At 72.6% G+C, this 54,399-nt stretch carries 50 protein-coding genes and 1 tRNA gene; 15 read left to right on the forward strand and 36 right to left on the reverse strand.

The window, feature by feature from the left end; translation table 11 throughout:
* Positions 1 to 119: 119 nt before the first annotated feature.
* Entirely contained in the window at positions 120 to 389 is a 270-nt protein-coding gene (locus AC069X_RS18565) for a type II toxin-antitoxin system PemK/MazF family toxin (RefSeq protein ID WP_478729655.1), read from the forward strand.
* Entirely contained in the window at positions 386 to 736 is a 351-nt protein-coding gene (locus tag AC069X_RS18570; RefSeq protein ID WP_478729656.1) for a DUF488 domain-containing protein, read from the forward strand. The genes AC069X_RS18565 and AC069X_RS18570 overlap by 4 nt, the downstream gene beginning before the upstream one ends.
* A 62-nt stretch (positions 737 to 798) precedes the next feature.
* Here AC069X_RS18570 and AC069X_RS18575 read toward each other — a convergent pair whose 3' ends face one another.
* From AC069X_RS18575 to clpS, 8 genes are all read right to left on the reverse strand, one after another.
* Complete coding sequence (locus AC069X_RS18575; RefSeq protein WP_478729657.1) at positions 799 to 1,227, reverse strand: DUF7144 family membrane protein; 429 nt, start codon at positions 1,225 to 1,227, stop codon at positions 799 to 801.
* A 195-nt stretch (positions 1,228 to 1,422) separates the two neighbouring features.
* Positions 1,423 to 2,373 carry a PLP-dependent cysteine synthase family protein gene (locus AC069X_RS18580; protein ID WP_478729658.1) on the reverse strand — a complete coding sequence of 317 codons (951 nt, stop codon included), beginning with the start codon at positions 2,371 to 2,373 and terminating at the stop codon, positions 1,423 to 1,425.
* Positions 2,373 to 2,651 (reverse strand): MoaD/ThiS family protein, encoded by a 279-nt coding sequence (locus tag AC069X_RS18585; protein WP_007264347.1) that lies wholly within the window; start codon positions 2,649 to 2,651, stop codon positions 2,373 to 2,375. Before AC069X_RS18585 ends, AC069X_RS18580 begins: the two co-directional genes overlap by 1 nt.
* A gap of 81 nt (positions 2,652 to 2,732) precedes the next feature.
* Entirely contained in the window at positions 2,733 to 2,840 is a 108-nt protein-coding gene (locus AC069X_RS18590; RefSeq protein ID WP_478729659.1) for a putative leader peptide, read from the reverse strand.
* A gap of 77 nt (positions 2,841 to 2,917) precedes the next feature.
* Positions 2,918 to 3,340: a M67 family metallopeptidase gene (locus tag AC069X_RS18595; RefSeq protein WP_478729660.1), complete on the reverse strand. Its 423-nt coding sequence runs from the start codon at positions 3,338 to 3,340 to the stop codon at positions 2,918 to 2,920.
* A 163-nt stretch (positions 3,341 to 3,503) separates the two neighbouring features.
* On the reverse strand, positions 3,504 to 4,949 hold the full coding sequence (locus AC069X_RS18600; RefSeq protein ID WP_478729661.1) for an amino acid permease: 1,446 nt from the start codon (positions 4,947 to 4,949) through the stop codon (positions 3,504 to 3,506).
* Positions 4,950 to 5,287: 338 nt separating this feature from the next.
* Positions 5,288 to 5,890 carry a DUF2017 domain-containing protein gene (locus tag AC069X_RS18605; RefSeq protein WP_478729662.1) on the reverse strand — a complete coding sequence of 201 codons (603 nt, stop codon included), beginning with the start codon at positions 5,888 to 5,890 and terminating at the stop codon, positions 5,288 to 5,290.
* Positions 5,890 to 6,204 (reverse strand): ATP-dependent Clp protease adapter ClpS, encoded by a 315-nt coding sequence (clpS, locus tag AC069X_RS18610; RefSeq protein WP_478729663.1) that lies wholly within the window; start codon positions 6,202 to 6,204, stop codon positions 5,890 to 5,892. Before clpS ends, AC069X_RS18605 begins: the two co-directional genes overlap by 1 nt.
* Before the next feature lie 81 nt (positions 6,205 to 6,285).
* Here clpS and AC069X_RS18615 point away from each other — a divergent pair, with 81 nt between their 5' ends.
* The 3 genes from AC069X_RS18615 to AC069X_RS18625 all read left to right on the forward strand — a co-directional run bounded on the left by AC069X_RS18615 (position 6,286) and on the right by AC069X_RS18625 (position 8,852).
* The gene (locus tag AC069X_RS18615; protein WP_478729664.1) at positions 6,286 to 7,617 is read left to right on the forward strand and encodes a nicotinate phosphoribosyltransferase; all 1,332 of its coding nucleotides are present in this window, start codon (positions 6,286 to 6,288) and stop codon (positions 7,615 to 7,617) included.
* 154 nt (positions 7,618 to 7,771) lie between these two features.
* On the forward strand, positions 7,772 to 8,377 hold the full coding sequence (locus AC069X_RS18620) for a nicotinamidase (RefSeq protein ID WP_478729665.1): 606 nt from the start codon (positions 7,772 to 7,774) through the stop codon (positions 8,375 to 8,377).
* Positions 8,378 to 8,438: 61 nt separating this feature from the next.
* Positions 8,439 to 8,852, forward strand: a complete 414-nt coding sequence (locus tag AC069X_RS18625) for a hypothetical protein (protein WP_478729666.1) — start codon at positions 8,439 to 8,441, stop codon at positions 8,850 to 8,852.
* On the opposite strand, the gene AC069X_RS18630 is transcribed toward AC069X_RS18625, so the two are convergent.
* The gene (locus tag AC069X_RS18630; RefSeq protein WP_478729667.1) at positions 8,849 to 9,157 is read right to left on the reverse strand and encodes a hypothetical protein; all 309 of its coding nucleotides are present in this window, start codon (positions 9,155 to 9,157) and stop codon (positions 8,849 to 8,851) included. The two genes, AC069X_RS18625 and AC069X_RS18630, sit on opposite strands and share 4 nt — an antisense overlap.
* 112 nt (positions 9,158 to 9,269) lie before the next feature.
* Positions 9,270 to 11,624: an immune inhibitor A domain-containing protein gene (locus AC069X_RS18635; protein WP_478729707.1), complete on the reverse strand. Its 2,355-nt coding sequence runs from the start codon at positions 11,622 to 11,624 to the stop codon at positions 9,270 to 9,272.
* Between the two features lie 465 nt (positions 11,625 to 12,089).
* Here AC069X_RS18635 and AC069X_RS18640 point away from each other — a divergent pair, with 465 nt between their 5' ends.
* Positions 12,090 to 12,419 carry a hypothetical protein gene (locus AC069X_RS18640; protein ID WP_478729668.1) on the forward strand — a complete coding sequence of 110 codons (330 nt, stop codon included), beginning with the start codon at positions 12,090 to 12,092 and terminating at the stop codon, positions 12,417 to 12,419.
* A gap of 69 nt (positions 12,420 to 12,488) precedes the next feature.
* Here the strand turns inward: AC069X_RS18640 and AC069X_RS18645 are convergent, their stop codons facing one another.
* Together AC069X_RS18645 and AC069X_RS18650 are read right to left on the reverse strand one after the other, a co-directional pair.
* Complete coding sequence (locus AC069X_RS18645; RefSeq protein ID WP_478729669.1) at positions 12,489 to 13,223, reverse strand: RDD family protein; 735 nt, start codon at positions 13,221 to 13,223, stop codon at positions 12,489 to 12,491.
* Between the two features lie 155 nt (positions 13,224 to 13,378).
* Complete coding sequence (locus AC069X_RS18650) at positions 13,379 to 14,992, reverse strand: RDD family protein (RefSeq protein ID WP_478729670.1); 1,614 nt, start codon at positions 14,990 to 14,992, stop codon at positions 13,379 to 13,381.
* Positions 14,993 to 15,306: 314 nt separating this feature from the next.
* Between AC069X_RS18650 and AC069X_RS18655 the strand changes: the two genes are divergently transcribed.
* Positions 15,307 to 15,789 (forward strand): SsgA family sporulation/cell division regulator, encoded by a 483-nt coding sequence (locus tag AC069X_RS18655; RefSeq protein WP_478729671.1) that lies wholly within the window; start codon positions 15,307 to 15,309, stop codon positions 15,787 to 15,789.
* A gap of 131 nt (positions 15,790 to 15,920) precedes the next feature.
* Here AC069X_RS18655 and AC069X_RS18660 read toward each other — a convergent pair whose 3' ends face one another.
* On the reverse strand, positions 15,921 to 17,291 hold the full coding sequence (locus tag AC069X_RS18660; RefSeq protein ID WP_478729672.1) for an FAD-binding oxidoreductase: 1,371 nt from the start codon (positions 17,289 to 17,291) through the stop codon (positions 15,921 to 15,923).
* Between the two features lie 96 nt (positions 17,292 to 17,387).
* Here AC069X_RS18660 and AC069X_RS18665 point away from each other — a divergent pair, with 96 nt between their 5' ends.
* Positions 17,388 to 18,923 (forward strand): tetratricopeptide repeat protein, encoded by a 1,536-nt coding sequence (locus tag AC069X_RS18665; protein ID WP_478729673.1) that lies wholly within the window; start codon positions 17,388 to 17,390, stop codon positions 18,921 to 18,923.
* A 289-nt stretch (positions 18,924 to 19,212) separates the two neighbouring features.
* On the opposite strand, the gene hppD is transcribed toward AC069X_RS18665, so the two are convergent.
* On the reverse strand, positions 19,213 to 20,358 hold the full coding sequence (gene hppD / locus AC069X_RS18670; RefSeq protein ID WP_478729674.1) for a 4-hydroxyphenylpyruvate dioxygenase: 1,146 nt from the start codon (positions 20,356 to 20,358) through the stop codon (positions 19,213 to 19,215).
* Positions 20,359 to 20,487: 129 nt separating this feature from the next.
* Here hppD and AC069X_RS18675 point away from each other — a divergent pair, with 129 nt between their 5' ends.
* From AC069X_RS18675 to AC069X_RS18690, 4 genes are all read left to right on the forward strand, one after another.
* Positions 20,488 to 20,958, forward strand: coding sequence for an Lrp/AsnC family transcriptional regulator (locus AC069X_RS18675; protein WP_478729675.1), 471 nt, complete (start codon positions 20,488 to 20,490; stop codon positions 20,956 to 20,958).
* 78 nt (positions 20,959 to 21,036) lie between these two features.
* Positions 21,037 to 21,642, forward strand: a complete 606-nt coding sequence (locus tag AC069X_RS18680; RefSeq protein ID WP_478729676.1) for an ArsR/SmtB family transcription factor — start codon at positions 21,037 to 21,039, stop codon at positions 21,640 to 21,642.
* Between the two features lie 37 nt (positions 21,643 to 21,679).
* Positions 21,680 to 21,895, forward strand: a complete 216-nt coding sequence (locus AC069X_RS18685) for a hypothetical protein (protein WP_478729677.1) — start codon at positions 21,680 to 21,682, stop codon at positions 21,893 to 21,895.
* Positions 21,892 to 23,190: an MFS transporter gene (locus AC069X_RS18690; protein ID WP_478729678.1), complete on the forward strand. Its 1,299-nt coding sequence runs from the start codon at positions 21,892 to 21,894 to the stop codon at positions 23,188 to 23,190. Before AC069X_RS18685 ends, AC069X_RS18690 begins: the two co-directional genes overlap by 4 nt.
* On the opposite strand, the gene AC069X_RS18695 is transcribed toward AC069X_RS18690, so the two are convergent.
* Both AC069X_RS18695 and AC069X_RS18700 read right to left on the reverse strand, forming a co-directional pair.
* Entirely contained in the window at positions 23,117 to 23,917 is an 801-nt protein-coding gene (locus tag AC069X_RS18695; protein WP_478729679.1) for a S16 family serine protease, read from the reverse strand. The two genes, AC069X_RS18690 and AC069X_RS18695, sit on opposite strands and share 74 nt — an antisense overlap.
* Before the next feature lie 130 nt (positions 23,918 to 24,047).
* Positions 24,048 to 24,689, reverse strand: a complete 642-nt coding sequence (locus AC069X_RS18700; RefSeq protein WP_007264382.1) for an IclR family transcriptional regulator — start codon at positions 24,687 to 24,689, stop codon at positions 24,048 to 24,050.
* Between the two features lie 371 nt (positions 24,690 to 25,060).
* Between AC069X_RS18700 and AC069X_RS18705 the strand changes: the two genes are divergently transcribed.
* The gene (locus tag AC069X_RS18705) at positions 25,061 to 26,062 is read left to right on the forward strand and encodes a hypothetical protein (RefSeq protein WP_478729680.1); all 1,002 of its coding nucleotides are present in this window, start codon (positions 25,061 to 25,063) and stop codon (positions 26,060 to 26,062) included.
* 91 nt (positions 26,063 to 26,153) lie between these two features.
* Here AC069X_RS18705 and AC069X_RS18710 read toward each other — a convergent pair whose 3' ends face one another.
* The 4 genes from AC069X_RS18710 to AC069X_RS18725 all read right to left on the reverse strand — a co-directional run bounded on the left by AC069X_RS18710 (position 26,154) and on the right by AC069X_RS18725 (position 30,288).
* Complete coding sequence (locus AC069X_RS18710; RefSeq protein WP_478729681.1) at positions 26,154 to 27,941, reverse strand: DEAD/DEAH box helicase; 1,788 nt, start codon at positions 27,939 to 27,941, stop codon at positions 26,154 to 26,156.
* Positions 27,942 to 28,123: 182 nt separating this feature from the next.
* Positions 28,124 to 28,507 carry a type II toxin-antitoxin system death-on-curing family toxin gene (locus AC069X_RS18715; RefSeq protein ID WP_478729682.1) on the reverse strand — a complete coding sequence of 128 codons (384 nt, stop codon included), beginning with the start codon at positions 28,505 to 28,507 and terminating at the stop codon, positions 28,124 to 28,126.
* Between the two features lie 8 nt (positions 28,508 to 28,515).
* Positions 28,516 to 28,728 carry a hypothetical protein gene (locus AC069X_RS18720; protein ID WP_478729683.1) on the reverse strand — a complete coding sequence of 71 codons (213 nt, stop codon included), beginning with the start codon at positions 28,726 to 28,728 and terminating at the stop codon, positions 28,516 to 28,518.
* Positions 28,729 to 28,797: 69 nt separating this feature from the next.
* On the reverse strand, positions 28,798 to 30,288 hold the full coding sequence (locus AC069X_RS18725; protein ID WP_478729684.1) for an MFS transporter: 1,491 nt from the start codon (positions 30,286 to 30,288) through the stop codon (positions 28,798 to 28,800).
* A gap of 182 nt (positions 30,289 to 30,470) precedes the next feature.
* Here AC069X_RS18725 and AC069X_RS18730 point away from each other — a divergent pair.
* Positions 30,471 to 30,545 (forward strand) — tRNA-Cys (locus AC069X_RS18730).
* Positions 30,546 to 30,597: 52 nt separating this feature from the next.
* Here the strand turns inward: AC069X_RS18730 and AC069X_RS18735 are convergent.
* The 12 genes from AC069X_RS18735 to AC069X_RS18790 form a co-directional block, all read right to left on the reverse strand.
* On the reverse strand, positions 30,598 to 31,113 hold the full coding sequence (locus AC069X_RS18735; protein ID WP_478729685.1) for a hypothetical protein: 516 nt from the start codon (positions 31,111 to 31,113) through the stop codon (positions 30,598 to 30,600).
* Positions 31,114 to 31,277: 164 nt separating this feature from the next.
* The gene (locus tag AC069X_RS18740) at positions 31,278 to 33,623 is read right to left on the reverse strand and encodes a hypothetical protein (RefSeq protein WP_478729686.1); all 2,346 of its coding nucleotides are present in this window, start codon (positions 33,621 to 33,623) and stop codon (positions 31,278 to 31,280) included.
* A gap of 19 nt (positions 33,624 to 33,642) precedes the next feature.
* Positions 33,643 to 34,056, reverse strand: a complete 414-nt coding sequence (locus AC069X_RS18745; RefSeq protein WP_478729687.1) for a hypothetical protein — start codon at positions 34,054 to 34,056, stop codon at positions 33,643 to 33,645.
* A 26-nt stretch (positions 34,057 to 34,082) separates the two neighbouring features.
* Positions 34,083 to 35,288, reverse strand: coding sequence for a type VII secretion-associated serine protease mycosin (gene mycP, locus AC069X_RS18750; RefSeq protein ID WP_478729688.1), 1,206 nt, complete (start codon positions 35,286 to 35,288; stop codon positions 34,083 to 34,085).
* A 28-nt stretch (positions 35,289 to 35,316) separates the two neighbouring features.
* The gene (locus AC069X_RS18755) at positions 35,317 to 36,708 is read right to left on the reverse strand and encodes a WXG100 family type VII secretion target (RefSeq protein WP_478729689.1); all 1,392 of its coding nucleotides are present in this window, start codon (positions 36,706 to 36,708) and stop codon (positions 35,317 to 35,319) included.
* Complete coding sequence (locus tag AC069X_RS18760) at positions 36,708 to 37,205, reverse strand: hypothetical protein (protein ID WP_478729690.1); 498 nt, start codon at positions 37,203 to 37,205, stop codon at positions 36,708 to 36,710. Before AC069X_RS18760 ends, AC069X_RS18755 begins: the two co-directional genes overlap by 1 nt.
* 25 nt (positions 37,206 to 37,230) lie before the next feature.
* Positions 37,231 to 39,525 (reverse strand): xanthine dehydrogenase family protein molybdopterin-binding subunit, encoded by a 2,295-nt coding sequence (locus tag AC069X_RS18765; protein ID WP_478729708.1) that lies wholly within the window; start codon positions 39,523 to 39,525, stop codon positions 37,231 to 37,233.
* A gap of 50 nt (positions 39,526 to 39,575) precedes the next feature.
* On the reverse strand, positions 39,576 to 41,945 hold the full coding sequence (locus AC069X_RS18770) for a (2Fe-2S)-binding protein (protein ID WP_478729691.1): 2,370 nt from the start codon (positions 41,943 to 41,945) through the stop codon (positions 39,576 to 39,578).
* Positions 41,942 to 42,922, reverse strand: a complete 981-nt coding sequence (locus AC069X_RS18775) for an FAD binding domain-containing protein (RefSeq protein ID WP_478729709.1) — start codon at positions 42,920 to 42,922, stop codon at positions 41,942 to 41,944. The genes AC069X_RS18770 and AC069X_RS18775 overlap by 4 nt, the downstream gene beginning before the upstream one ends.
* A gap of 314 nt (positions 42,923 to 43,236) precedes the next feature.
* A complete protein-coding gene (locus AC069X_RS18780) occupies positions 43,237 to 44,877 on the reverse strand; it encodes a beta-N-acetylhexosaminidase (protein WP_478729692.1) in 1,641 nt (546 codons plus the stop codon).
* 211 nt (positions 44,878 to 45,088) lie between these two features.
* Complete coding sequence (locus tag AC069X_RS18785) at positions 45,089 to 45,373, reverse strand: DUF3039 domain-containing protein (RefSeq protein ID WP_007264396.1); 285 nt, start codon at positions 45,371 to 45,373, stop codon at positions 45,089 to 45,091.
* A 29-nt stretch (positions 45,374 to 45,402) separates the two neighbouring features.
* Positions 45,403 to 45,963, reverse strand: a complete 561-nt coding sequence (locus tag AC069X_RS18790; RefSeq protein WP_478729693.1) for a YqgE/AlgH family protein — start codon at positions 45,961 to 45,963, stop codon at positions 45,403 to 45,405.
* Positions 45,964 to 46,225: 262 nt separating this feature from the next.
* Between AC069X_RS18790 and murA the strand changes: the two genes are divergently transcribed.
* Positions 46,226 to 47,563, forward strand: a complete 1,338-nt coding sequence (gene murA / locus AC069X_RS18795) for a UDP-N-acetylglucosamine 1-carboxyvinyltransferase (protein ID WP_007264398.1) — start codon at positions 46,226 to 46,228, stop codon at positions 47,561 to 47,563.
* A 148-nt stretch (positions 47,564 to 47,711) separates the two neighbouring features.
* On the opposite strand, the gene AC069X_RS18800 is transcribed toward murA, so the two are convergent.
* The 4 genes from AC069X_RS18800 to AC069X_RS18815 all read right to left on the reverse strand — a co-directional run bounded on the left by AC069X_RS18800 (position 47,712) and on the right by AC069X_RS18815 (position 53,919).
* A complete protein-coding gene (locus AC069X_RS18800; protein ID WP_007264399.1) occupies positions 47,712 to 47,993 on the reverse strand; it encodes an HU family DNA-binding protein in 282 nt (93 codons plus the stop codon).
* A gap of 307 nt (positions 47,994 to 48,300) precedes the next feature.
* On the reverse strand, positions 48,301 to 49,734 hold the full coding sequence (locus AC069X_RS18805) for an NAD-dependent malic enzyme (protein WP_478729694.1): 1,434 nt from the start codon (positions 49,732 to 49,734) through the stop codon (positions 48,301 to 48,303).
* A 628-nt stretch (positions 49,735 to 50,362) separates the two neighbouring features.
* On the reverse strand, positions 50,363 to 52,669 hold the full coding sequence (locus tag AC069X_RS18810; RefSeq protein ID WP_478729695.1) for a HelD family protein: 2,307 nt from the start codon (positions 52,667 to 52,669) through the stop codon (positions 50,363 to 50,365).
* A 719-nt stretch (positions 52,670 to 53,388) separates the two neighbouring features.
* On the reverse strand, positions 53,389 to 53,919 hold the full coding sequence (locus tag AC069X_RS18815) for an N-acetyltransferase family protein (RefSeq protein ID WP_478729696.1): 531 nt from the start codon (positions 53,917 to 53,919) through the stop codon (positions 53,389 to 53,391).
* Positions 53,920 to 54,399: the final 480 nt, after the last annotated feature.

Consider the following 54,399-nt stretch of genomic DNA (forward strand, 5'->3'; position numbering starts at 1 on the left):
TGGATGGAGGGGAGGGGTTGTTGCCCCCCCCCCCCCCCCCCCCCCCCACCCCCCCCCCCCCCCCCCCCCCCCTCCCCCCCCCCCCCCCGCGGCTGCGGCCGGGTGAGCTGTGGTGTCTGGTGGACGGCCGGACCTGCCTGGTGCTGGCGGTGCGGCCGCACCGGGGGCGGGTGCGGGTGGCGTGGATCGTCTGGAAGTACGACGACCGGCGGGCCGGGGTGATCCCGCTGCCGCCGGGGACGGCCGGGGCGGCGGCGCACGGGCGGGGCGGCTTCCTGGAGGCGGACCGGCCGGAGGAGGTGTCGGTGTGGGAGTTCCGCACGCAGGTGGGGACGCTGGACCCGGTGCTGTGGGACGAGGCCAAAGGGCTGGGAGGCGGTGCGGAGTGATCCGGCTGCGGCGCGTCTACGATCCCCCCGAGCCGGGGGCGGACGGGGTGCGGGTGCTCGTGGACCGGCTGTGGCCGCGCGGGCTGTCGAAGGAGGCGGCCGCGGTGGACGAGTGGCCGCGGGCGGTGACTCCGTCGGCGGAGCTGCGGAAGTGGTTCCACGCGGGCGGCTCCGCCGCGGAGTTCCGCCGGCGGTACGAGGCGGAGCTGGCGGACCCGCGGGCGCGGGCCGAGCTGGCCCGGCTGGGGGAGCTGGCGGCGGCGGGGCCGCTGACCCTGCTGACGGCGGTCAAGGACCCGGACCACAGCCATGCCTCGGTGATCGCGGAGCTGCTGGGGGGCTCGTGAGCGCGTGCCGCCCCGCCGCGGGTGCGGCGGGGCGGCACGGACGGCGCGGGGCGGGGTGGGGGTCAGATGTGGGCGATGGGCTGCCGGTCGGTGCACAGGGCCCAGATGACGAACACTCCGATGGCGATCGCGATGAGCGCCCACAGGGGCTGGTAGGGCAGCCACAGGAAGTGGAAGAGGACGTAGACGGAGGCCACGACGACACCGCCGGCCCGGCCCCACTCGGCGCCCTTGAGGATGCCCACGCCGACGGCGAAGACGATGACGCCGAGGATCAGGTGGATCCATCCCCACGCCGTGAGGTCGAACTTGAAGGTGTAGTCGCCGACGGGCAGGTAGACGTCGTCCTTGGCGATGGCCGCGATGCCCTCGAAGACGCTGAACACGCCGCCGACGGCCATCAGGACCCCGGCGAACGCCGTGCCTCCGGTGGCCCAGGCACTGGTGGCGGCCGTGCCCTTCGGGGTGGTACTGCCCGGGGTGGTGGTCATGTCGCCACCTTCCTGCTGCGGGGAACCGGTCGGTTCCGAGCGTGCGCGCGCAGGAGGGGGCGGGCGACCCCGAAGGGGCCGAACGGGTGAACCGGGAGCCCGACGACGGACGCCGCCGGACCCGCGGGTCGCGGGCCGGCGGCGTCCGTGGCCGTGCCGTGCCGTGCCGTGCCGTGCCGTGAGGGCGTACGGGCCTCAGGCCCAGAGCTGCCCCTGGAGGACCTCGATGGCCTCTTCGGTCGTCGCCGCCGTGTAGACGCCGGTCGACAGGTACTTCCAGCCTCCGTCGGCGACGACGAAGACGATGTCGGCGGACTCCCCGGCGGCGACCGCCTTGCGGCCGACGCCGATCGCCGCGTGCAGCGCGGCTCCGGTGGAGACGCCCGCGAAGATGCCCTCCTGCTGGAGGAGTTCGCGGGTGCGGGTCACCGCGTCGGCGGAGCCGACCGAGTAGCGGGTGGTGAGCACCGAGGCGTCGTACAGCTCGGGGACGAAGCCCTCGTCGAGGTTGCGCAGGCCGTAGACGAGGTCGTCGTAGCGCGGCTCGGCGGCGACGATCTTCACTCCGGGGACGTTCTCGCGCAGGTAGCGGCCGACGCCCATGAGGGTGCCGGTGGTGCCCAGGCCCGCCACGAAGTGGGTGATCGACGGGAGGTCGGCGAGGATCTCCGGGCCGGTGGTGGCGTAGTGGGCGCCCGCGTTGTCCGGGTTGCCGTACTGGTAGAGCATCACCCAGGAGGGGTTCTGCTCGGCCAGTTCCTTCGCCACCCGCACGGCGGTGTTCGAACCGCCCGCGGCCGGCGACGAGATGATCTCGGCTCCCCACATCGCGAGAAGGTCGCGGCGCTCCTGCGAGGTGTTCTCCGGCATGACGCACACGATCCGGTAGCCCTTGAGCTTCGCGGCCATCGCGAGCGAGATGCCCGTGTTGCCGGAGGTGGGTTCCAGGATGGTGCAGCCGGGGGACAGGCGGCCGTCCTTCTCCGCCTGCTCGACCATGTGGAGCGCCGGGCGGTCCTTGATCGAGCCGGTCGGGTTGCGGTCCTCCAGCTTGGCCCAGATCCGGACGTCCTCGGAGGGGGACAGCCGCGGCAGGCGCACGAGCGGGGTGTTGCCGACCGCCGCGAGCGGGGAGTCGTACCGCATTACTTCGAGCCGCCGGCCACGGCCGGGAGGATGGTGACGCTGTCGCCGTCCTTGAGGGCGGTGGAGATGCCGTCGATGAAGCGGACGTCCTCGTCGTTGAGGTAGACGTTGACGAAGCGGCGCAGCTTGCCGTCCTCGACGATGCGCGCCTCGATGCCCTGGTGGCGGGTGTCCAGGTCCGCGAACAGCTCGGAGAGGGTGGCGCCCTCGCCGTTCACGGCCTTCTCGCCGTCGGTGTAGGTGCGGAGGATGGTCGGGATGCGGACCTCGATGGCCATGGCGGGCTCCAGTGTCGTGAAGGGGCGAAGAGGTGTGCGGGCGCGCGTTGGTGCAGCCCCCGCGCGGAAGGGGCCCGGTGCTCAGGAGGCAGGACAGATGGCGCTGGCGAGGCGGCACAGGTCGACGTGCAGCCGCGCCACGAGCAGCAGCCTGCCGGGCGTCTCGATGCTCACGTCGTGGGAAACCATGCGGTCATGTTAACGATTCCCGGTACCGCGTTTGGAGTGTGATCCCGCATCGTGGACGCCAGTGGCTCACATGGTGGTCAGTAGGCGGCCACGACCTGCACTTCTTCCTCGGTGATCACGCCGTCGCGGATCCGGTAGGAGCGGAACTGGAACTCGCCCAGGCCGTCCTGGTCGGCCGTGGAGACGAGGACGTAGTGGGCGTCCGGCTCGTTCGCGTACGTCACGTCCGTGCGCGAGGGGTAGGCCTCGGTGGCGGTGTGCGAGTGGTAGACGATCACGGGGTCCTCGTCCCGGTCGTCGAGCTCGCGGTAGAGCTTGAGCAGATCCTTCGAGTCGAACTCGTAGAACGTGGGCGAGCGGGCCGCGTTGAGCATCGGGATGAACCGCTCGGGGCGGCCGGTGCCCGCCGGGCCGGCCACGACGCCGCACGCCTCGTCCGGGTGGTCCTTGCGGGCGTGCTCGACGATCTGGTCGTACAGGGCCTGGGTGAGGGTCAGCATGAGCGACAGGATAAGCAGACGGGCCCTCTCGTACCGAGGAGTGGTACGGGAGGGCCCGAATGGTGGACACGTCGGCCTGGGCGCAGGGCCCGGGGGGCGTCCGGGGGGTGTGGTTCCCGGCCGCGGCAGGCGGCCGGGACGCACGGTCAGCGGGTCAGCGGGTTCAGCGGGTGACCTTGTTGAAGGCGGCGCCGCGCGGGTTGCGGGCCTTGAGGACGAGGTACGAGACGCCCAGGACCAGACCCCATAGCGGGGCGCAGTACAGCGAGACGCGGGAGTCCTTGTCGACGCCCATCATCACGATGACCATGCCGATGAACAGCAGGGCGAACCAGCTGGTCCAGGGGGCGCCGGGGGCGCGGAAGGCGGACTGGGGCAGTTCGCCGCGGTCGGCCTTGGCGCGGTAGCGGATCTGGCAGACCAGGATCATGATCCAGGCCCACATGCCGGAGATGGTGGCGAAGGAGACGACGTAGTCGAAGGCCTTGCCCGGGGCGACGTAGTTGATCCAGACGCCCACCAGCATCAGCGCGGCGGAGAAGGTGGTGCCGACCAGCGGGGTGCCGTTCTTCGTGAGCTTGGTGAAGAACTTCGGGCCCTGGCCGTTGAGCGCGAGGTCGCGCAGCATGCGGCCGGTGGAGTACATGCCCGAGTTGCAGGAGGACAGGGCGGCGGTCAGCACGACGAAGTTGACGATCGCGGCGCCGATGCCGAGGCCCATCTTCTCGAAGGCGAGCACGAAGGGGCTCTCGCCCGCCTTGAAGTTGGACCAGGGGATGACCGACATGATCATGATGAGCGCGCCGACGTAGAAGACGGCGATGCGCCACGGCACGGTGTTGATGGCCTTGGGCAGGGTCTTCGCGGGGTCCTTGGACTCGCCGGCGGTGACGCCGACCAGCTCGACCGCGAGGAAGGCGAACATCACGATCTGCAGGGTCATCAGCGTCTCGCCGATGCCGTGGGGGAAGAAGCCGCGGTCGTTCCACAGGTTGGAGACGGAGGCGGTGGCGGCGGCGTCGGAGAAGCCGATGGTGAGGATGCCGGCGCAGATCAGGATCATGCCGACGATGGCGGTGACCTTGACCATGGAGAACCAGAACTCCAGCTCGCCGAAGAGCTTCACGGAGATCAGGTTGGCGCCGTAGAGGATCACGGTGAAGATCAGCGCGTACGCCCACTGCGGGAAGCCGTCGTTCGTCCAGTACGACATGTACTTGGCGGCGGCGGTGACCTCGGTGATGCCGGTGACCACCCAGAACAGCCAGTAGGTCCAGCCGGTGGCGTAGCCCCAGAACGGGCCCAGGAACTCGCGGGCGTAGTCCGAGAACGAGCCGGACACGGGGCGGTACATGAGCAGTTCGCCCAGGGCCCGCATGATGAAGAAGATGACCAGTCCGGCGATGGCGTAGGCCAGGATGAGGCTCGGTCCGGCCTTCGAGATCGCCTTGCCCGCCCCGAGGAACAGGCCGGTGCCGATGGCTCCGCCGATCGCGATCATCTGGATCTGGCGGGCTCCGAGCGCCCGGTGGTAGCCCTCCCCGTCACCCTCGCCCTGACCGCCCTCGCCGGGCGTCCTGTCGTGCTGCTCGACCTGCACTGAGGTCATGTTTTGGTGCGCCTTTCTCCACGCCGACCCGCGCCTCGAAGGCTGCGGATCGGGTCCTCGATCCCCCCGGATACGGATGGAGTTGCACGCCGGCGGTCAGCCGGTTCAAGCAGGCCGGGGGACATGGGTGGCGTCCCGTCGGCGGTCGTGAAGATTTATCACGTGCTTACGGGTGGGAGAAGGCGGGAAAAGTGGCGCAGGGCACGCCAATATCAGGACATTGGGGCTGAAAAGCGTCAGATCATTGCATGGCGGTGATCTGATCGTTATCCGGATTTGAGCGTCCGCTGAGCGAACACACACGTGCCCTTGACGTCCCCGGGGCGGACGGACCTCCGTCAGAGGGTCTCGATGAGCGTCTCCTGGAGGCCGCCCAGCCACAGGTACGCCATCACCATCGGCTTGCGCGGGTCGTCGTCCGGGAGCCGGAACAGCACGGCGCTCTCGTCGTCCTCGGTGATGTCGAGCCGGGCCGCGATGGTCAGCCGCAGGTCGTTGAGCGCGCCGAGCCAGCGCAGCGGCAGCTCCCCGGTCAGCTCCAGCACCGCCGCGCCGTCGCCGGCCGGGGTGAGGGAGTCGAGGCTGCGGACGACGGCCAGCGCGTCCTCCCGCTTGCGGGTGCGCAGGTCGTTCTCGGTGAAGCGCCGGAACTCCGCCGAGCGGGCCCGCAGCTCCTCCGGGTCCTCCCCGCCCTCCGCACCGGCGGGGCCCCCGTACGCGTCCGGGAACAGGCGGGCCAGCGCCGGGTCGGACGGCGGCTCGGTGGGGCCGTCGGAGGCGAACAGCACGGCCAGCGGGTCGGCGTCCGCGTCGGGCTCCGGTGCGCCCGGGCCGATCAGCTCCAGCAGCTGCACGGCCAGGGAACGCAGGATGGAGATCTCGATCTCGTCCAGGGCCACGGCCGCCCCGCCGCCCTTCAGGGGCTCGAACGTGCCGCCCATCAGCCGCGGTCCTGCGACAGCGTCGCCCAGAGCCCGTAGCCGTGCATGGCCTGCACGTCGCGCTCCATCTCCTCGCGGGTGCCGCTGGAGACGACCGCCCTGCCCTTGTTGTGGACGTCGAGCATCAGTCTGGTCGCCTTGTCCTTGGGGTAGCCGAAGTACGCCTGGAACACGTACGTCACGTAGCTCATGAGGTTGACCGGGTCGTTGTGCACCAGGGTCACCCACGGGACGTCGGGTTCGGGGACGGCGAAGGTCTCCTCGGCCGATTCGGTGCGTTCGATCTCAATGGGAGCAACACTCACTTGTCCCATGCTGCCACTGCGGAGGGCCGGTCGCACAAACGGGCTCCCCCATCTCGTCACTTTGACGAAATGTGCGCTAGCATCCGTGACATGAACCCTGCGGACCTGGGCCTGCCGGTGGACGTGCCGTCGACAGCGCTCTTCACGGATCACTACGAGCTCACGATGCTGCAGGCCGCCCTGGCCAACGGCACCGCCGAACGCCGCTCGGTCTTCGAGGTCTTCACCCGGCGGCTGCCCGAGGGACGGCGCTACGGAGTGGTGGCCGGTACCGGACGCGTGCTGGACGCCGTGGAGAACTTCCGCTTCGACAGCGCGGTGCTGGAGTTCCTGCGGGAGCGGGCGGTCGTCGACATGCGGACGCTGGACTGGCTGGCGTCGTACCGCTTCTCGGGTGACATCTGGGGCTACCCCGAGGGCGAGGTCTACTTCCCCGGATCGCCGGTCCTGCGGGTCGAGGGCAGCTTCGCCGAGTGCGTGCTGCTGGAGACCGTGATCCTGTCGATCCTGAACCACGACTCGGCGATCGCGGCGGCGGCCTCCCGGATGGCCTCGGCGGCCGGCGACCGCCCCCTGATCGAGATGGGCGCGCGGCGCACCCACGAGCTGGCCGCCGTGGCCGCCTCGCGGGCCGCGTACGTCGGCGGCTTCACCTCCACCTCCGACCTGGCGGCCGGATTCCGGTACGGGATCCCGACGGTCGGCACCAGCGCGCACGCCTTCACCCTGGTGCACGACAGCGAGCGGGACGCCTTCACCGCGCAGGTGGCCTCGCTGGGCGGCGGGACCACCCTGCTGGTGGACACGTACGACGTCGCCGAGGCCGTGCGGACCGCGGTGGAGGTCGCCGGGACGGACCTCGGCGCGGTCCGGATCGACTCCGGCGACCTGCTGCTGGTCGCGCACCGGGTGCGGCAGCAGCTGGACGAGCTGGGCGCGACGGACACCCGGATCGTGGTCACCTCCGACCTGGACGAGTACGCCATCGCCTCGCTGGCGGCGGCTCCGGTGGACGCGTACGGGGTGGGCACGCAGCTGGTGACCGGCAGCGGGCACCCTACGTGCTCGATGGTCTACAAGCTCGTCGCGCGGGCCGCCTCGGCCGACCCGAAGGCGCCGCTGGTGCCGGTGGCCAAGAAGTCCTCCGGCGGCAAGACGTCCGTCGGCGGGCGCAAGTGGGCGGCGCGGAGGCTGGACGCCGACGGGGTGGCGGAGGCGGAGGTCGTCGGCACCGGGCCGGTGCCGGCCGCGCTGGCCGGCTCGCAGCTGCTGGTACAGCTGGTGAAGGCGGGCGAGGTGGTCGCCCGCGAGCCGCTGGACGCGGCCCGGGACCGCCACCGCGCGGCGCGCGCCGGCCTCCCCCTCTCGGCGACCCAGCTCTCGCGCGGCGAGGCCGTCCTCCCGACGGAGCTCGTCTCCTGACGTGCCGGGCCCGCCTCCGACGCGCCGCCCGCGCCGGAGGCGGGCCGGCCGCCCGGCAGAACCCGGGCCCGGCGGGGCTTGAGGCGCGGGAGGCCGGGGGAAGAGCCCCCGCAGGATTCCGCCGTACACCACCGTCTACCTAAGGACACGCGACATGCACCGCGCACTGATCGTCGTCGACGTACAGAACGACTTCTGCGAGGGCGGCAGCCTCGCGGTCACCGGCGGGGCCGACGTCGCCGCCGCGATCACCGAGCTGATCGGGCAGACCACCCCCGGCTACCGGCACGTCGTCGCCACGCGCGACCACCACGTCGACCCCGGGTCCCACTTCGCCCGGCCCCCGGCCGAGCCCGACTACGAGACCTCCTGGCCGGTGCACTGCGTCGCCGGGACCGAGGGCGTCGGGTTCCACCCGAACTTCGCTCCCGCCGTCGCCTCCGGGGCGGTCGCCGCCGTCTTCGACAAGGGCGCGTACGAGGCCGCGTACAGCGGTTTCGAGGGCGCCGACGAGAACGGCCGGGGCCTCGCCGAGTGGCTGCGCGACCGGCACGTGAGCGAGGTCGACGTGGTCGGCGTCGCCACCGACCACTGCGTCAAGGCCACCGCCCTCGACGCGGCCCGCGCCGGCTTCACCACCCGCGTCCTGCTGGACCTGACGGCCGCCGTGGCCCCCCACACGACCGAGAAGGCCCTGGAGGAGCTCCGTACGGCCGGGGTGACCCTGGTCGGATCCCTCACCGCGGCACCTGGTGAGTAAAATCGAGAACGATTTCTAGAATTCTCTACTCAACGCTCACCGCGTGGGCTACCGTGAGGGTATGCAGACCGCAAAGATCGACGTCGACCCCACGACCCACGACAGGATCGAGCTGCTCGCGCTGGCCTGGGAGGTGTCGCCCGGCGAAGCCGTTCGCCGCCTCCTGGACCGGTTCCAGCAGCAGGGCCCGGGGCCGGAGCAGTCACCTGCCCCCTCCCCGGCCGCACCCCCGCAGGGAGTCGTACCCGTCCACGCCGTCTACGCCGGCGCCCGCGTGAGCGGCTTCTACGACCCGCTCACCGAAAACCTCACCATCGCCACGGGTGCACCCGGCGCCGGCCACTACAAGACCCCAAGCGGGGCGGCCGCAGCCGTCCTGCAAGCCCTCAAACCCCACGTGAAGCCCAACCGCAACGGCTGGGGCTTCTGGATCGTCGACGAGACCGGCGAGCTGCTGCAGAGCATCCGGCGCTAGCCCGCGCCGCCCAGGAGGGCGCGGATCGGGTGCCAGAGTTCCTGTTCGCGGTCCGGGGCGCAGCGCCACAGGAGGCCGTCCGGGTGGTGGAGGACGGCGGTGATCTCGTCCGGGGTGGGGGGCTGCGCGTTGCCCCGCAGGTACACGGCCCGCATTCCGAGGTTCCGCAGCCTGGTCAGGGCGCGGGCCCGGTTCACGGCGTGCACCAGTACGCGTACGTCTCCGCCCTCGCCGGACGGCCTGGGCAGCGTGAGCGCGACCACCACGCTGCCGCCTGGCAATCTGACGAAACCTCCACCGGGCATGATCTTCAGCTCCCCCGTCAATAAGAACAGTCGCCCACGCATCTAAACGCGATCGGCCGCCGCCCGCTAGGGGGCGACGGCCGATCATGTTGTGACCTGCGGCTTTGCCGGATTACTTGACGGAGGGGCCGACCTCGATCGTCATCTGGAGGCCGTCGTAGGTCTCCTTCGCGATCTTGATCTTGGTGTTGGTGTCAGCGACCTTCACCGAGCCGGTCGGGTTCTCGTCGTAGTAGTACTTGCCCTTGTGGTCGTCGAAGGCCAGGTTCGCGGGCTTCGGCTTGACGAAGAGCGACTCGCCGTTCTTGTGCAGGGTGAACGCGTCCGTGGAGTACGCGCTGAACGTGGCGTCGTACGGCTGGATCTTGTTCCGCAGCAGCGTGCCGTCCGACCACTTCATCGGCTTGGCGTTGGCGTCGACCGGCAGGATCAGGCCCTGGCCCGGGTGCTGGCTGGTGTTGTTGTCCTTCTGGGACTTGTCCCACAGCCAGATCAGCAGGCCGTCCTGGTACGGGTAGTGCTCGACCCAGCCCGGCTTGGTGTTGGCCCAGCCGAAGTTGTACGGGCCCACCTTGAGGGTGGAGTCGTACGAGACGTAGCGGCGGTTCTCCACGATGTAGTACTGCGGGTACTCCTTGGTGAAGCCCGCGCCGATCCGCTCGAAGCCCTTGCCGGTCCAGCCGTTGTCGCCGTTCTCGGCGCCGTCGGTGAACAGCGGGGCGCCGTCCGCGGTGAGGGTGACGGCGTCGGCCGTGAAGCCCTTGCCGCCCGCGCCGCCGTCCGTCTGGTAGCGGAAGCGGAGGTCGACCTTCTTGCCCGCGTAGGCGTCCAGCGGGAAGTTCAGGGACTTCCAGGCGCCGGAGACACCGGTCAGCGACGGGCTGCCGGAGGCGTCGGCCGGGATGGCCGCACCGTCGGCGGTGCCGGCCAGCGCGGTCCAGGTGGCGCCGCCGTCCGTGGACACCTCGGTGTAGAGGAAGTCGTAGTCGGCCTCGATGTCCCACCAGCCCTTGAGGGAGAGGGCGGCGGACTTCTTGCCCGTCAGGTCGACCGAGCGGGTCAGGGTGTTCTTGAGGTCGTCACCCATCTGGCTCCACCACTGCGAGGAGCCCTCGGCGGGAGCGACGATGTCGGTCTTGACCTGCTTCTTCGGCAGCTCGACGACCAGCGCCTGCTTGTCCTTGGTGTTGTACTCCGCCACACCCAGCTTGTGGGTGGACTTCGTCGCGGCCTTGGCCGTGTCGTAGTTCAGCCAGCCCAGCTGGAGCTTGTCCCAGGCGGTCATGTCGCCCGGGAGGTCGCCTATGGAGTCCTTGCCCTGGCCGAGCCAGGAGCCCGCGGACATGAGGGACCAGAAGCCGACCGAGTTCTCGCCGCCACCGGAGGTGTCGTAGAGGTCCGGCAGACCGAGGTCGTGGGCGTACTCGTGCGCGAAGACGCCCAGGCCGCCGTTCTCCGGCTGCACCGTGTAGTCGCCGACCCAGATGCCGGTGTCGCCGATCTGGGTGCCGCCGGCCTTGTTGTTCTCCGGGCCGGTCTTGCCGACGTCCGTGCCGTACGCGTACCAGCGGTGCGCCCACAGCGCGGTCTTGCCCTGCGCGCCGCCGCCGGCCGACTCGTCCTCGCCCGCGTGGACGATCTGGAAGTGGTCGATGTAGCCGTCGGGCTCGTTGAAGTTGCCGTCGCCGTCGAAGTCGTTGCGGTCCCACTGGTCGTACTGCGCCAGCTGGGCCTTGATCTGGGCGTCGGTCTTGCCGGCCTTCTTCTGGGCCTCCGTCCACGCGGTGACGCCGTCGCGGACGGTGTCCCACACGTTGGAGCAGTTCGACTGGCCGCAGAAGTTCGAGCCGTAACGGGCCTCGTTGTACGGGACCTTGACCCAGTCGGAGACCTCGCCCTCGACCGAGTAACGGCCCGAGGAGGTCTTCTCCATGTAGGTCTTCAGCGACTCCTTGCCCTGACCCGTACCGAAGTACAGGTCCTGGAAGTACTCGCGGCTGTAGTCCTTGCGCCAGGCCGTGCTGTTGTTGATCGCGCGGTCGGGCTGCGCGATCGTGTTGTGCAGCGGGCCGGGGGTGCCGCCGTACTTCGGCTCGGCCGGCTTCGGGCCCTCCGGGCCGTCCGGGTCGTGCATGGTCGTGTTGTCGACCTGGTCGCCGAACTCGACGAGGATCGTGAAGATCTTGTCGGTCTTCTCGCGGCCCAGCTCGACGTACTTCTTGTCGTCGAGCTTGACGACCTTCGAGGCACCGCGCTGCTCGACGTTCTTCTTGCCCGCCAGCACCTGGTCGAGGGCCGCTTCGCGCGCCTGCGCGTTCTGCTTGCTGAACGGGGTTTCGAGGTTGTGCTGGACCTGCTCCTTCGCGGGGGAGCTCGGGTCCTGCTTGTCGGCGGCGGGAGCGCCGCCCCAACTGGTGTCGGCCTGCGCCGTGGTGAAGAAGGCGCCCGAGGCCGCGGTCGCGGCCATGGTCACGCCGACGGCGGCGGCGCGCAGCGCGCGACGCCTGGTGGAGTTTCCGGTCACTTGATGTCGTTCCCCTCCCGCGGCCGCGACGTAGGTCGGAACGTCTCCTTAGGAGCGGGGGGTTCCGCGCGGCGCGCGTCTCAAGTGACGACATTTGACCGGAGAGTCCAAAGAAAAGACAGACCTTGACTTCTTCCTTACAACTGCACTATGCGGTCAGCGAGTTCCGCTATTCGGACGTTCCGCCGTCATACGGGCCCATCCGGGGCGAAGGGCTCCACTTGTTCTCCACCGCCGGGCGTGTTGCGACCGGCCGTGCGACGCCGTGCGCCCCTCCGTGCCCCGGCACCGTGGGTAAGGTCACGCTTACCTGTTGCTCCGTCCGGGCATGCCCTACGGGAGTCACTTGACGCGTGCGCGAACTGTTGAGGCGACTCCCCCCTCCACGCCTTGAGGACGGAAGAAGCCATGCCGCGTCCGACTGCCGCACAGCTCGCCTACGGCTCCGCCACCGTCGTCGCGTCGACGATCGCCATGCTGCTGCTCTCGCAGACGAGCACCGGGATCGGAGTCGCGGTCATCGCCGCCGCCGCGCTCGCCCTCGGGCTGCTGGTCGCGCTCACCGTGCCGATCCCCCGCCGGCGGGGCCGCCACGCCGCGCGGCGGGCGGCCGGGCAGGGCGGCGCGGGGCGGGCCGCCGGGGACTCCGCCGCGCGGGGCGGGACGGCGGCGGGGACGGGTGCCTCCCGGGCGCCCGAGCCGCGGACGGCCTCCGCGGACCACCCCGTCCACCACTGACCGGACACCGGCGCGGGCGGCCGCCCCCACCGGGGTCGGCCGCCCGCGCGTGCCCTCGTACCACTCGCCTCAGGTCGAGGTGACCACCACCGTCTTGGCGACCTTGTCGTGGAGCGCCTGCCGGTACGGCTTGTCGACGAGCATCGACACGATCAGCGCGAGCGGCCACAGGCAGAAGCAGCACAGCAGCGTCGGCACCCACAGCACGGCGGCGCGGCCGAGCGCGGCGCCCGAAGGGGGCACGCTGCCGTCGTTGAGCATCGCGACGCGCAGGCCGAGGGCCTTCTTCCCCACGGTCTGGCCGTTCTTGCGCGTGAACCACCAGTCGTAGCCGACGTACGCGACGATCGCGATCAGCGTCCACACCAGACCGGTGCCGCCGTACGACCTGGAGATGACCTCGCTGACGTCCTCGCCCCGGTCGGTGTCCACGACGTAGCGGCTGGTGCCGAACGGCAGTTGGATGAGGAAGAGCGGGATCCCGACGATGAGCAGGTCGATCACGCGCGCCCCGAGCCGCTTGCCGAAGTCGGCGAGCGGGGGCATCCCGGCGAGCGGGTCGGGCATGCCGTAGCCGCCGCCCCCGCCGTACGGGTCTCCGGGCCCGCCGCCGCCGTACGGGGGCGGGGGCGGCGGCGGATAACCGCCGGGGGGCGGGGGAGGCGGGGGGTAGCCGCCGCCACCCGGGGGCGGTGGCGGCGAGCCGTACGGCGAACCGCCCGACGGGGGCGGCGGCTCCTGGGGCTTCTTGAGGAACGGATCGTCCTCGGGCCGCTCGCCCGGCGGCGGCTGGTCGGTGCTCATGGCCCGAGTGCAACCCGGGTCCGCCCTCCCCGCAACGCGGCGGCGTCCATCCGGGGCACCGGCCCCGGCGAGGCCGGGCCGGGGCCGGGGCGTGCACGGCGGGGGGCGCGGCGCGGGCCGGGGCCGGGGTCGGGGTCAGCGGGCGGGTCAGCGGGTCAGCGGGTCACGTACGTGCTCGCCGCCAGGTCGTGCCAGGCCCTCCGGCGGGGCCGGTCCACCAGGCACCACAGGCTGCCCGGCAGCCCCAGGAAGGCGTACACGAGCCAGCGGCGCAGGGCCGCGCCGAAGCCGGGCGGGCGGAGGGTGGCGGTGGCCAGGACGCGCACGCCGAGCAGCTTCTTGCCCGGGGTACGGCCCCAGCGGGCGGTGGGGAGCGCCTCGTAGAGGAGGCCGAAGAGCAGCACGGCACCGAGTACGAGGCCCAGCTGCCCGGCGGTGGTGGCGTCGAGCAGCCACACGGTGGTGGTGCGCCCGCTGGCCTGGGCCGCCTCCACCTTGGCCTGTAGATGGGCCGTCATCCGGGGTACGAGGGGCAGCGCGACGGCCGCGGTGACGGCGGCGTACGCGAGGGAGTCCAGCAGCCGGGCGGTCCCCCGCCGCCCCAGCCCGGCGGGCCGCGCGGCCCGCTCCGCCATCCGCTCGAACACGGCCCGGCTGTCCTCCCGGACGGGCCCGGACGCGGCTGCGGCTGCGGCTGCCGCCGCCGACGCCTCCTGGGCGGGGGCGGGGGCGGGCGGCTCCGGCGGGGCGGCCGTACGGGGCCGCGGGCGCGCGGGCGCGGAGGCCTCGGGCGGGGACGCGGGGGCGGAGGCGCGGGGCCGCGGCGCGGGGGGCTCCGGTGCGGGGGGCTCCGGTGCGGGGGCGGCCGGGCGGGGCTGGGGCCGGGCGGGCGGGGGCTCCTCGTACACCGGGTACGCCGGTGCCGCGTCGGCCGGACGCCCCGGGGCGTGACGCGCGGGCTCCGGCCGCGCGGGGGCGGGCTCCGGGCGCCGCGGCGGGGCGTCCGGTACGGCCTCCGGCCAGCTGGAGGTGAGCCCCGAGGTGCCCGCGCCGGGGGCGTCGGGCCAGGCGGGCGGCCGGGCCGAGAGGATGCCGACGCTCTCGGCGGCGGCCTGCGCCGGGAGCCGCCGGGCGGTGGCGGCGGGCGCCGGGGCGGGCCGGGCCAGGGAGATCCCGGCGGGCCGGGCGGGCTCGGACTCCGCCGGGTCGCCCCAGGACACCCGCGCGTCGCGGGGGCCGCCGAAGCCGGCCTGGTGGGCGGGGTCGACCTGCCAGCCGCCCTGCCCCGCCCCGCCTGCGGGCCGGGGCGCGCTCGCGGGGGCGGGGCCGGAGCCCCGGTCCTCCGCCGGGTCGCCCGCCCCTCGTCCGGGCTCCCGGCCCGCCCCGGAGCCCCACTCCCGCGCGGGGGCGTCGCCCGGCCCCGCGGCGGCACCGCCCTCGGCGCTCCAGCCCCCGCCCTGGCCGCCGCCCGCCTGCGGGCCCGAGTCCCACGCGGGGCCGGGAGCCGCGTCGCGGACCCGCGCCGCAGCGGAGCCGACGGAACCGGCGGGGTCCCATCCGGCCGGGGGCCGCGGCGCCGGCCCCGGGTCCGGAGGGGCCTCCGCCATCGAGGTCTCGTCCAGGAAGACCGGCCCCGTCTCCTCCACCCGGACGGCAGCGGGAACGGCGGCGGGACGGCTCGTACCCGGGACCCAGGACGCGCCGTTCCAGTACCGGACGTACCCGGGGATGGACGGGTCGGGGTAGTAACCCTCGCGGGCGGCGTGCACTCCGTCACCAGGGGAGGCCGTCAATGTCCCCAACTCCGATCGTGGCTTGAGGCTTGTGCAGGGGAGGACCCAAGGGGAGGACCATAGCCAAGAACCCCCGCCCGGCAGGTCGGGTAACGGGAGATTCCAAGCGTTCGGGCGAACCTGGCCCCGCCCCCACCCCAGCCGACGCATTCCGGTCAGCCGACAGATTTCGGCCAACCTGACATTCGGTGCGGAAACCCGCGTCATACCCGGGCACGAGGGAGCTCTCTCCCCGTGCGGGGCGAAACGCGTCCCGCGTCCGCAAGCGAACGCACCGAAGTGAGGCCGCCATGCACCACCCCGTCATCGAGCGCGAACTGGAACTGAAGCTGGTCCTGTCCCCCGAGCGCAGCATCCCCGTCCCGGCGAAGCTGCTCTACCTCACCGACGACCCGTACGCCGTCCACGTCACCTTCCACACCGGCTCCAGCACCCCGGTCAACTGGACGTTCGCCCGCGAGCTGCTCGTCGAGGGGGTGTTCCGCCCGTGCGGCCACGGAGACGTCCGGATCTGGCCCACGAAGATCGACAACCGGTCCGTCCTGTGCATGGCACTGAGCTCCCCCGACGGCGACGCCCTCCTGGAGGCCCCGGCCTGCGCGGTGTCGGCCTGGCTGGAGCGCACCCTGCGCGTGGTCCCGCCGGGGACGGAGGCGGAGCTGCTCGGCCTGGACGCCGCCCTGGCCGACCTGCTCACCCCCACCCCCGCCGACGAACTGTGGCTGCGCGACCCGTGGCCGTCGGACGACTCCGCGGACGGCGGCGACCTGTGACGCGCACCCGGCACCGATCGCCCGCGCGGACCGGGGGCACGGAGGAGACCGGGAAGCCCGGGAAGGCCGAGGAGACCGGGAAGCCCGGGAAGGCCACGGAGACCGGGAAGGGCGGCGAAGGGGCGGCCGGGTCAGAAGAGCTTGCCGGGATTCAGCAGCCCGAGCGGGTCGAAGGCCTGCTTCACGGCCCGCTGCATCTCCAGCCCGACCGGCCCGAGTTCCCGGGCCAGCCACTCCTTCTTCAGCACCCCGACGCCGTGCTCCCCGGTGATCGTCCCGCCCAGGGACAGCCCCAGGGCCATGATCGCGTCGAAGGACTCCCGGGCCCGCCGCGTCTCGTTCTCGTCGGCGGGGTCGAAGCAGACCACCGGGTGGGTGTTGCCGTCACCGGCGTGCGCGCAGACGCCGATGAGCAGGTCGTACTCCTTCGCGATGGCGGCCGTCCCCTCCAGCATCCCGGCGAGCCGCGACCTCGGTACGCACACGTCGTCGATCATCGTCGCCGGGCGCAGCGCCTCCAGGGCGGTGAGGGACATCCGGCGGGCCTGGAGCAGCAGTTCCGACTCCGCCTCGTCCTCGGCGGGGACGACGGCGCTCGCCCCGGCGGCGGCGCACAGCCTGCCGACGGCCTCCAGGTCGGCGGGCGCGTCCGGGGTGTCGAAGGCGGCGAGCAGCAGCGCCTCGGTGCTCTCGGGCAGGCCCATCTTCCCGAGGGCGTTGACGGCGCGGACGGTCGTACGGTCCATCAGTTCCAGCAGCGACGGGGTCAGGCCCGCCTCCATGACGGCGCAGACGGCCTCGCAGGCGGCCGCCACCGAGGGGAACTCGGCGGCGAGCGCCAGCTGCCGGGGCGGCGCCGGGCGCAGTGCCAGGACGGCCCCGACGACCACGCCGAGCGTGCCCTCGGAGCCGACGAACAGCCGCGTCAGGTCGTACCCGGCGACGCCCTTGGCGGTACGCCGCCCCGTGCTCAGGAGCCGCCCGTCGGCCAGGACCACGTCGAGGCCGAGAACGTACTCGGCGGTGACCCCGTACTTCACGCAGCACAGCCCGCCGGACGCGGTGCCGATGTTGCCGCCGATGGTGCACTGCTCCCAGCTGGAGGGGTCGGGCGGGTAGTAGAGGCCCCGTTCGGCCACGGCCCGCGAGAGGACGGCGTTGACCACGCCGGGCTCGACGACGGCGATCCGGTCGACGGTGGAGACCTCCAGGATCCGGTCCATCTTGACGAGGGACAGCACGATGCAGCCGTCGGAGGCGTTGGCGGCCCCGGAGAGGCCCGTACGGGCGCCCTGCGGGACCACGGGGACCCGTAGGGCGGTGGCGGTGCGCATGACGTGCCGCACCTGCTCCACCGTCCGTGGCAGGACGACGGCGGCGGGGGTGCCGGCGGCGCAGAAGCCGGCCGTGTCGTGGGCGTAGGAGGCGGCCACCTGAGGGTCGGTCAGCAGCGCCCCGTCCGGGAGGCCTTCGCGGAGTCGCGCGATGAGATCGTCGTCCATGGGGCCACAGTGGCAGCCGGGGCCATCGGTGTGAACACGGCCGCGACCGGCTTCGGACACCTCGGCGGGCTCTTCATATTGACGCACAGTGAGCGCATGCACGGTTTCGACGAGCAATCGCAGCAGCCCGCGCCGCCCGTGACGTTCACCGGCCGCAAGACGGTCGTGGCGGCCGCGGTCGCGGTGGTCCTGATCGCCGGGGCCCTGCTGATCCGCCCGGCCCGTACCGGTGACGACGCCCGCCCACCGGGGCCGAGCGAACGCGCCGCGTCGGCGGTGGGCATGGGCGCCCCGGCGGCGGCGGTGGACCTGACGGCGCTGGTGGCCGACCGGGAGAAATGGGTGGCCGCGCACGCCGACGACGACGCTTCGTGGGCGGTGCTCGGCTCGGCGTACCTGGAGCAGGCGCGGCGGACGGCTGATTCCTCCTGGTACCCGAAGGCGGAGAAGGCGTTGAAGCGCTCGCTGGAGGTCCGCCCCGCCGAGAAGGGCAACTTCGACGCGATGACGGGCATGGGCGCGCTGGCCGGCGCCCGCCGGGACTTCGGGACGGCGAAGAAGTGGGGCGAGCTGGTGCGGGCGCAGGCGCCGCGGCGCTGGACGGCGTACCCGGTGCTGGTGGACGCGTACACGGGCCTCGGCGACTACAAGGCGGCGCAGCGGGCGATGGACCGGCTGATGGAGCTCCGGCCGGGCCTGGCCGCGCACCTGAGGGCCGCCCAGGTGTACCGGGACCGCGGCTGGCGCGAGGACGCGGTGGTGGCGCTGGAGGCGGCGGCCGGGGAGGCGAAGTCCCCGGCGGAGAAGGCGTACGTGCTGTTCCGGCTCGGGGAGCTGGCGTGGGAGCGCGGCGATCCGGCCGAGGCGCTGCGCCAGTACGAGGCCGCGCTGCGCACCGACCCGGCGCAGGGTGACGCGCTGGGCGGGCGGGCCCGGGCGCTGGCCGCGCTGGGGCGGGGCGGGGAGGCCGTACGCGACTACCGGCTGGCGCTGGGGCGCACGCCGGTGCCGCGGCTGGCGCTGGAGCTGGGCGAGCTGCTGGAGTCGCTGGAGCGGCCGGAGGAGGCACGGGCGCAGTTCCGGTCGCTGTCGGTGCTGGCGGCGGCGGGCGGGGCGAACGGGGTCAACGAGGAGGTCGTGCTCGGCCTGTACGAGGCGGACCACGGGGATCCGTCGCAGGCCGTACGCCGCCTGTCGGCGGAGTGGGAGCGGCACAAGAACGTGCAGGTGGCCGACGCGCTGGGGTGGGCCCTGCACAAGGACGGCGACGACGCGCAGGCGCTGGAGTACGCGAAGAAGGCGACGGACCTCGGCATGCGGAACGCCGACTTCTCCTACCATCGGGCGATGATCGAACGGGCCGTGGGCGACGAGGCGGCGGCCCGCCGGAGCCTTCAGACGGCGCTGCGCACGAACCCGGTCTTCTCGCCGGTCCGGGGGCCCCTGGCGAAGGAGGCGCTGGCCTCCATCGGCCAGCCTCCGCCGGGCGGCCCGGAGAACATGCAGCCGCGCACGCCGTGGGTGGCGCCGGAACTCCCGAAGCCGAGGCCTGCGGCGGCGAAGCCGAAGCCGGCGGCGGCGAAGCCGAAGCCCGCCGCGCCGAAGCCGAAGCCGAAGCCGACCGCCCCGTAGCCGCCCGCTGCGCGGGGCCGTCCCCTACCCGCCCTTCCACCGTTCCTCCCCCAGCTACCGCTGGGAGGTACCCCCAGGGCTCCGCCCCCAGGGGGTCCGGGGCGGAGCCCCGGGGAACGGGCGAAGGGCGGGGCGGGGAGCAGCCCGCGCAGCGGCACCCCCGTCGCCGCCGCGCGACCCGGCCCCGCCCCGGGGAACGGCCCCGCCCCGGGGAAACGGCCCCGCGCGAGCGGAACGGCCCCGCCGGAGTCGTCCGGCGGGGCCGTGAGACCCGGAAGACCCGCGCGGCCTACAGGTTGCCGCGCTTCTCCTGCTCCCGCTCGATCGCCTCGAACAGGGCCTTGAAGTTGCCCTTGCCGAAGCCCATCGACCCGTGCCGCTCGATGATCTCGAAGAACACCGTCGGGCGGTCCTGCACCGGCTTGGTGAAGATCTGCAGCAGGTAGCCGTCCTCGTCGCGGTCCGCGAGGATCTTCAGCTCGCGCAGCTCGTCGATCGGCACGCGGGTGTCGCCGACCCACTCGCCGAGGGTGTCGTAGTACGCGTCCGGCACGGACAGGAACTCCACACCCGCGGCCCGCATGGTCCGCACGGTCGCGACGATGTCGTTCGAGGCCAGCGCGATGTGCTGGACACCGGGGCCGTTGTAGAACTCCAGGTACTCGTCGATCTGCGACTTCTTCTTCGCGATCGCCGGCTCGTTGATCGGGAACTTCACCTTCTTGGTGCCGTCCGCGACCACCTTGGACATCAGCGCCGAGTACTCGGTCGCGATGTCGTCGCCCACGAATTCCTTCATGTTCGTGAAGCCCATGACCTTGTTGTAGAACGAGACCCACTCGTTCATGCGGCCCAGCTCGACGTTGCCGACGCAGTGGTCGATCGCCTGGAAGGTCCGCTTGGCCGGCGGGGCCACCATCGGCTCGACGGCCGTGTAGCCGGGCAGGTAGGGGCCGGTGTAGTCGACGCGCTCGACGAGCGTGTGGCGGGTCTGGCCGTAGGTGGCGATCGCGGCGAGCACGACGGTGCCGTTCTCGTCCTTGACCTCGTACGGCTCGTCCAGGCCGCGCGCGCCCTGCTCGACGGCGTACGCGTAGGCCGCGCGGGCGTCGGGGACCTCGATGGCGAGGTCGATGACGCCGTCGCCGTGCTCGGCGACGTGCTCGGCGATGAACCGGCCGTGGTCCGTGGTCGCCTTGATGACCGAGGTCAGGACGAAGCGGGCGGAGCCGTTGGTCAGGACGTAGCTGGCGGTCTCGCGGCTGCCGTTCTCCGGTCCGGAGTAGGCCACGAGCTTCATGCCGAAGGCGGTCGAGTAGTAGTGCGCGGCCTGCTTGGCGTTGCCGACGGCGAAGACGACCGCGTCCATGCCCTTCACCGGGAAGGGGTCTGCCTCACGCGCGGTCTGCGGGGTGGTGTCCAGGGTCTCAGTCATGAGCGCAGATTCCCGCTCTTCCGCAAGCTGCGCAATAGTTTCCCTTTCCGCTGTACAGAATGCCCAGCGAAGCCCCAGCATGGCTGAGAGATCTGTGCAGTATGACCAGCCGATCCGGGGAAGGTTTCCATGGGCATCGACGAACTCGACGGGCGCCTCATCGTCCTGCTGGCGCGCGAGCCGCGCATCGGGGTCCTGGAGGCCTCGCGCCGGCTCGGGGTGGCGCGCGGGACGGTGCAGGCGCGGCTGGACCGGCTCCAGTCGAGCGGGGTCATCCGCGGCTTCGGCCCGCAGGTCGACCCGACGGCACTGGGGTATCCGGTGACGGCGTTCGCCACGCTGGAGATCAAGCAGGGGCAGGGGGCGGACGTACGGGCCCACCTGGCGGGGGTGCCGGAGGTGCTGGAGCTGCACACGACCACCGGGCACGGGGACATGCTGTGCCGGCTGGTGGCGCGGTCGAACGCCGACCTCCAGCGGGTGATCGACCGGGTGGTCGGCTTCGAGGGGATCGTGCGGGCGTCGACGGCGATCGTGATGGAGAACCCGGTCCCGCTGCGGATCATCCCCCTGGTGGAACAGGCGGCCGCGGACAGCTGAGCCCCCTCCCCGGGCATGCAAAGAGAAGGTTGCAAAGAAACCCTTGCAGAGAATCCTTTGCAACCTTACGGTTGAGCCATGCCCGAGAAGAACGCCGGCACCTCCCCGGGGTCGCCGCAGCCCACGGTCCGGACGCTCGACGCCCGCTCCCTGCGCGGCCTCGCCCACCCCCTGCGCATGCGCATGCTCGCCGCCCTGCGCCACGACGGACCCGCCACCGCCTCCCGGCTGGCGGAGCGGCTCGGCGAGTCCAGCGGCTCGACCAGCTACCACCTGCGCCGGCTCGCCGCGCACGGCTTCGTCGAGGACGCGCCCGGGCACGGCAAGGGCCGCGAGCGCTGGTGGAAGGCCGCCCACGACGGCACGGCCTTCGACGAGTCGCTGATGTTCGACGACAGCGACCCGCAGACGCGCGGCGCCGCCGACGCCTTCCTCCACGAGATCGCGACGATCCACACCCAGGAGCTCGGCACCTGGCTCGGTGACTCCCACAACTGGCCCAAGGAATGGCGGGCTTCGTCGGACCTCAGCGACTTCACGCTGCGCCTGACCCCCGCCCAGAGCCACGAGCTGATCCACAGGATGCACGAGCTGGTCAACAGCTACCGGGACCTGCCGCAGGCCGAGGACGCGGAGACGGTCCGCTTCCACACGCACGCCTTCCCGCGCCGCGGCAACGCCTGACCCCCACCCCTCGCGTTCACCCAGAAGGAGTCCTGCCATGCACGCCTTCACGCACGCCTTCCCGCACGCCCTGATACACACCGCCCGCTCGGCCGAACTGACCGCCGAAGCGGCCGCCTGGCGCCTCGCCCGTGAAGCCGCCGCCACCGCCCCCACCCTGCGCAGCCGGCTCGGCGAGGCCCTGGTGGCCGTCGGCACCCGCCTGATCCAGGCTCCCCCCGCGCACGCCCGCATCCGGCACCGCGCCGCATGAGCCGCCGGCCCTTCACGGCGGTCCTGGCCGCCAACACCATCTCCATCGCCGGGAGTTCCCTCACCCTGATCGGCGTCCCGTGGTTCGTGCTCCAGACCACCGGGAGCGCCGGCCGGGCCGGGGTCGTCGCCTTCTGCGCCACCCTCCCGATCGTCGTCGCCGCCCTGGTCGGCGGCCCGGTCATCGACCGGATCGGCCGCCGCCGGGTCTCCGCCGCCTCCGACGTGATCTGCGCCGTGTCGGTCGGCGCGATCCCGCTCCTGCACCACGCGGGGCTCCTCGACTTCTGGATGCTGTGCGCGCTGATGGCCGTCGGCGGCCTCGTGCACACCCCGGGCCTGACCGCCCGCTACGTCCTGCTGCCCAGCCTCGCCGAGCACGCCGGCACCACCGTCGCCCGGGCGGCGAGCCTGTACGACGCGGTCTCGCGCGGGGCCCGGATGATCGGGGCCGCGGTGGCGGGCGTACTGATCACGGCCTTCGGCGCCGAAACGGTCCTCCTCATGGACGCGGCCACCTTCGCCGCGTCCGCCCTCCTGGTCTCCGTCTTCCTGCGCGGCGTCCCGGCCGCCGAGCCCCAGCGCGCCGCGGAGAAGCCCTCGTTCGCCTCGTACCGCAGGGAACTCTCGGAGGGCTGGCGGTTCCTGACCCGCTCCCGGCTCCTCCTCGGCATCACGCTGATGGTGATGATGACCAACGGCCTGGACCAGGGCTGGTCCTCCGTCCTCCTGCCGGTCCACGGCCGCGACAACCTCGGCGGCGCCGCCACCCTCGGCCTGATGGTCTCCCTCTTCGGCGGCTTCGCCCTCCTCGGCGCCCTGCTCTACGGGGCGTGGGGCGAGCGCTTCCCCCGCCGGGCGGTTTTCGCGGGAGCCTTCCTCGTCTCCGGGGCCACCCGCTACGTGGTCGCGGCCTTCACGGACACCCCACTGCCCCTCGCTGTGACCATGGCCCTGTCCGGCCTGGCCGTGGGCGTGCTCAACCCGATCCTGACCACCGTGATCTCGGATCTCGTGCCGGAGGACCTGCGCAGCCGGGTCTCCAGCGTCAGCATGGCGGGCAGCGAGCTCGCCATGCCGATGGGCGGCCTCGCGGCGGGCCTGCTGGTCGACGCCCTCGGCATCACCCCGGCCCTCCTGGCCTTCGCGGCCGTCTACTTCACGGCCACGCTCAGCCCGCTGGTGTTCCCGTCCTGGCGCGGCCTCGACCGGAAGCCCCCGTTCAGCAGGACGGCACCGACTTCTCGTCCCGGTTCAGCGCCCGCAGGGAGTCCACCGCGTCGGTCAGCGAAGTGACGGGGATCAGCCGGAGGCCCTCGGGGAGGTCGGACTTCGCGTCCGAGCACTCCGCCTTCGGCACGAGGAACACGGTCGCCCCGTCGCGGCGTGCGGCCTGCGTCTTCAGGCCCACGCCGCCGACCGCGCCGACCTTGCCGTCGGCGCTGATGGTCCCCGTACCGGCGATGCTGCGGCCGCCGGTGAGTTCGCCGCCGCTGCCGTCGCCGTCGAGCTTGTCGACGATGCCGAGGGTGAAGAGGAGGCCGGCGCTCGGGCCGCCGACGTCGGCGAGGTTCAGGTCGACCTTGACGGCCTGGGGGTCCCTCTTGAGGTAGCCGAGGGCGGCGGCCGCGGCGTCCGACTGCGACCTGGTCATCTCCTCCAGGTTGTGCTTCTCGATCTGCTTGTCGCTGCCGCCCGAGGGATAGACCGACTCCCTGGGCATGACCGCCTCGTCCGTCTTGAACCAGTGGTCGACGAGCTGGTGCAGCCTCACCGTCGAGGAGGGGCCGGTGGCCCGGATGGTGGTCATCCGGAGCTGGCCCTTGGTGTCCCGGACCGGGGCGCCCGTGATGGTGATCACCGGCTTGCCCTGGTCGGAGCCCAGTACGTCGGCCGTCGGCCCGGGGACCGCCACCACGAAGGGCAGCGGCGCGAACGCCGCGACGGCGAACAGCGCGAGGACGGGCGCGGCGCAGACGGCCAGGGCGGCGGGACGCGGCAGACGTGTGAGACGAGAGAGCACCCGGCCAATCTACCGACCCGGGTGCCCCCGGCCCGCCCGCCGGGCCCGGGACGGACCGCTCCGGCCGCCCCGCGACGGCCTGGCGGCCCGGCGCGGGGGGCGGTCGGAAGGGCGGCCGTCCGGCGGCGGCTCAGCGCAGCGCGTCGGCGACCTCGCGGGCCGCGTCGACCACGCGGGGCCCGACCCGCTCCGGCACGGCGTCGGCCAGCATCACGACGCCGACACTGCCCTCCAGTCCGGTGATCCCGACGAGCGGTGCGGCGGCGCCGCTCGCGCCCGCCTCCAGCTCACCGTGGGTCAGGGTGTAGCCGGGCTCGATGAGCGAGCCCTGGCGGGCGGCCAGGATGGCCCGGCCGGCCGCGCCGCGGTCCAGCGGGTGGCGGAAGCCGGCCCGGTAGGCCACGTGGTAGTCCGTCCAGGTGGGCTCCACGACGGCCACGGCGAGCGCCTCGGTCCCGTCGACGAGGGTCAGGTGCGCGGTGGCCCCTATGTCCTCGGCGAGGGAGCGCAGCGCGGGCAGGGCCGCCTCGCGCACGAGCGGGTGGACCTGCCGGCCCAGGCGCAGCACGCCGAGCCCGACGCGGGCCCGGCCGCCGAGGTCGCGGCGGACCAGGGCGTGCTGCTCCAGCGTGGCGAGCAGGCGGTAGACGACGGTGCGGTTGACACCGAGTCGATTGGAGAGCTCGGTGACGGTCAGACCGTGGTCGGTGTCGGCGAGCAGTTTGAGGACTCTGAGCCCTCGGTCGAGAGTCTGGGAGGTTTCCGCGGTCACGACGCCTCTCCCTCTGTATTAGGTGAGCGGCGGTGACTCCCACGCGGTGCAGCGCTGCCGGTCCCTCGGCGACGCACGGAGAGGCCGCCGGTAGCGGCCAAGGCACCGGCTGCGCTCCCGCGGCGGCGCTGCCACGGGGCGTTCGATGCGGGGACAGTAGCGAGCGAGTCCGCTGAGCGAAAGGCCTCGTCCAGAATCCGGTCGCCTACTGCCGGTTTCAGCCCTTTTCTCCATCGGGCTGTATCGATTCGTGATGTCCCTTGGCCGAAAATCGGTTTACGCGCCCATTACTCTGATCGTGTTCAAAAAAGATGTTGGGGGGGGTCGGGGCAACACGTGCCTCGAACGCATACAAGGGGAGACAAGCAACAGTGAAGCTGAAGCGCATGGCCGTCGTGGCCGCCGCCGCTGTGGTCGGTCCGACCGTCCTCATGGCCACCCCGGCCATGGCCGACGAGGCCCAGACCCCGGCCGTCACCACGCCGGACGCCGCTCCGAAGGACGACGCCGCCGCTCCGGCCGCCGAGACCCCGGCGCAGGAGGCCAAGCCCGCCGCCGAGGCCCCGGCTCCGGCCGTCGAGACCCCGGCGAACCCCGCCCCGGCCCCGGCCCCGGCGAAGCCCGCCGCCAAGCCCGCCCCGGCCCCCGCGCCGCAGGACGAGTTCGACGAGGAGGACCTCGTCGCGACCGGCCCGGTCCTCGGCATCAACGGTGTCCCGAGCTCCTTCAAGGCCGGCGGCGACTGGACCAACCTGACCTACACGGTCGACAACTCGAAGGGCAAGGCGCAGGACAGCTACGTGCTCGTCCTGGCCGTCGCCGACGAGGCCGAGAAGCTGGCCGCCAAGGACGTCAAGGTCCAGATCTTCCACCAGGGTGCCTGGCACAACGTGGAGCTCGAAGGCCAGGACGGCGCCGTCATCGCGCTGCTGACCGACGACATCCAGATCCCGGCCGGCAAGCTGAGCCTCCAGCTCCGCGTCAAGTTCGCCGCGGGTGCCCCGGCCGGCAACATCGCCGTCATCGGCGCCGGCGGCAGCAACGTGGACGAGGACGTCTTCTCCGACACGGCCTTCGTCGAGTCGAAGATCGTCAAGAGCTCCACCGGCGGTGGCAACACCGGCGGCAACACCGGTGGCAGCACCGGCGGCAACAACAACACCAAGCCGAACGGCGGCGGCACCACCACGCCGATCGTCGACAACAACACCGGCTCCGGCAACAACGGCGGCAGCACCAACACCGGCGGCGAGCTCGCCGAGACCGGTGCCGACGCCGCCACCAGCTGGGCGCTCGGCGCCGGCGGTGTGGCCCTCGCCATGGGTGCGGCCCTGGTCGCCGGCACCGGCAAGCGCCGCCGCGTCACCGCCTGATCACAGCTCCACGAGAACGGGGCCCGTGCGCACCAGCGCACGGGCCCCGTTCCGCGTCTCGCGTCTCGCGTTCACGACGGCAGGCGGACGATCACCGCATCCGGGTCGCCCACTCCTGCACCTTCTTGATCCGCTCCTTCAGCTGCCCCGCCGTCGCCTCGGCGCTCGGCGGCCCGCCGCACACCCGGCGCAGCTCCGTGTGGATCACGCCGTGCGGCTTCCCGCTCTGGTGGACGTACGCGCCCACCATCGTGTTCAGCGACTTCCGCAGCTCCAGCAGCTCCTTGTGCGAGACCACCGGCCGCCGCTCGGCCGGCAGCTCCAGCAGGTCCGCCGCCGCGTCGGGCTTGCGCCGGCTGTGCGCGATCTGCCGCGACTGCCGCTTCTGCAGGAGCAGCTGCACCTGGTCCGGCTCCAGCAGCCCCGGGATGCCGAGGTAGTCCTGCTCCTCCTCGCTGCCCGGGTGCGCCTGCATGCCGAACTCGGCGCCGTCGTACAGCACCCGGTCGAAGACGGCGTCGGACTCCAGCGCCTCGAAGGACATCTGCTCGTCCTCGCCGGTGTCCTCGTCCTCCTGCCGGTTCGCCTCCTCCATCTCCTTCTCGGACTCGGCGTACGGGTCGTCGTCCTCGCCCGCCTTCTTCGGCCGGTCGAGGACGTGGTCGCGCTCGACCTCCATCTCGTTCGCGAAGCCCAGCAGGTACGGAATGGTCGGCAGGAACACCGACGCCGTCTCGCCGCGCCTGCGCGAGCGCACGAAGCGCCCGACGGCCTGCGCGAAGAACAGCGGGGTCGAGATCGTCGTCGCGTACACGCCCACCGCGAGGCGGGGCACGTCGACGCCCTCGGACACCATGCGGACCGCGACCATCCAGCGGTCGTCGTTCCCGCTGAAGGTGTCGATGTTCTTCGACGCGCCCGCGTCGTCGGAGAGCACCAGGGTCGCCTTGGTCCCCGTGATCTCCCGGATCAGCTTGGCGTACGCGCGCGCCGCGTCCTGATCGGCGGCGATGACGAGGCCGCCCGCGTCCGGGATGCCCTTCCTGACCTCCGTGAGCCGCTGGTCGGCGGCGCGCAGCACGTTCGGCATCCAGTCGCCGCGCGGGTCCAGCGCCGTGCGCCAGGCCTGCGAGATGGCGTCCTTGGTCATCGGCTCGCCGAGGCGGGCCTCGATCTCGTCGCCCGCCTTGGTGCGCCAGCGCATGTTGCCGCTGTAGGACAGGAAGATCACGGGCCGGACGACGCCGTCGCCGAGGGCGTTGCCGTAGCCGTAGGTGTAGTCGGCGGAGGACCGCCGGATGCCGTCGTTGCCCTCCTCGTACGTCACGAACGGGATCGGGTTGGTGTCGGACCGGAAGGGCGTACCGGTCAGGGCGAGCCGCCGGGTCGCCGGGTCGAAGGCCTCCAGGCAGGCCTCGCCCCAGGACTTCGAGTCGCCCGCGTGGTGGATCTCGTCCAGGATCACCAGGGTCTTGCGCTGCTCGCAGCGGTTGCGGTGCAGCATCGGGCGCACGCCGACACCCGCGTAGGTGACGGCGACCCCGTGGTAGTCCTTGCTCAGCGGCCCGGCCGAGTACTCGGGGTCGAGCCGGATGCCTATCCGGGCGGCGGCTTCCGCCCACTGCTTCTTCAGGTGTTCGGTCGGCGCGACCACCGTCACCTGCTGGACCACGTGGTGGTGCAGCAGCCAGGAGGCCAGGGTGAGGGCGAAGGTGGTCTTGCCGGCGCCGGGGGTGGCGACCGCGAGGAAGTCCCGCGGCTGGGTCTGGACGTACTTGTCGAGCGCCCCCTGCTGCCAGGCTCGCAGCTTGCTGGCGGTACCCCAGGGGGCACGGCCGGGGAAGGCGGGTGAGAGGTGGTGGGAGGCGGTAGTAGTCACGGTCTCCGGTTCGTTGCTCTCGGCAGTCGTGGCAGTCGTGGCCGTCCTCGCCGACGTGGTCGTACGTAGGACAACCGGGCCACCTTACCGGCGCGGGCCCGCCCCTCGCGGAGGGACAGGCCCGTGACCTCGGCGGGTGCGGCGAGGGTCACACCGGGCGGACACCCTCCGCCGCGCGGGCGTCACAGCGAGCGCAACCGCCGCGCGATCAAGGCGAGATCGGCCTCGCGGCCGGCCGCGACGTCGACGACCAGGCCGTACGCGGCTTCCTGGTCGGCGTCCGCGAGATCGACGCCGTTCACGGCGAGGAAGGTCGCGGCGGCGAGCCAGGCCGTGCGCTTGTTCCCGTCGACGAGGGGGTGGTTCACGGCGATGCCGTGCAGCAGCGCGGCCGCCTGCTCGTACGGGTCCTCGTACGCCGGTGTCCCGAACATGCGGGCCCGCGGCCGGTGCACGGCCGACTCCAGCAGCCCGGGGGCACGCAGCTCGACGGTCTGGTCCCGGGCCAGGCAGGCGTGCCGGGCGAGATCGAGGACCTCGGCCAGCGTCAGGTGCCGGACGGGCACGCGGGCGCTCACTGCCCGAGCCGCTTCAGCAGCCCGGCATGCCGCCCCGCGAGCCGCGCGGCCTCCACCCCGACCCGCTCGCGCTCCCGCCCCAGGTACGCACGCACGGCTTCCAGCGCGAGCGCCTCGGGGGCGACCCCGGTGGCGTCGGCGAGGTCGGCGAGCTCGGCGTGATCGGCGGCGGGCAGGCGGAGGGTCAGGTCGTACGGGTTCACGGTCACGGCGCGAGCGTAGCCAGGGGGAACGGCACTCTCACCCGGATTTCCCACCCGCCGCCGGCCGGGGTGGCTTCACTCCACCCTCTCCCCCTTCTCCCCCTTCTCCCCCTTCCCCTCCTTCTCCCCCGACCCGTCCAGCCGGGTCGCCACCCACGCCCCCACCAGGGCCACGCAGGCCATCGGCAGGAAGACCACCAGGAACGCTGCCGGGTGCGAGGCCCCCGCGCCCTCCGTCAGGGCGTGCCCGGCCCCCACCGCTCCCCCGCCCAGCGCGGCGAACGCCGCGCCCCCGGCCGCGAGCAGCACGACGTTGGCCAGCGCGTCCGAGATCTGCAGCGCGGCGGAGTTCGCGCCCGCCTCCTCCGGGGCGGACAGCTTCAGCAGCAGCACGCTCGTCGAGCCGATCACCAGCCCCATCCCGAGGGAGCCCACCGCCCAGGCGAGGGCCAGCGACCACACCGGCACCGCCTCGATCAGCACCGCCGGGGCGGCGGCGATGGCCAGGGCCACCATCACCATCCCGGCGACCATCAGCCGCTCCCGGTAGGGCGCCGTCCGCCCCTGGGACTGCACCCAGGAGCCGGCCGCCCACGTCACCCCGCCCAGCGCCAGGGAGAAGCCCGCCAGGGTCGGGCTCAGACCGCGCTGGGTGACCAGCATCAGCGGCACGAAGCTCTCCGCCCCGATGAACGCCCCCGCCGCCAGCCCGCGCAGCAGCACCACCGACGGCAGACCGCGCCGGGCCAGGTACGTGCCGCGCGGCAGCAGCCCCAGCACCGCCGGCACGAGCAGGGCCGCGCCCGCGACCCCGGGCAGCAGCGAGAGCCACCGCAGGTCCTGGGCGGCGTACTGGAGCAGCCCGGCGCCCAGCGAGATCCCGAGCGCCAGCCGGATCCGCCGCCGGTCGAACGCGACGGGCGCGCCGGGCTCCACCGGCCCGGAGGCGGTGCGCCGGATCGCGGGGAGGGCCACCATCAGCGGTACGACGACCAGCGCGGGTATCCCGAGGAACACCCACCGCCAGCCGAGGTGCTCGGTGACCGTCCCGGCGGCCAGCGGCCCGACGATCGACGGCACCACCCAGCTCGCGGCGAAGGCGGCCATGATCGCGGGCCGCAGCCGCTCCTCGTAGGCCCGGCTGACCACCACGTACAGGGCGACGATCACCAGCCCGCCACCGAACCCCTGCACGGCCCGGCCGAGGACGAAGACCCCCATCAGCTGCGCGGTCCCGGAGCACACCAGCCCGGCGGCGAAGGCACCGATGCCCACCGTCAGCGGCCGCAGCGGACCCTGCCGGTCGGCCCACTGCCCGGACAGCACCATGGCGAAGAGGCTGGTGGTGAAGTACGCGGAGAACCCGAAGGCGTAGAGCCCGATCCCGTCCAGCTCCCGCGCGGCGACGGGCATGGCCGTCCCGACGGCGGTGGCCTCGAAGGCGATCAGGAATATCACGGAGATGATGCCGACGCTGAGCGTCCGGTACGCCGGCCCCAAGATGCCGCCCCGCGGTGGCGGGGCGGCGGATGCGGCGTCGGTTATCCGGGGTTCAAGGGCGCTCATCGCCCCAGAGTAAGGTCCACAGCCCACTCTCGCCCCTGTCATTTGGACCTATCCCGCATGGGCCCGGCGACCTAGGTCCGGAAGCCCTTGTAAACGCCGCATGGCAGTCACATTGCACCCCCACCGCACCCCTTCCCCACCCCCGCCCACCCCCGTAGGTTCGTACGCGTCACCACACACCCAGCCGTGTGCCCGAGTGGTTGAGGGACTCGCCTGCAAAGCGAGTTACGCCGGTTCGATTCCGGTCACGGCTTCCACGCGAGGGCCGTCCGGGGGACTCCCCCGGACGGCCCTCGGCATGCCCGGCCCCTAACTCCCGGCCGGCAGCCCCTCGGCCCGGGCCGGGAGCCCGCCGTCGTCCGCACAGCGGAGCTCTCGGGCGACGGCGAGGGCGGCGGAATGGGTGGCGATGAGGTAGTCGGGGCGGAGCACCTCCTCGCCTTTGCTCTCGTCCCACTGCTCGTGAAACATCAGCCTGATCCGGAGGGGGACGTCCTGCGTCGAGCCGACGCGGGGGCTGACACAGTCGTAGGAGAGGTAGACGACCTTCCTCTCCCGCGTGGAGACGTGAACACCCCGGTCACCCACACCCGGGAAATCGGCCGGTTCACCGGCGTGCTTGCTGTAGGCCCTGAATCGCACCCGTGCCGTGTGGAAGTAGGAGTTCGTCGGGCTTCCTGAGATCTCGCAGATCCGTCCGGGCATGTCACGGATGTTCTTCCCAGACCTATAAGCGTCCTCCATCGCCTGTGCGACCTCTCGGACATCAGGGTTCATCTCTTCGTCCCGGAGGAGGAATGCTGTCGACTCCAGGAGCCGTTGCACTGCTTCGCCGCCTTCAGCCGGGAAGAGTCCGGCACAGACCTGGCCGATGGGGAGTCGCGGCGGATCGACACGCGTCGACGGTTCCGCGCTCCCTGAAGAGCAGCCTGCGACCAGCACACCGGACACGGACAGGACCACCAGGCGGCGCCCTGTCCGCCCTCGACTCACTTGTCGCCTTTGGTCTGCGCCTCGTGACCCTGCTGACGGGCAACCGAGTTGCCCGTTTCATACCCGATGCGCATCGATTCGATGAAGTCGTTGCCGAAGGCGCTGTTCGGATCGACGCGTTGGCGCTCCATGAAGGCCCGCATCGGGGCCTCGGCGCTGTGCTCACCGGCCTGGTACATCGCCTTATTGGAGGCGTACGTCTCTCCGTCGATCTTGTCCTTGTGCCGCTCCTTGCTTTCGTCGGACCACTCTCCGATGACGTGTGAGGCGGCCTGCTCCACGGCGCCGCTACCAGTGTCAACGGCCAAGGGGACGACGACGGCAGCCGCGCCTGCCGCCGCAGCCGTGGCGGGCAGAAAGGCCACACCGGCAGCAATAGCTGCTGTGGTGCCGAACTCGACCCAGTGCGCGCTCTGTTCGTGCGCCTTCTCGTACGCCTCGTGCCTCTTCTCGCCGACCTCCCTCACCTGCTCGCCACGGGACTCGTCGAGGATGCCCTGCAGCTCGGCACTGGTCCGGATCGCCGCCCGGGCGCGACCCTCGTCGATCGTGCCGTGCGCCGCCTGGCTTTCCAGAACGCTCGCGGAGTAGACGCGTTCAGCGGTGGACAGGGTGGCGTAGGCATCGGGATGCTGCCCCAAGGCAGCGAGCAGGTCGCGTGCCTCGGGCCGGTAGAGATCCATATGTGCTTGCTTGTCACCGGCCTTCGGCGCGAAGACGCTCGCACCCCCGCTGTCGCTCAGCGCCTGATTGATGTCGTCGATGTATCCGGCAGCCATGCGCCCCATGCTGTCCGCGAGAACTTCATGATCCTTGAGCAGCTCGGCGTCGCCGCCGTACTTCAGCACGACGGCCTGCATGACCCGCGCCCCTTCCTCCGTCCGGTTGAGCTGCGGCTTGGGGTCGTCCCAGGCGTGGCCCAGGGCTGCTGCCTCAAGCGCATGACCGAGGGCGTCGGGCATGTACGCGCGGGTCTTCGGCAAGTCGTCGGGGTTCATGCCCTCCATGTCGATCGTGGAGCGGTACTTCTCGTTGGAGAAGAAGTCGAGGTAGCCGTCGATGTCCTTCCCCTTCGCGTCCTTGCCGAGGAACGCGGCGCCGGGCTTCTCCATACCGTCGCTGCCATAGGCACGGGGGTCCCGCCTGGGGTCGAAGAACTCGGCCGACGCCTCCGGGCTGTGCCCCAGGGCCTCCAGGAAGCTCACCACCGGGTCGTAGCCCGCGCCGTTGATCCCGGAGGGGTTCAGCATGTTCTTGCCGTAGCCGTTGAGCTGGCGGCCCTGGTTGAAGAAGTCCGGGTCCTTGGCGTGGATCTGCGTGGCGTGTTCGGCGATCGGCACCAGGAACTTGGGGTCGTAGTTCCCGTAGCGCATGATCCCGCCCAGCAGCTGGTACCCGTACGGCGGGTTCTGGTCGTACCGGGCGAGGGGGATGTGCTGGGTGCCGAGCCTGCGGAGCTCCTGGGCGTAGCTGTCCGGGAGGTGTGGCTCGCTCGTGGAGCGGGTGGCGGTGGCCAGGTTGAGGCCCAGGTTCTTCTGGAGTTCCTGGACGTCCTTCAGGCGCTGCTCGTCGAGCTTGCCGTAGGAGTGGGTGTCGGTCGCCATCTGCCCGAAGAACTGGAGTGCGCCCTGCGGTCCGAGGTTGCCGTAGAAGGCGGTGGAGAAGGCGGGGGTCCTGGCGTTGTCGGCCAGCAGTTCGTTCAGCTCGGCCAGTTCGGCGTGCGAGAGGTTCCGGCCCTTGCGGGCGAGGTCGGTGGCCCGGCCGGCCTGTTCGGCGGTGAGGCCGGCGTACTTGGGGGCGGTGAAGTTGTGGTCCTCGGCGACGTTGGCGTTCAGGAGCCGGGACAGCGACTGGTCGACGTCGTCGCACGCGTCGATGGCGGCGTCGACCTTCGCCTGCCAGAGGGGGCGGTTGACCCGGAGGGACTCCTGGTAGTCGGGGTCGTGGCGGGCGGCGTACCGGTCGGCGTCGGTGGCCAGGGGCAACGGCTCGACCCTGCCCTTCCCGTCGACCCGGAACCCGGCGGCGGGGGCCTCCTCCTCGGCGATCCTCTTCAGCCGGTCGCGGGAGGAGGTGAAGGTGGCGTGGCCCTGGGCGAGGGCCCGGTGGATGCCCTTGGCCTCCTTGGCGGCGTCCTCGAACTCCTTGGCCGTCTTGTCCACGAACGGTCGCGCCACCCCTGCGGTGACCCCGCTCCACTCGGCCTTGTCGGACTTGGCCTTCATGCCGTTGCGGGCGGCCTCCGCGAGCTCCTCCAGCTTGGCGGCCATCGCCTGCCAGTCGCGGATGGCGGTGGCGAGCTTGGCGACCGGGGCGTTCAGCACGTTCTCGTAGGTCAGCACGGCTCGCTCCTCCTGGCGCCTACTTGAAGAACGTGTCGATCTTGGACGAGGTGAACTCCGCGTAGAGGCACTGCTCGTCCTTGCGGTGGGAGGAGAGGGAGTGGTTCAGCCCGTTGGAGATCTGGGCGCAGGCGGCGACGAGGGTCTTGACCTGGCTCTCCCAGCGGGTGTTCGCCTTGGCGAGCGCGGCCCCGCTGGCGAAGCCCTCGCGCGTGAGGGCGCCGGCGGCCTCGGCGGTGGTGGTTGTGGCGTGCCGGCCGTCGGCCTGGAGGCGGGAGTGCAGCTTGTACGCCTCGCTGCCGATGGCGCCGATGTGGTCCTGGTTGAGGGCGAGGTCGGCGCCGGTGGCTCCGCCGGGAGCGTGGTTGAGGCGGAGGGAGGCGTTGGCCGCGGCGGTGGCGCGCGCGGCGGCCCACTCCTCTTCGAAGGACATCCCGTGCGCTCCCCTGCTGGTTGCGGTCAGCGGCTGTTGCGGCGTACGACGACTGCGGCCACGGCCCCGCCGATGAGGACGCAGGCCCCCAGCCCGAGGGCGATCCAGGTCGGGCTGCCGACGCCGTCGCCCTTGTCTACCGCAGGGCCGGCCTGGGGTGCGGGGGATGCGGTGATCTTTCGCCCGGTCGAGGGAACGGAAGCCCCTGCGGCTGCCGTCGTGGCTTCCGCCGTTGGTGCCGTCGTGGCTGCGGAGGCGGCCAGATCGGGCAGCGGGAACACGTCCGCCGGGCCGGGGTCGCCGGGGGTGGGGAGGGCGATGCGGGGCCGGACGACGCCGTAGCCGACGTAGTCGTTGCGCTCGACACCGTCGACGGGCTTGCCGGCGGTGTTGAGCAGGACGCGGAGGATCTGGTTGTTGGTCCAGGTGGGGTGGGCGGACCAGAGGAGTGCGGCGGAGGCGGATGCCAGGGCGGTGGCGTCGCTAGTGCCGTGGCCTGTGCAGAGGCCGGTACCACCGCTGCATGCGGTGACGATGTCTGTTCCGGGCGCGGACATGTCCACCATCGCGTTGTGGTTCGACTCCTTGGTCGCAGCGCCATCCCGGTCGACGGCGGCAACCCCCACCACTCCCGGCGTCCCGGCGGGAAAGTAGATCTCGTCATGACCTTCGTTACCGACACCAGCGAAGATCAATTTCCCTCGGTCGAGGGCATACTCGACCGCGCTGGACAGCTCCTCCGTATCAGGCCACCCGATCATCGAAATATTGAGGATCTTGGCATCCGAGTCCGCCGCAAATCGGATGGCGTCCTTGAGGGTCGAATCCCGGGAGATGCCATTCCCGTGGAGGTCGACGCGCAGCGGCAAGATCTTCGCGCCCGGCGCGAGCCCGAAGGTACTGTCCACCCCTCCCAGTCCCTTCCCGTTGCCGGCAATGATCGCAGCCATGGTGGTCCCGTGGCTCTCGTAGTCCGTGTGCGCATCACCCTCGATGCTGTCCGGCGCAAAGTCCTTGCCTGGGAGCACTTGCCCCTCGAGTTCAGGGATGCGGGCAACACCGGTGTCGATCACCGCAACCGTGACCCCCTCCCCTCGGCTGATCTTCCAGATGTCGTCCGCTTTCATGGCATCCAGGTGCCACTGCTTGGACCGCACGGTCTCCGCCTGAGCCATGGTCGACGCGACCCCCACCAGCAGCAAGCCCACCAAGGCCGAGGTCGCCTTCCGCATGCGCATCCTGTGCAGGAGTCCGTTCCGCTCAGTCGATCACCGGCGGAACAACGCGACGGTCGTCCTGCCAAGTCTCTTCGTCTTCGGTCAGGTAGTCAGGGCGGTGGCTCCCCTGGCCTCCATGTCGCCTTGCCGGAACCGGGGAAGCGACGCCACCATGAGCCACCGCACCAACACCCGACCCCCGCACAAGACCTGAACCACCCTGGGTGAACGGCTGGATACCCGTGGATACCTGACGGCCTCCGACAACACCGCCCTGCTCCATAGCCAGCCGACGACCGGTCGCCGGAGCGCCGGGCGGGCTTCCAAAACCGCCGCCCACCATGCCCGGGATTGCACGACCGACCGCATGCGGTCCGTCCGCGCCGATGACTGTGCCGCGGGGGATGCCCCCAGCGGGTCCACTCGGGGCGATCAGGCGGCCGCCCACGACCCCGGTATCACGCGGCGGCGGCACCGAAATGCCTCCCACCTTGCCTCCAGTGCCAGCAGGCGGCCGTGTTACGGGCGGTGTACCGCCGCCCACCATCGGCGGCACACCGATTGCCGGAAGCAGAGGCGTGACTGGAGTGTTCGCGCCAGGCCCACCCTGTCCCGTTCCGAGAGGTGGAACAGGGACTGAAGCTGACGCCTTCTCCGGAAGGATGGCCACGTGGTCAAGGTTCACGTCCACATCGCGACCTTGAGCCACCGGCGTTGTCAGCCCTGTCGTGTGAGACATCGTGATGTCCGGCATCGGCGAACGGCCCAACACATGGCTGGGCCCATTCGAGGAGTCTCCGTACGAGTACTCGGAGGCTCCGCGGAAAGAGCCACCCGACCCAGCACCCACGAAAGCGTCGCCCGGCGCGGCAATGTAGGCCCCGTCGCTAATCGCAGCGAGTGGCGCAAACACCCCCGGTGGCGGCGGGAACGTCGGGATCTGTGCCCTGTTCAGCTGCGTCGCCGACAGCTCGTACGACTGCGCCAGCTTCGTCAGTTGCTGCACCGCCCGCTGGTGGTCCGTGTGCAGCTTCGTGTGGGCCGTGCGGGCGATGCGTTCGGCGTCCGGGTCGTTGGGGTGTCTGCGGGCCGACTCCAGGTTCTGTGCCGCCGCCCTGTCGTACTCCGGGGTGTTGGCCCTGACCTCGATCATCGTCTGGGCCGCCTGGGTCATCCACGTGCTGCCCGCCGCGCTGTAGTCGCCCAGCAGCAGCGTCGCGCTGCCCGCGCGGCTGGCCCAGTCCTGGAAGGCGTGGGCGGCTTCGCCCTCCCAGCCCGTGACCCGGTGCTTCTTGAGGCTTTCGCCGATCTCCCTGAGGGCGGCGGCCGCCTCGGCCAGTTGTGTCGCCCGCGCCTTGACCGTCTCCGGGTCGAGGGAGGCGGTCATCGCGAGCAGCTGCTCGTGCGAGTGGCCCTCGAAGTCCGTCGTCGTCATCAGATCGTGCCCTTCGACGTGCTGGGCGGCGGGCCGGCCGGCGGGGTTCGCCGCTCCTGCTGCGCCAGTGGGTCGCGGTCAGGGACGTACTCGTCCTTCGACCGCTGGATCAGCGCGCGCATGCGGGCCTGCGTGTCCTCGTCCACGCCGCCGTAGCCCTTGCCCGCCGTCAGGACGGCGATGCCCAGTGCCTCGATCTGGCCCGCGAGGCCCTCGGAGAGCTTCCGCAGTTCGCCGTGGACCTTCGCGTACGCCGTGAACAGGGCGTCCGCCTCCGCGAAGCCCGTGCCCAGGCTGCCCGCCGGCAGGGTGCCGTGGGCCAGTCTCCCGGCGTCCGCCGCCGAGCCGTCCAGGGTCCTGAGCAGCGCGTCGACCCGGTTCTTGTACCCGGTCAGCGACTCGTACTCGACCGCGAGCGCGTTCGCCCGGGCCGGCGCCGCGTCCGCGACGCTCCCCGCGACCCCCGCGGCTCCCGGAACCCCGAGAGCGTTGTCCATCGCCGCGAAACCTTCCCGTTCGCCCCTACGCGGTGGCCACCGCCGCCGACGGCCTGATCGGGATCCGGTTCACCGGCCGGCCCGTCGCCGCGCGGACCGCCGAGGCCACCGCCGCCGGGGTGGTCACCACCGGGACGGCGCTCGCCGCCTTCGCGCCGAACGGGGCCACCACGTCCCGCTCCTCGACCAGCCGGACGATGCGCACGGCCGGGGCGTCCAGGGACGTCGGCAGGGCGTAGCCGGTCAGGTCGGGGTGGCGGACCAGGCCGGAGACCGAGCGGAGGTTCTCCGTCAGGGCCGCGCCGACGCCCTGGGTGACGCCCGCTTCGATACGGGCTTCCAGCTGGCGGGGGTTGAGGATGCGGCCGACGTCCTGGGCCACGGCCAGTTCGACGACCCGTACCGAGCCGAGTTCGATGTCCACGTCGACCACCGCGCGGATCGCGCAGAACGCCAGGCCGACGAAGGCGTCGCCCTGTCCGTCCGCGTCCAGCGGTTCGGTCGGGTGGGGGCGGCACTGGGCGGTCGCCCAGAGCTCCTTGCCTTCTATGGCCTCCGCGACCGTCATGGAGAACGCCCCGTCGTAGGACGTGATCCGGCCGTCCTGGATCTGGAGGAGCTCCGTGGACATGCCGAGCTTGTGGGCCATGGGCTGGAGGAGCTGCGTACGGACCATCTTCGCGGCCCGCTCGACGGCCCCGCCCGAGACCCAGGTGTGGCGGCCGTGGGCGGAGGGGCCCGCCGGCGGCTGGTCGGTGTCGACGGGGGCGCAGGCCACCTCGTCGATGCCGAGGACCTCCTGGACGATCTGGCGGGCCAGGGTGGCGAAGCCCTGGCCGGTGTCGACGGCCGCGCAGATGACGGTGGCGGTGCCGCCGACCACCTTCACGGTGGCGGTGGAGACCTCGTCCGCGCCCTCCGCGCCGAGCATGTGGACCATGCCCACGCCGTAGCCGACGCCGCGCCGCACCGCACCCGGTTCGCCCGCGCCCTCCGGGCCGCCGGGCAGCAGCCACTCCTCCTCGGGGGTGTCCTTGGGGAGGGCGGGGAGGGGGAAGTCGCGGACCGAGCGGAGGAGTTCGGCGACGGGCGCCGGGCAGGTCACCGTCTGGCCGGTGGGGAGCAGGTCGCCGGTGGCCAGGACGTTGCGCAGGCGCAGCTCTGCGCCGTCGATGCCGAGGGCGGCGGCGAGCTTGTCCATCTGGCCCTCGTACGCGGCGCAGACCTGCATGGCGCCCTCGCCGCGGACGTGGCCGGAGGGCGGGTTGTTCGTACGGACCGCCCAGCCTTCGACGAAGGCGTGCGGGACGACGTACGGGCCGCACGCGAAGGCCACCGCCGCCGCGAGGGACTCGGCGGAGGCGTCGGCGTAGGCGCCGGCGTCCATCAGGATCTGGGCCTCGACCTTGACCAGCCGGCCCTCGGCGTCCGCGTGGTGGCGGTAGCGCAGCAGGGTCGGGTGGCGGTGGGCGTGGCCGAGGAAGGACTCCTCGCGGGTGGCGGCCAGCTTCACCGGGCAGCCGGTGCGCAGGGCCAGCAGGCCGAGCGGGAGCTGGAAGGCGGCGTCCTCACGGTCGGCGGTGGCGCCGGGGACTCCGGTGACGACCACCCGGACGCGGTCCGGTTCCAGGCCGAAGCAGGCGGCTGCGAGGTCGCGGTCGGTGTGCGGGTCGGTGGAGGCGGTGTACAGCTCCACGCCGCCGTCGGGCCGGGGGACGGCCAGACCGGCCTCGGCGCCGATGGGCGCGGGGTCCTGGCGGCCGATCCGGTACAGGCCCTCGACGACCACCTCGCCCGTCGCCTCGGGGTCGCCGTAGCGCAGCGGGATGTGCCGGATCAGGTTGCCGTCCGGGTGGATCGGGGCCGCGCCGAAGGACTGCTCGGGGTCGGTGACGGCGTCGAGGAGTTCGTACTCGACGGCGATGGCGGCCGCGGCGAGGCGTGCCGTGTCGGGGTGGTCGGCGGCCACGGCGGCGATGGGCTCGCCGTGGTGGCGTACGACGTCGTGGGCGAAGACGGGCCGGTCGGCGATGCGGCGGCCGTGGGTGGTCGCGCCGGGGACGTCGGCGTGGGTGATGACGGCGCGCACGCCGGGCATTTCGGCGGCGGCCGAGGTGTCGATGGAGCGGATGCGGGCGTGGGCGTGCGGGGAGCGCAGCACGGCGGCCCACAGCAGGCCCTCGGCCCACAGGTCGGCGGCGTAGGGGAAGGTGCCCTCGGCCTTGGCGCGGGCGTCCGCGGAGGGGACGGAGACGCCGATTCCGCGTACGGGGCGCGGCTGTTCGGTGTCGCCGTCGGTGCCGAGGCTCACGGTCGCCAGGGTGGTGGTCGTGGTGGTGCCGGCCGTCGCCGTGGCCGCGTCCTGCCCGCTCACGCCATGCCTCCGTTGTGCTGGTCCCCGCCGAGTCCGTGCGGTCCGTCGCCCGGTGCGGCGAAGCCGTCCGGTGTGCTGCCGGGGGCGAGGTGTCCGCCGAGTCCGTTCGTCCCGTCGAATCCGTTCGTCGCGTCGAAGCTGGGCAGGCCGTCGGGGGCCGCCTGGGCGCCCTCATAGCCGGCCTGGGCGCCCTCGTAGCCGGCCTGGCCGCCGTCGTAGCCGCCCTGGCCGGCGTCGAACACGCCGGAGCCCGGGTTCACGCCGAAGGGGTCGAAGGCTTCCGTTCCGTGCGCCGCCGGGTGGGCCACGTGGGCCGGGTGGATGCCGCCCTCGCCGGGCTGGGCCTGGTGCGGGATGAGTGCGTCGGCCTCCGCGGCGGCCTGCGCGGCGCTCGCCTCGCGCTCCGCGACGACCTCGCGGACCGCCTCGATGACGCCCTTGTAGCCCGAGCAGCGGCAGAGGTTGCCGCACAGCGCCTGGCGGGTCTCCAGGTCGCTGGGGGCGTGGTTGCCCTCCAGCAGGTCATGGATGGTCATGGCCATGCCGGGCACGCAGAACCCGCACTGCACCCCGCCCGACCTGCACAACGCCTGCTGCACGTCCGAGAGTTCCCCACCGCTCGCAAGGCCCTCGACGGTCCGCACCTCGCTCCCGGCCGCGGTCGCCGCCGGGACCAGGCAGGAGGCGACGAGCCGCCCGTCGACCTGCACGGCGCAGGCCCCGCACTCGCCCTGCGAGCAGCCGTCCTTGGCGCCGGCCAGGCCGAGCCGCTCGCGCAGCACGTACAGCAGGGACTCGCCGATCCACGCCCCTGTGACGGGCCGGTCGGCGCCGTTGACGCGCAGGACGTAGGACGCCGCCGGGTGCTCGTGCTGGGCGACGGCGGGGGCCGCCTCTTCCTCGTACGCGGGCACCTCCACCGGGAAGCTCCCGGTGTCGCCCTCGGCCGGAGGCGCCACGGCCCCGTCGGCACCGCCGTCACCCGGCACGGGTGCGGCCTCCGCTTCGGCCGGAGCCTCCGCCGGGGGCTCCGCGAAGCCGTGTCCGGCACTCCCCGCGCCCTCGGCGCCGCCGTCGGCCTCCACCGGACGCGGCCGCTCGCCCTCGTCCGGCATCCCGGCCGGGCCGTGGGAGGCCTCGATGTCCGGGGCGGCGGCGGGCACGGCCTCGGGCTCCGGCCCGGCCTGGAGGTAGCCCTCGGGCAGCGGGGTGCCCACCCCGGGCCCGCCCAGCACCCTCGGGCCGCGTCCCGGCGTCCCGGTGGCCGCGGGAGCGCCGGCCGCCCCGCCCGGGAGCACGCCGGAGCTCAGCAGCACCCCGGCCCCGGCCCCGGCAGCCACCGCGGGCGCCCCGGGCGTACCCGGCGCGTCCCAGGGGGCGGAGGCCCCGCCGGGCTGCGCAGCCGGGGCGGGGGCGCCCCAGCCGCCGTCGAGGGCGGGGTCGCCCGCGCCGCCGGGCAGCGTCCACTGCCCGGTGGCCATCTGGTCGTCGGGGCTGTGCACCGCGTCCGGGAACTGCCACTCGGCGGTCGCTGCGGGATCCGGATCGGCGTGGGGGCCGGGGTGGGGGCCGGCCTGCGACCCGGCATGCGGGCCGGCCTGCGGCCCGGTGTGCAGTCCGCCGCCCAGCGTTCCGTGCGGCCCGCCCGGCGCGGCGACGTGCTGCGCGGCGTGCGACCCCGCGTGCGGGTCGGCGTACGGGTCGGCATGCAGCCCACCCGGGGCCTCACCGTGCGGCCCGCCCAACGGCTCGGCGTGCAGGGCGCCCTGCGCCCCCGCGTGCAGCCCGCCGCCCAGCGTGCCGTGCGGCCCGCCGTGCGCACCCGGCACACCCGCACCGCCGACACCGGCAGCACCGGCAGCACCGGCACCAGCACCAGCACCAGCACCAGCACCAGCACCAGCGGCACCGACACCGGCAGCACCCGCACCGCCCTGCGGCTCCGCGTCCGCCTCGCCCGCCGGCGCCGCCGGCGCGAAGGCGGCCGCCACCGATGCCGGGAGCGGGATCGACGCCGGGATCGGCGCCCGTGCGGGAGCCTCCGCGGCCGCACCGGTCCCCGAGCCCGCGTCCGGCCACTGCACCGGCATCGTCCAGGTGCCGGTGGCGGAGGGGTCCGTGCTCCCCGACCCCAACGGCACGATCATCGGCGGCGGCACGAAGCCGTGCCCGGGCGCCGCCAGCGGCTCACCGCTGTCGAGGGCGTCCAGCATCTCCTGCGGCAGCTGCACGAAGGCCGTGGCCTCGTTGTCGTACTCGCCGCCCTGCGGAACCGGCTCCCAGCCCCAGCCGTTGCCGGCCCCGGAAGCCTGACCCGCGTTCCCCGCGTTCCCCGTCGTTCCGCTCACGTTCTCGTTCTCGCTCATGAGGTCAGCGCCCTCCCCAGGGCCCTGCGCGCCAGCACGGCCACCGTCCGCCGCAGATGCAGTACACCGGAGGACACCTGCTGCCCCTGGTCGGGCACGCAGGCGGCCGCGACGTACTCGCCGAAGGCCTCCAGCGCCTCGGGGGCCAGGCTGCGGTCCCCGTCCCAGTCGATCAGCGAGGCCACCCACTGCTCGGCCTCCAGCGGCCGCAGCGGCATGGGGGCCACCGCGCCGATCGCGCACCGCACGCCCCGGCGCGCCGGGTCCAGCACGAGTCCCACGGACGCCACCGCGCGCCCCGGACCGGTACGCCCCGTGGCCTTCAGGAACACCTGCGGAGCGTGCAGCAGCGGCACCCGCACGAAGCCGATCAGCTCGCCCGGCCGCAGCATGTCGCGCCCGGCCAGCAGGTGGGAGACGGGGATCTCGCGCTGCGTGACACCGGAGCCCTCCAGACCGCCGGGGCCGACGATGACGAGTTCCGCCTCCAGCGCGGCCAGCACGGGCAGGGCGTCACCGGTCGGCGCGGCCGAGGCGATGTTGCCGCCGAGGGTTCCGGCGTTGCGGATCTGCGGCGGGCCGGCGGCCCGGGCGGCGGCGGCGAGGGCCGGGATGAGGGCGGCGAAATCCGGCCGTCCCATCCGGGCGTGCGTCAGTCCGGCGCCGAGCAGCGCGTGCCCGTCCTGGTACTGCCAGCCGCGGATCTCGTTGATCCGGCCGAGCCCGACCAGGGCGGCGGGGCGCAGCAGCCCCGCGTTGACGGCGGCCATGAGGTCGGTGCCGCCCGCGACGGGCACGGCCGCGGGCATGGCGGTGAGCGCCGCGACGGCCTCGTCGAGCGAGGCCGGCAGCATCACGGACTGCGCCCGCTCCGCATGCGGCTCCTGAGCCGGAAGCGGTGCGTGCGGCCCCTGAGCCGAATGCGGTGTGTGCGGTGCGTGCGTGGTCAACCCGGCTGCCCCTTCCCGATGTCCCAGTCCCGGCGCTCACGCCTGTCCGCCGTACGGTACGTGCTCACCGCCGGAACGTGGCAACTCTGGCACATCTTCGGGACCGCCCGGCGCGAGGGTCGCCCGCGCACGGGGCGCCGGCCCGCGCTCCGGCGGCGCCCCGACGCGGCCGGAGCGGGCCGTGCGGGCGGGGCCGGGCAGCGCCCGCGCGGCGCCCGCCCACCCCGACCCGAACGTCCGTTTTTCGCCGTATCGGCCTCATTTGAGGGAGAGTTCCAAAGGTTCCCGAAGAGTTCCGCTTCCCGACGGACGGCGCCGGGGGCGCGCCCCGCGCCCCCGGGTCACACGATCGGGGGCGCGCCCTCGATCGGACGTCCCACGACCCCCGGCCGCCGCTGCCACGGCAACGGTCCGCCCGGTGGCCGGTAGTCGACCCCGAGGGCGTCCAGGCGGGCCCGGTGGGTCGCCGTACGCGCCTCGAAGCCGGCCCAGTCACGCGATTCCGGTTCCGGCAGGTGCGACCACACCGTCTCGGCGAAGGCCGCCAGCCGGGGGAACACCTGGTAGTCGACGCGGGCCTGGTTCTCCATCACCTCGGTCCACACATTGGCCTGGGCGCCCAGCACGTGCGCGGCGGCCTCCGGTGACAGCTTCGGCGGCACGGGCTCGAAGCGGTAGACGTCCTCCAGGGTGCGGACGTAGCCGATGGGCATCGGCTCGTCGGGGCCGTCCGCCTGACGGTGGTCCAGGTACACCTGCTGCTCGGGGCACATCACCACGTCGTGGCCGGCCTCGGCGGCGGCGATGCCGCCCGCGTAGCCGCGCCAGGAGGAGACGGCCGCGCCGTCGGCGAGGCCGCCCTCCAGGATCTCGTCCCAGCCGATGAGCCGGCGGCCGCGGGCGGCGAGCCAGCCGTCGAAGTGCCGGATGAACCAGGACTGCAGTCCGTCCTCCCCGTCCACGCCCAGCTCGCGGATGCGGGCCTGCGCGGTGGGCGAGGCCCGCCACTGCTCCTTGGGGCATTCGTCGCCGCCGACGTGCACGAAGGGGGAGACCTCCGCCGGGAAGAGTTCCAGCAGCTCCTCGAAGACCCCTTCGTAGAAGCGCAGCACCTCCTCGGTCGGGGCGAGGACGTTCTCGCTGATGCCCCAGTCGTCCCACACGCCGAGTGAGGCGGTGTCGACGACGTCCGTGTTCCCGAGCCAGGGGTAGGCGGCGATCGCGGCCTGGGAGTGGCCGGGTACGTCGATCTCGGGGACGATCCGCACGTGCCGTTCGGCGGCGTAGGCGACGATCTCGCGGATGTCGTCGTGGGTGTAGAAGCCGCCGTGCGGGGTCTCGTTCCACAGCGGGGAGGCCCGGTGGCCCCACCGGCTGCGGGGCCGCCAGGCGCCCGTCTCGGTGAGGCGGGGGTGGCGTTCGATCCGGACGCGCCAGCCCTGGTCGTCCGTCAGGTGCAGGTGCAGCACGTTCAGCTTGTGGGCGGTGAGCAGGTCGATGTGGCGCAGCACCCCGCCCTTGGGCGTGAAGTGCCGGGCGACGTCGAGCATCATGCCGCGCCATCCGAAGCGGGGGCTGTCGGCGATGGCCGCGTACGGCAGGCTCCACTCGCGTCCGGGGCGCAGCGGTGCCCGCCGGTAGGCCTCGGGGCCGAGCAGCTGACGCAGCGTCTGGGCGCCCCAGAAGAGCCCGGCCGCGTCGCCGCCGGTCAGTTCGACGCCGTCGGCGCCGATGTCCAGCCGGTACGCCTCGGGGCCGAGCCCGTGGGCTCCCCCGGCTTCGATGCGCAGCCGTACGTCGCCCCGCGCGCCGGCGGCGGGTGCGGGGAGCCCCCATCCGGTGGCGGCGCCGACCTCCCGGCGCAGCCAGCGCGCGACGCCCTCGGCGCCGGGCCCGGTGTCGAGCACCGGCTCGGGCCGGAAGGCGTAGCGGCGTCCTCCCGGGTCGGGGACGGCACTCTCGGGGAGCGGGATCAGGTCCATGCACAGCCCTTCGCGGCAGCCGGTCCGTCGCACTCCGCGCAGCGGCGACAACCGGCCCGCGGCCTCGCGCGGGGCGCCCGTGCCGCGGGGCGACGCTCGTCGCGCCGACCCTAACCCGCCCCGCCCGCACGGCGAAGGGCCCCGGATGCGCGAAGGCCCCCGGGCGCGCGGGGGCGCACCGGGGGGCCTTCGGCGGCGGAGGAGGGACCCGCTACTTGTCCTTGCCGCCCTTGTCCTTGTCGCCGCCGGCGCCCATGGACTCGTAGATCTCCTTGCACATGGGGCAGACCGGGTACTTCTTCGGGTCGCGGCCCGGAACCCAGACCTTGCCGCAGAGCGCGACGACGGGGGTGCCGTCGAGCGCGCTCGCCATGATCTTGTCCTTCTGGACGTAGTGGGCGAAGCGCTCGTGGTCGCCGTCGCCGTGGGACACCTGCGGCGTCGGTTCTACGAGGGTCCCCGTACCAGTCCCGCGCTCGGGCTCAAGAGTGCTCATAAAAACCAGGGTACTGAACCCCGCCGGGGTCAGTTCAGCGACGGGTCGTCCAGATAGGTGGCGACCATCGCGAGGTCGCTGCGCTGGCGGCGCAGCACCGCCCGCCACAGCCGTTCGGGGTCCGGGAAGGACACGTCGCCCGGTTCGGAGTCGACGACGTACCAGGCGCCGTCGCCGAGCTCGTCCTCCAGCTGGCCGGGGCCCCATCCGGAGTACCCGGCGAAGATGCGCAGGGCGCCGAGGGCCGCGGCGAGGAGTTCGGGCGGGGCCTCCAGGTCGACGAGGCCGATCGCTCCGTGCACCCGGCGCCAGCCGAGCGGGCCCTCCTCGCCCGGTATCACCGCGACGCCGAGCGCCGAGTCCAGGGCGACGGGGCCGCCCTGGAAGACGACCCCCGGGTCTCCGGCGAGCGGGGCCCAGGGGAGCAGGATGTCGCGGACGTCCACGGGGGTGGGCCGGTTGAGGACCACGCCGAGGGAGCCCTGCTCGTCGTGGTCGAGCAGGAGCACCACCGCGCGGTCGAAGTTCGGGTCCGCGAGGGCGGGGGTGGCCACGAGCAGCCGCCCTGTGAGGGAGGACACCTCGGTCATGGGCACATGATCTCGCACAATCGCCCCTCAGGGGGAGCGGGCGGCGGCAACGGATCACGCGCAGCTCAGGGCGCACGGCGGCAGACGGGAGCGCGCGCCGTTCCGCGCGCCGGAACACGACACTCCGCTACCTGGCGGACACCGAGGGTGCTGTGCCGAATTCATGACAGTCCTACGGCCCCGTCAGCCATACAAACAAGGGGGTGGTGGCCCTTACCCTTACGTCTGGTCCCCTGCCCATCCACTCCGGAACGCGAGATCCATGACCGGCAACGATGTCCTGCTTGTCCACGGCGGAACCCCGCTCGAAGGCGAGATCCGTGTCCGCGGTGCGAAGAACCTCGTGCCGAAGGCCATGGTGGCCGCCCTGCTCGGCAGTGAGCCGAGCCGGCTGCGCAATGTTCCCGACATCCGTGACGTGCGGGTCGTGCGCGGTCTGCTCCAGCTGCACGGCGTGACCGTGCGCCCCGGCGAAGAGCCGGGCGAGCTGATCCTCGACCCGACCTACGTCGAGAGTGCGAACGTCGCCGACATCGACGCGCACGCGGGCTCCTCCCGGATCCCGATCCTCTTCTGCGGCCCGCTGCTGCACCGCCTCGGCCACGCCTTCATCCCGGGCCTGGGCGGCTGCGACATCGGCGGCCGGCCGATCGACTTCCACTTCGACGTGCTCCGCCAGTTCGGCGCGACCATCGAGAAGCGCGAAGGCGGCCAGTACCTGGAGGCCCCGCAGCGCCTCCGCGGATGCAAGATCCGCCTGCCCTACCCCTCGGTCGGCTCCACCGAGCAGGTCCTGCTGACGGCCGTTCTGGCCGAGGGCGTGACCGAGCTCAGCAACGCCGCCGTCGAGCCGGAGATCGAGGACCTCATCTGCGTACTGCAGAAGATGGGCGCGATCATCTCCGTGGACACCGACCGGACCATCCGGATCACCGGTGTCGACCGTCTGAGCGGCTACAACCACAAGGCGCTCCCGGACCGTCTGGAGGCCGCGTCCTGGGCTTCCGCGGCCCTGGCGACCGGCGGCAACATCTACGTGCGCGGCGCCCAGCAGCGCTCGATGATGACCTTCCTGAACACGTACCGGAAGGTCGGCGGCGCCTTCGAGATCGACGACGAGGGCATCCGCTTCTGGCACCCGGGCGGCCCGCTGAAGGCGATCGCGCTGGAGACGGACGTGCACCCCGGTTTCCAGACCGACTGGCAGCAGCCGCTGGTCGTCGCCCTGACGCAGGCCACGGGCCTGTCGATCGTGCACGAGACGGTGTACGAGTCCCGGCTCGGCTTCACCTCGGCGCTCAACCAGATGGGTGCTCACATCCAGCTGTACCGCGAGTGCCTGGGCGGCAGCGCCTGCCGCTTCGGCCAGCGCAACTTCCTGCACTCGGCGGTCGTCTCCGGCCCGACCAAGCTGCAGGGCGCCGACCTGGTCATCCCCGACCTGCGCGGCGGGTTCTCGTACCTGATCGCGGCGCTGGCGGCCGAGGGCACCTCGCGCGTCCACGGCATCGACCTGATCAACCGCGGCTACGAGAACTTCATGGAGAAGCTCCAGGAGCTCGGCGCCAAGGTCGAGCTGCCCAACGGCGACCTGGTCTGATCATCTCCCCGCACGGGGCCCTACGGGGCCCCTGCGGGGCCCTGGAACGGCCTGAGGGCGGCCACCCCGTGCGGGGTGGCCGCCCTCGGCCGTTCTACGTACCACTGCCGTCCCGAGGGCCTGTGCGGCCCTCGGCACAAGGGCGGTACTACTTGCCCTTGGCGGCTTCCTTGAGCTTGGAGCCCGCGGAGACCTTCACGCTGTAGCCGGCCGGGATCTGGATGGGGTCGCCGGTCTGCGGGTTGCGCGCGGTGCGAGCGGCACGGTGGGTGCGCTCGAAGGTCAGGAAGCCGGGGATGGTGACCTTCTCGTCGCCCTTGGCGACGATCTCGCCGACGGTCTCGGCGAGCGCGGCCAGAACGGCGTCGGCGTCCTTGCGGGTCACCTCGGCGCGCTCGGACAGAGCGGCCACCAGCTCACTGCGGTTCATGTTGTACTCCCGTGTTCAACTTGCCTTAGAGGCGTGAGATCGAAGCCGATGCTGCCAGGGCCCTAGGACAGTGCCCGGACCCGGGTCTGAACGTCAGACCCTCTCGCCCGGTTACGCATCCTGCCCCCACCAGCGGCGGGAAAGCCAATCCGGCACCCGCCAGGGTCACACGAAAAGCGCCACAGTCACGCCTCCGTGACGCTCCGTCCGCACCAGGGGCTCCGGTGGATGCGGACCGCGGGCCACGCGGGCATCCCCGCAACCCTATGGGCGCCCTGCCGGGCCCGCATCCCGCGACGCGCCGGGATCAGACCGTGGGCCCCGTCACAGGGGCGGCCTGCGCGGCCTGCGCGGCCTTGCGGACGGCGCCCGCGACGGCTCCGGCGACCTTGTCGTTGAAGACGGACGGGATGATGTAGTTGGCGTTCAGCTCGTCCTGGCCGACGACGTCGGCGAGGGCGGTGGCGGCCGCCAGCATCATGTCGGTGTTGACCGTGCGCGACTGGGCGTCCAGCAGGCCGCGGAAGACGCCCGGGAAGACCAGCACGTTGTTGATCTGGTTCGGGAAGTCCGAGCGGCCGGTGGCCACGACGGCGGCGGTCTGGCGCGCGACGGCCGGGTCCACCTCCGGGTCCGGGTTCGCGAGCGCGAACACGATCGCACCCTCGGCCATGGCGGCGACGTCCTCGCCGGAGAGCACGTTCGGGGCGGAGACGCCGATGAAGACGTCCGCGCCGACCACGGCCTCCTTGAGGGTGCCGGTGTAGCCCTCGGGGTTGGTGTTGTCGGCGATCCAGCGCAGCGGGGAGTCCGGCGCGGCGTCGACCAGGTCGGGGCGGCCGGCGTGCACGACGCCGTGGATGTCGGCGCTGACGGCGTTCTTGACGCCCGCCGCGAGGAGCAGCTTCAGGATGGCCGTACCGGCCGCGCCGGCACCCGACATGACGACCTTGACGTCCTCAACCGCCTTGCCCACGACGCGAAGTGCGTTGGTCAGGGCGGCGAGGACGACGATGGCGGTGCCGTGCTGGTCGTCGTGGAAGACGGGGATGTCGAGGGCCTCACGCAGGCGGGCCTCGATCTCGAAGCAGCGCGGCGCGGAGATGTCCTCCAGGTTGATGCCGGCGAAGCCCGGGGCCATGGCCTTGACGATGGCGACGATCTCGTCGGCGTCCTGGGTGTCGAGGCAGATCGGCCAGGCGTCGATGCCGGCGAAGCGCTTGAAGAGGGCGGCCTTGCCCTCCATGACGGGCAGCGCGGCCATCGGGCCGATGTTGCCGAGGCCCAGGACGGCGGAGCCGTCGGTCACGACTGCGACGGAGTTGCGCTTGATGGTGAGGCGGCGCGCGTCCTCGGGGTTCTCGGCGATGGCCATGCACACGCGGGCGACGCCCGGGGTGTAGATCATCGAGAGGTCGTCACGGTTGCGGATGGGGTGCTTGGACGACATCTCGATCTTGCCGCCGAGGTGCATCAGGAAGGTCCGGTCGGAGACCTTGCCGAGGCTGACGCCCTCGATGCCGCGGAGCTTCTCGACGATCTCGTCGGCGTGCGCGGTGGAGGTGGCGGCGATGGTGACGTCGATACGGAGCTTCTCGTGCCCCGAGGCGGTGACGTCGAGGCCGGTGACCGACCCTCCGGAAGACTCCACGGCGGTGGTGAGCTGGGAGACCGCGGTTCCGCTCGCGGGCACTTCCAGGCGGACCGTCATCGAATACGAGACGCTGGGCGCCGTTGCCATGGCCGTGTTTCCTCTTCTGTCCCTGGTTTCGCTGTACACACAGGGCCCCGCGCGACACCCCCGACAGCGGCAGGTACGGCTGGGCCTGTTGTCCGATCGTCCCACCTACCAGCCGGTACAAGGTAACCAGCTACAAATTTCGGAAAGACTCTTCCACCATACGAGAGAATCTGGGCGCCCGGAATGGTGGGTTGATACAAAACAGGTCCGCGCCCCCCACTGGGTGGAGGGCGCGGACCTGGTCTTCCGTCTAAGACACCGACCCGCCATGCTCGCCTCGCGGCAAGTGGTCGCTCTAAGCGACGAAGGTTGGGCCCGGGGGCTTGGATCGAGCCGGTGTCGTACCCAGGCTAACAAAGGATCGCCGGAAGCGATCCCCCCTCCCGCGAGTTGGACACCCCGGATCACGCGCCTGGCCGCGGGCCGTCCGGGGAGGGTCCGGAGGCGGTCCGGAGGCGGTCCGCCGGAGGTCAGCGCCCCGCGCAACGCCCGCCGGACGCCCCTGCCGCCCGGCGGGAGGACCGCCCGCCGGACACGCCCCCGGCGGGCCTCCACCACCGCTCCGGCGGGGCGGAGCGGTGGTGGAGGCCCGTACGCCGTCCGCGCCCGGGGGCGGGCCCGCGCCCGGCTACGGACGCAGGAGTTCCGGGACGCCGTCCGGGCCCGGCTTGTCGCCCTCCGCCGAGACCACCGTCAGCTGCTGCGTCGCGCGCGTCAGCGCCACGTACAGCACCCGCAGGCCGGCCGGGGACTCCGCCGCGATCTCCGCCGGGGAGACCACCACGGTCGCGTCGTACTCCAGGCCCTTGGCCTCCAGGCTGCCCAGCGCCACCGCCCGCTCGCCCAGGTCCGCCAGCCAGCCCGCCGCCTCCGCGCGCCGGTCCATCGCCACGACCACGCCGACCGTGCCGTCCACCTGCGCCAGCAGCCGCCGCGTCTCCTCCCGCACCGAGGCGCCCAGGTCCTTTCCGGCCATCGCGAACCGGGGCTCCAGGCCCGTGGAGCGCACCGCCGTCGGCGGCTCCATGCCCGGCATCGCCAGCTCCAGCACCCGGGCGGCCACCTCCGCGACCTCGGCCGGGTTGCGGTAGTTCACGGTCAGCGTGAACCGCCTGCGCGGCCGGCGCCCCAGCGCCTCGTCCCGGGCGGCGGCCGCCTCGTCGGGGTCCGTCCACGACGACTGCGCCGGGTCTCCGACCACCGTCCAGGTGCCCGTCCGGCCGCGCCGGCCCACCATCCGCCACTGCATCGGCGTCAGGTCCTGCGCCTCGTCCACGATCACGTGCGCGTACTCGGTCCGCTCGGCCGCGATCCGCTCGGCCCGCTCCCAGGTCGTCTCCTCACGGGTCGGCATCAGCTCCTCCAGCCCGCTGAGCTGGTCCAACGGGTCCAGCTCCCGCTTCCGCTTCGGCCGCGCGGGCGCACCGAGGAGCTGCTGGAGCTCGTCCAGCAGCGCCACGTCGTGCACCGAGAGGGGGCCGGAGCCGTCAGCGCCGACCCGGCGCAGCGAACGCGCCAGCTGGCGCGTCTCGCGCGGGTTCAGGTCCCGCCGCGACCAGCGGCCCAGGCGCCGCTCGTCGGCCATCGCCGCCAGCACCCGGCGCGGGGTCAGCTCCGGCCACCAGGCGTTCAGGAAGCCGAGGAAGTCGTCCTCCGTGGAGATGTCCTCGTCGAACGCGGAACGCAGCTCGGCGGCCAGCTCCGGGTCGCTGTGCCGGCCGGAGGCCCCCGTCTTCGCGTACAGGGCGTCGAGCAGCAGCTTGCGGGCGCGCGGGCGCAGCAGGTTCACGGGGGCGGTGCCGCCGAGGACGTTCTGCCGGATCCGGTTCAGCTCCGCCGCCTCCAGCTCCACACGGCGGCCGAAGGCCACCACGCGCAGCCGCTCGGGCGCGTCGCCCAGCTCCAGGGCACCGCGGACCGCCTTGCGGAGGACCTTCAGCATGCGGGAGGAGCCCTTGATCCGGGCCACGGGCGGCTCGTCGTACGTGGTCGCCTCGGCGCCGTCGACGAGGGAGCCGAGCGCCCGGATCGCGACCTGCCCCTCCTCGCCGAGCGAGGGCAGGACGCCCTCGGTGTAGGCGACGAGGAGGGGCGTGGGCGAGACGATCAGGATGCCGCCCGAGTAGCGGCGGCGGTCCTGGTAGAGGAGGTACGCGGCACGGTGCAGGGCGACGGCCGTCTTCCCCGTGCCCGGCCCGCCCGCCACCTCCGCGACGGAGGCGGCGGGGGCCCGGATGACCAGGTCCTGCTCGGCCTGGATGGAGGAGACGATGTCCCGCATGGTGTGCGTACGGGCCCGCCCGAGGGCGGCCATCAGCGCGCCGTCGCCGATGGCGGGCAGCTCCCGGCCGCCGAGGCTCGCGGTGACCTCGGGGCGCATGAGGTCGTCCTCGACGCCGAGCACCTTGCGGCCCTTGGACCGGATCACCCGGCGGCGGATGACACGGCCGGGGTCCTTGGGGGTCGACCGGTAGAACGGCGCGGCGGCCGGGGCCCGCCAGTCGATGACGAGCGGCGAGTAGTCGGAGTCGAGCACGCCGATGCGCCCGATGTGCAGGGTCTCGGCGATGTCGGCGGTGAGGTCGGCGCGGATCGCGTCGTCGGCGGGCTCGATGGAGGTGTAGGCCCCGTCGGGGCCGCGCTCCCCGTCTTTGCCGAGGACGAGGTCGATCCGGCCGAAGAGGAAGTCCTCGAACTCGTTGTTGAGCCGGTTGAGGTGGATCCCGGCGCGGAAGACCTGCGCGTCCCGCTCGGCGAGCGCCCCGGGCGTGCCGACCTGGCCGCGCTTGGCGGCGTCGTTCATGAGGAACTCGGCCTCGTGGATCTTCTCCTCAAGGCGTCGGTACACCCGATCGAGATGCGTCTGCTCGACCGCGATCTCCCGATCGCGGACGGAATCCGCCGTGCTGTCGACAGCGGCATCCTGCGCGGCCACCAAGGCCCCCTTCTGACGTGCATGGGCGACCGTCAACCGTACGCGAATCCGCCCGCTCTCCGCACGCCGGTCTTGGGGGGCGGGCGGGGCGGGCGGGGCGGGCCACGGGTGTGGGGCGGGGTCGGGGGGCGGTAGCCCCTTGGGCGGGGTCGGGGAGGGGCTGGGGGTTTCCCGTCAGTCCCATCGTCGTTCCGGTTCGGCCCGGTCCCTCAAGGGCGCTCCCTTCGGTCGCGTCACTGCGTGATCGCCTTCGGCGACCCTTGACCGACCGGCCCGCCCCGGAAAGCCGAAAGACTGCCGGGAAACCCCCAAAAGAACGGTCACGGGGCAAGAGGGGGAGGGACGGGTCTCTCAGAGACCAGGCGAGGGATTGGGCGTCGCCCTGCCGGGCATCCGGGCCCTCAACAGTCGAGATCCGGGGCCGCAGGAGCTCTACCTGCACGGAAGGACGACAGGAGCGTCCTACCGGCCACCCAGGCGCGACAGATCGCTACGCGCTCCTCCCGGCCAAGCGTCCACCACCCGTCTGGGGCTGGTACCTGCACCAGAGGTTGATCAGAGGAGTCCAGGTTGCAGGTGGGCGCGGCAGATCGCTACGCGCTCCTCATTGATGGGCGTCCGACGGCCGTCCTGGGCTGATATCCGCACCAGAGGACGACCACAGCGGCCCAGGTCCGTTGACGGCGAAAATCTGGCAGGCCTCGTCGTGTACGTCGACGTCAGGCGAGGCGACGGGCCAGGACCTGGCCCGGCCAGTCGCCGGACAGGAAGGTTTCGGTGGGGGTGAAGCCGTTCCGCTCGTAGAAGGCGACCAGTTCACCCCCGCCGCCCGCCCAGCAGTCCACGCGCAGGAGTTCCAGACCGGCCCGCCGCGTCTCGTCGGCGGCGTGCGCCAGCAGGGCCGCACCGATACCCAGCCCCAGCCGCGCCCTGTCGGAGACGAGCAGACGGACGTACACCTCGGCCTCCTCGGCCGGCTTGATCGGCATCTGCGGACTCGGCCCGGAGTCCAGCACCATGGCCCCGACGGGCGTCCCGTCAGACTCCGCGATCCACGGGGTGTTCTCGGTCAGGTACCGCTCGACCCGCTCCACCCCGCCGGGCTTCTGCGAGTACGGGGTCGTCCCCCACTGCTCTGTGTTGCCACGGGAGTTCATCCACGCGACGGCGCCGTCGAGCATGTCGAGAACGGCCGGCGCGTCCGCGAGGACGCCGGGTCGGATCCGTATGCCAGGTGTCGTGTCGTTCACGCCTCGCAGCCTAAGCGGATCGCCCCCGATCTGACGCCTCTCGGCTTCCCAGACTGCCGTGGTCGTCCTCTGGTGCGGATATCGGCCCAGGACGGCCGCCGGACGCCAAGCAGAGGGGAGCGCGTAGCGATCTGCCGCGTCTGCCGGTTCCCAGGTCGGTCTGTTCGTCCTCTAGCGCAGGTATCAGCCCAAGGCGGGCGCCGGACGCCAAGGAGAGGGGAGCGCGTAGCGATCTGTCGCGTCTGGGTGGTCCGCAGGTTGATCTGGTCAACCTGTCCTGCGGGTAGCCGGGCCCCGGCCCCGGAACTCGGCTGCTGAGGGCCCGGATGCCCGGTCGGCCATGGCCCGGTCCCTCGTCTCGTCCATGACGGGCCCGTCCCTCCCCCTTCTGCCCCGTGACCGTTCTTCTGGGGGCTTCCCGGCAGTCTTTCGGCTTTCCGGGGCGGGACGGCCTGTCAAGGGTCGCCGAAGGCGATCACG

It is taken from the genome of Streptomyces sp. NPDC043896, assembly GCF_056435605.1.

Bases quoted from the DNA above. Each gene is read 5' to 3' on its own strand.
- AC069X_RS18575 (WP_478729657.1), bottom strand. From the start codon at position 1,227: ATGACCACCACCCCGGGCAGTACCACCCCGAAGGGCACGGCCGCCACC.
- AC069X_RS18580 (WP_478729658.1), bottom strand. From the start codon at position 2,373: ATGCGGTACGACTCCCCGCTCGCGGCGGTCGGCAACACCCCGCTCGTG.
- AC069X_RS18585 (WP_007264347.1), bottom strand. From the start codon at position 2,651: ATGGCCATCGAGGTCCGCATCCCGACCATCCTCCGCACCTACACCGAC.
- AC069X_RS18590 (WP_478729659.1), bottom strand. From the start codon at position 2,840: ATGGTTTCCCACGACGTGAGCATCGAGACGCCCGGCAGGCTGCTGCTC.
- AC069X_RS18595 (WP_478729660.1), bottom strand. From the start codon at position 3,340: ATGCTGACCCTCACCCAGGCCCTGTACGACCAGATCGTCGAGCACGCC.
- AC069X_RS18600 (WP_478729661.1), bottom strand. From the start codon at position 4,949: ATGACCTCAGTGCAGGTCGAGCAGCACGACAGGACGCCCGGCGAGGGC.
- AC069X_RS18605 (WP_478729662.1), bottom strand. From the start codon at position 5,890: ATGGGCGGCACGTTCGAGCCCCTGAAGGGCGGCGGGGCGGCCGTGGCC.
- clpS (WP_478729663.1), bottom strand. From the start codon at position 6,204: ATGGGACAAGTGAGTGTTGCTCCCATTGAGATCGAACGCACCGAATCG.
- AC069X_RS18615 (WP_478729664.1), top strand. From the start codon at position 6,286: ATGAACCCTGCGGACCTGGGCCTGCCGGTGGACGTGCCGTCGACAGCG.
- AC069X_RS18620 (WP_478729665.1), top strand. From the start codon at position 7,772: ATGCACCGCGCACTGATCGTCGTCGACGTACAGAACGACTTCTGCGAG.
- AC069X_RS18625 (WP_478729666.1), top strand. From the start codon at position 8,439: ATGCAGACCGCAAAGATCGACGTCGACCCCACGACCCACGACAGGATC.
- AC069X_RS18630 (WP_478729667.1), bottom strand. From the start codon at position 9,157: ATGCCCGGTGGAGGTTTCGTCAGATTGCCAGGCGGCAGCGTGGTGGTC.
- AC069X_RS18635 (WP_478729707.1), bottom strand. From the start codon at position 11,624: ATGGCCGCGACCGCGGCCTCGGGCGCCTTCTTCACCACGGCGCAGGCC.
- AC069X_RS18640 (WP_478729668.1), top strand. From the start codon at position 12,090: ATGCCGCGTCCGACTGCCGCACAGCTCGCCTACGGCTCCGCCACCGTC.
- AC069X_RS18645 (WP_478729669.1), bottom strand. From the start codon at position 13,223: ATGAGCACCGACCAGCCGCCGCCGGGCGAGCGGCCCGAGGACGATCCG.
- AC069X_RS18655 (WP_478729671.1), top strand. From the start codon at position 15,307: ATGCACCACCCCGTCATCGAGCGCGAACTGGAACTGAAGCTGGTCCTG.
- AC069X_RS18660 (WP_478729672.1), bottom strand. From the start codon at position 17,291: ATGGACGACGATCTCATCGCGCGACTCCGCGAAGGCCTCCCGGACGGG.
- AC069X_RS18665 (WP_478729673.1), top strand. From the start codon at position 17,388: ATGCACGGTTTCGACGAGCAATCGCAGCAGCCCGCGCCGCCCGTGACG.
- hppD (WP_478729674.1), bottom strand. From the start codon at position 20,358: ATGACTGAGACCCTGGACACCACCCCGCAGACCGCGCGTGAGGCAGAC.
- AC069X_RS18675 (WP_478729675.1), top strand. From the start codon at position 20,488: ATGGGCATCGACGAACTCGACGGGCGCCTCATCGTCCTGCTGGCGCGC.
- AC069X_RS18680 (WP_478729676.1), top strand. From the start codon at position 21,037: ATGCCCGAGAAGAACGCCGGCACCTCCCCGGGGTCGCCGCAGCCCACG.
- AC069X_RS18685 (WP_478729677.1), top strand. From the start codon at position 21,680: ATGCACGCCTTCACGCACGCCTTCCCGCACGCCCTGATACACACCGCC.
- AC069X_RS18690 (WP_478729678.1), top strand. From the start codon at position 21,892: ATGAGCCGCCGGCCCTTCACGGCGGTCCTGGCCGCCAACACCATCTCC.
- AC069X_RS18725 (WP_478729684.1), bottom strand. From the start codon at position 30,288: ATGAGCGCCCTTGAACCCCGGATAACCGACGCCGCATCCGCCGCCCCG.
- AC069X_RS18745 (WP_478729687.1), bottom strand. From the start codon at position 34,056: ATGTCCTTCGAAGAGGAGTGGGCCGCCGCGCGCGCCACCGCCGCGGCC.
- mycP (WP_478729688.1), bottom strand. From the start codon at position 35,288: ATGCGGAAGGCGACCTCGGCCTTGGTGGGCTTGCTGCTGGTGGGGGTC.
- AC069X_RS18755 (WP_478729689.1), bottom strand. From the start codon at position 36,708: ATGACGACGACGGACTTCGAGGGCCACTCGCACGAGCAGCTGCTCGCG.
- AC069X_RS18760 (WP_478729690.1), bottom strand. From the start codon at position 37,205: ATGGACAACGCTCTCGGGGTTCCGGGAGCCGCGGGGGTCGCGGGGAGC.
- AC069X_RS18770 (WP_478729691.1), bottom strand. From the start codon at position 41,945: ATGAGCGAGAACGAGAACGTGAGCGGAACGACGGGGAACGCGGGGAAC.
- AC069X_RS18780 (WP_478729692.1), bottom strand. From the start codon at position 44,877: ATGGACCTGATCCCGCTCCCCGAGAGTGCCGTCCCCGACCCGGGAGGA.
- AC069X_RS18785 (WP_007264396.1), bottom strand. From the start codon at position 45,373: ATGAGCACTCTTGAGCCCGAGCGCGGGACTGGTACGGGGACCCTCGTA.
- AC069X_RS18790 (WP_478729693.1), bottom strand. From the start codon at position 45,963: ATGACCGAGGTGTCCTCCCTCACAGGGCGGCTGCTCGTGGCCACCCCC.
- murA (WP_007264398.1), top strand. From the start codon at position 46,226: ATGACCGGCAACGATGTCCTGCTTGTCCACGGCGGAACCCCGCTCGAA.
- AC069X_RS18800 (WP_007264399.1), bottom strand. From the start codon at position 47,993: ATGAACCGCAGTGAGCTGGTGGCCGCTCTGTCCGAGCGCGCCGAGGTG.
- AC069X_RS18805 (WP_478729694.1), bottom strand. From the start codon at position 49,734: ATGGCAACGGCGCCCAGCGTCTCGTATTCGATGACGGTCCGCCTGGAA.